Genomic DNA, 57,096 nt, shown 5'->3' on the forward strand with positions numbered 1-57,096 from the left:
CTCCGTCCCAGCCACCCGCGGTGGCGCGCCGGCGGTGTCCACATGGAGCGCCCGCAGCGCAGCGAGGACGAACGACGTGGACACCGACAAGCGGTGCCGCATGATCTCCGGCGGAGGAGGGGTTGACAAACGGTGTCTCACCGGAGCTCCCGCAGCGCCGGCAGGACGTCCTCGGAGAACTGGGTGAGGAAACGCTCCTGGTCGTGGCCGGGACCGTGGAACACCAGGTGGGTGAGGCCGGCGTCGACGTAGGGCCGGATACCGGCCAGCGCCTCCTCCGGGGTGGACGCCACGATCCAGCGCTTCGCGACCTGCTCGATGGGCAGCTCGTCGGCGAGGCGCTCCATCTCCACCGAGGAGCCGACGCTGTGCTTCTGCTCGGGGGTGAGCGACAGCGGCGCCCAGAACCGGCAGTTCTCCAGCGCCAGGTCGGGGTCCCGGTCGTAGGACATCTTGATCTCGATCATGCGGTCGACGGACCCGCCGACCTTCTCCGCGGCCTGCTCGCCCTCGGCGACGGCGGGGAGCAGCTTCTCGGTGTAGAGCTCCATCCCCTTGCCCGAGGTGCAGATGAAGCCGTCGCCCGCGCGCCCGGCGTACTTCGCCATCTGCGGGCCGCCCGCGGCGATGTACACCGGCACCGGGGTGTCCGGGCGGTCGTAGATCGTGGCGTCGACGGTGCGGTAGTACTCGCCGTCGAACGACACCGGCCCGTCGGAGCACCAGAGCTCGCGCATGAGCCGTACGGCCTCGCGCAGCCGCGCGTAGCGCTCCTTGAACTCCGGCCACTCCCGTCCGGACACCGCGATCTCGTTGAGCGCCTCCCCGGTGCCGACGCCGAGCATCACGCGGTCCGGGTAGAGCATCCCCAGGGTGGCGAAGGTCTGCGCGAGCACGGCGGGGTTGTACCGGAACGTGGGGGTGAGCACCGAGGTGCCCAGCTGGATGCGCGAGGTGCGCTCCCCCACCGCCGCCAGCCAGCTCAGCGCGAACGGCGCGTGCCCGCCCTCGTGCCGCCAGGGCAGGAAGTGGTCCGACACCGCCGCGCTGTCCAGGCCCACCTCCTCGGCCCGCACCGCGTACTCCACCAGCTCGCGCGGGGCGAACTGCTCCGCCGACGCCTTGTAGCCGATCCGCAACGCCACGTCCGTGCCTTCCCTGTCGGTGATCAGTGCCTGCCCCAGCCTGCTACACCGCGGCCCCCGCCGCCTATTCCCTCCCGTTCCGCCTGGACGGCGGTACCGGCCGCCCGCACGGCGCCGGTATCACGACGGGGCACCCGCGCACCTCAACACCGTCGTCGAGGCAGGTGGACATGAAAGCGCAGAAGCGCAGCACCCAGATCTACGCGCCCCCGGAGCCCGACGTGGGCCGCGACGCCCTCTTCGTGCGCCACCGGCACCGGAGCCCGCGGGTCTCCCCCTCGGCCTACATCGCCCCGACGGCGGTGCTCTGCGGCGACGTCACGGTCGGACCGCACAGCCGGGTCCTGTTCGGCGCGGTGATCACCGCGGAGGGTGGCCCGGTCGAGATCGGTGCCCACTGCGTGATCATGGAGAACGCCGTCGTGCGCGGGGTTCCGCAGCATCCCACCCGGCTCGGCGACCACGTGCTCGTCGGCCCGCACGCGGCGCTGACCGGCTGCGTGATCGAGGGCGACAGCCGCATCGCCACCGGGGCGGTCGTGTTCAACGGGGCGCGGGTCGGCGTCGGCGCCGAGATCGACTTCCACGCCGTCGTGCACGTCAACACGGTGGTGCCCGCCGGGATGGCGGTGCCGATGGGATGGTTCGCGGGCGGGGATCCCGCCGAGCTCATCGCCCCGGGCGACCGGGAGCGGATCCGGGAGCGGCTGGGGCCGCTGGACTACCCGGGCACGGTGTTCGGGATCGGGGAGACCGACGCCCCGATGCCCGACATCGCCCGCCGCTACGCCCGCAGCCTGGCCCTGCACCGTCAGGACCAGATCCTGCCCCCGCACCAGCATGAGCGCCTGCCCGACCAGCCCCCTGAAGAGCGACCCGCCCGGCCGCCGGGCCCGCTCTGATCACGACGCCGGGGCAGCCGCGGAGCGCGCCGGCCTGCCGGCGGCCCGGGTGCGACCTCCTCGGCGTCAGCTGCTGAGGGTGAGCTCGAAGGAGTAGCGGCTCGCCCGGTAGACGTGCGAGCCGAACTCGACCGCCCGGCCGGCCTCGTCCCACGCCGTGCGGACCATCGTCAGCATGGGGGCGCCGCGGGGGTCGCCGAGCTGGCGGGCCTCGGCGGCGGTGGCCGCCTTCGCGCCGACGGTCTGGCTCGCCATCCGCGGCACGTGGCCCGCGGCGCGCAGCAGCTCGTAGAGCCCGCGCGTGGCCAGCTCGTCCTCGGTGAGCGGCAGCAGGTTGAGCGGTACCGCGTTGTGCATGATCGCCAGCGGTTCGCCCCCGGAGTAGCGCAGCCGCTCGATCCAGGTGATGTCGAGCCCGCCGGGCACCCCCAGTGCCTCGGCGACGTGGTCGGGCGCGCGGCGCACCTCCAGCAGCAGCACCTCGGTGCGGGGCTCCTGGCCGTCCTTGGCGAGGTCGTCGTAGAGGCTGGTCAGCTCGACGGGCCGGCGCACCTTGGGGTGCACGATCTGGGTGCCGATGCCGCGGCGGCGCACCAGCATGCCGCGCTCGACGAGGTAGGCGATGGCCCGGCGCATGGTGGGCCGCGACACACCGAGGCGCTCGGCGAGCTCCACCTCGTTCTCCAGGCGGCTGCCCACCGGCAGCTCGCCGTCCTCGATGAGCTGCTGCAGGCGGGTCGCGACCTGGAAGTACAGCGGGACGGGGCTGGTCCGGTCCAGGGGAACCTCGGGAACCGTCCGATCCGCCATCGCTGAACCACCTTTGTTAGAACAAAGTGTTGACCTGATCTTTGGACGAGAGTACACCTGACCCCGCGCGAGAAGCCACGACCAGCGACGAGGGAGTCGGATGCCAGGCCACGACACGACCACCGCGGCACCGGAGGTGCTGACGATGGGGCGCATCGGCGTCGACGTCTACCCGCTGCAGACCGGGGTCTCGCTGCGCGAGGTGACGACGTTCGGCAGGTACCTCGGCGGCAGCGCCACGAACGTCGCGGTGGCCGCGGCCCGGCACGGCCGGCGCAGCGCGGTGATCACCCGCACCGGCGACGACCCGTTCGGCGCCTTCCTGCACGACGCGCTGCGCGGCTTCGGCGTCGACGACCGGCACGTCACCGCCGTCCCCGGGCTGGCCACGCCGGTGGTGTTCTGCGAGATCTTCCCGCCCGACGACTTCCCGCTCTACTTCTACGGCCGCGACCCGGCCCCGGACCTGTGCATCCGCGCCGACGAGATCGACCTCGACGCCGTGCGCGCCGCGGAGGTGTTCTGGGTGACCGTCACCGGCCTGTCGCGCGAGCCGAGCCGGGAGGCGACGCTCGCCGCGCTGGCGGCCCGGGAGGGGCGCGGCACCACCGTGCTCGACCTCGACTACCGCCCGATGTTCTGGGAGTCCCGCGAAGAGGCCCGGCGCCGGGTGCGCGAGGCGCTCCCGCACGTCGACGTCGCCGTCGGCAACCTCGACGAGTGCGACACCGCGGTCGGCGAGCGCGAGCCGCAGGCCGCGGCGCGGGCGCTGCACGCCGCCGGCGTCCGGCTCGCGGTGGTCAAGCAGGGGCCGGCCGGTGTGCTGGCCTCCGAGACGACGGGGTCGGGGGGCACGACCCAGGTCGAGGTGCCGCCGGTACCGGTCGAGGTCGTCAACGGCCTGGGTGCGGGCGACGCGTTCGGCGGCGCCCTGTGCCACGCACTGCTGTCCGGGTGGGAGCTGGAGCGCGCGATGCGGTTCTGCAACGCCGCCGGGTCGATCGTCGCGGGCCGGCTGGCCTGCGCCGACGCGATGCCGACCTCCGCCGAGGTCGAGGAGATGCTGAAGGAGACCGTCGGTGCGTGACGAGGTCCTGCGCACGCTGGTCGAGACCCGCGTGCACCGCCCCGGGGCGATCGCCGAGGCCGCCGCGGCCCGGGTGCGCCCGGCGTCGCTGCTCGGCGAGCACGGCCGGCTGATGATGATCGCCGCGGACCACCCCGCCCGCGGCGCGCTGCGCGCCGGGAACCGCGCGATGGCCATGGGGGACCGCGCCGACCTGCTCGACCGGCTGGTACTCGCCCTGTCGCGCCCGGGCGTCAACGGCGTGCTGGGTACCCCGGACGTGCTGGAGGACCTGCTGCTGCTCGGGGCGCTCGACGGGAAGGTGGTCGTCGGGTCGATGAACCGCGGCGGCCTGGCCGGCACCGTGTTCGAGATCGACGACCGGTTCACCGCCTACGACGCCGCCGGCATCGCCGCGAGCGGCTTCGAGGGCGGCAAGATGCTCACCCGCATCGACGCCGAGGACCCGGCCACCGTGCTCACGCTGGAGGCCTGCGCCCGGGCCGTCACCGACCTGGCCGGGCACGGGCTGATGGCGATGGTCGAGCCGTTCCTCTCCCACCGCGTGGACGGCCGCGTGCGCAACGAGCTCACCGCCGACGCCATGACCCGCGCGATGACCGTCGCCGCAGGGCTGGGCGCGACCTCGTCGCACACCTGGCTGAAGGTGCCGATCGTCGAGGAGATGGAACGGGCGATGGCCGCCACGACGCTGCCCGCGCTGATCCTGGGCGGGGAGGTGAGTGCCGACCCGGACGCCGCGTTCGCCGATTGGAGCAAGGCGCTGGCCCTGCCCACGGTGCAGGGCCTGGTGATCGGCCGCTCGCTGCTCTACCCCGCCGACGACGACGTCGCCGCGGCCGTCGACACCGCGGTGGGGCTGCTGTGAGCGTGATCCGGGCCGGGGAGGCCGTCGAGGGGTCGTTCTCCCTGGTCGTCACGCCGATGACGGCCGGGTGGGAGTACAGCTCGCTGCGCGTGTTGGAACTCCCGCCCGGGGGGAGCGCCACGTTCGACACCGGCGAGGACGAGACGATCGTGCTCCCGCTGGCCGGTGGCTGCACGGTGGCGTGCGACGGCGAGCGGTTCGAGCTGGCGGGGCGTCGCTCCGTGTTCACCCGCGTCACCGACTTCGCCTACCTCCCCCGCGACGCACAGGTCACCGTCACCTCCGCAGGCGGCGGCCGGTTCGCACTGCCCGCCGCCCGGGCGTCGCGGCGGCTGCCCGCCCGCTACGGCCCCGCCGAGGGCGTGTCGGTGGAGCTGCGGGGCGCGGGGCAGTCGAGCCGGCAGGTCAACAACTTCTGCATGCCCGGCGCCTTCGACGCCGACCGGCTGATCGCGGTCGAGGTGCTGACGCCCGGCGCCAACTGGTCGTCGTTCCCGCCGCACAAGCACGACGAGGAGCGCGACGGCGAGTCCGTGCTGGAGGAGATCTACTACTTCGAGGTCGCCGGGGGCGGCCCGGGCTACCAGCGGGTGTCGACCTCCGGCCCGGGCCGCGAGATCGACGTCTGCGCCGAGGTGCGCAGCGGCGACACCGTGCTGATCCCGCACGGCTGGCACGGCCCGTCGATGGCCACCCCCGGCTACGACCTCTACTACCTCAACGTGATGGCCGGCCCCGGTGCCGAGCGGGCCTGGCGCATCTGCGACCACCCTGACCACGCCTGGGTCCGCGGCACCTGGGACGACCAGGCGGTCGACCCGCGGCTGCCCCTGACCACCGCGGAGGAGAAGTGAGACTCACCGTCGCCCAGGCCGTCGTCCGGTTCCTGGCGAACCAGTGGAGCGAGCGCGACGGCGCCGAGCAACGGCTCGTGCCGGGGATGTTCGGCATCTTCGGCCACGGCAACGTCGCCGGGATCGGGCAGGCGCTGCTCGAGGTCGCCGACTCGCCTGATTCGTACGGGGGGGACCTCCCGTACCACCTGGCCCGCAATGAGCAGGGCATGGTGCACGCCGCCGTCGGCTACGCCCGGATGCGCGATCGCACGCAGTTCCTGGCCTGCACCGCGAGCATCGGCCCCGGCTCGACGAACATGCTCACTGGCGCCGCGCTGGCCACCACCAACCGCGTCCCGGTGCTGCTGCTGCCCTCGGACGTGTTCGCCACCCGCGTCGCGAGCCCGGTGCTGCAGGAGCTGGAACGCGCCGACGGCTACGACGTGTCCGTCAACGACGCCTTCCGGCCGCTGTCGGTGTTCTTCGACCGGGTGTGGCGCCCCGAGCAGCTCCCCGCGGCGCTGCTCGGCGCGATGCGGGCGCTCACCGACCCCGCACAGACGGGGGCGGCCACGGTCGCGCTCCCCCAGGACGTGCAGGCCGAGGCGCACGACTGGCCCGACGAGCTGTTCGCGAAGCGCGTCTGGCACCTGGCCCGCCCGGTACCCGAGCCCGCCGCGCTCGCCCGCGCCGCCGCGGTCATCGCGGGTGCGCGGCGACCGTTGCTCGTCGCGGGCGGGGGCGTGCACTACTCGCAGGCCTCCGACGCGCTGGAGCGCTTCGCCGGGGCCACCGGCATCCCGGTCGCCGACACCCAGGCCGGCAAGGGCGCGCTGCTGCACGACCACCCGCAGGCCGTGGGCGGCGTCGGGTCCACCGGATCCCCCGTCGCCAACGCACTCGCCCGCGACGCCGACGTCGTGATCGGCGTCGGCACCCGCTGGTCGGACTTCACCACCGCCTCGCGCACCGCGTTCGGGGACCCGGGCGTCCGGTTCGTCAACCTCAACGTCGCCCCCCTCGACGCGGCCAAGCACGCGGGCGAGATGCTGCTCGCCGACGCCCGCGAGGGCCTCGACGCGCTCACCGGGGCACTGGCCGGGCAGCGCTGGGAGTGCCGGTGGGACGCCGGTCCCTGGAACGCCGAGGTCGACCGCGCGTTCCACCTGGGCCACGGGCCGCTCCCGGCGCAGACCGAGGTGCTCGGTGCGCTGAACGAGGAGATCGACGCCCGCGACGTCGTCGTGCAGGCGGCCGGGTCGATGCCCGGTGACCTGCAGATGCTCTGGCGTGCCCGGGACCGCAAGGGCTACCACGTCGAGTACGCCTACTCCTGCATGGGCTACGAGATCGCCGGCGCGCTCGGCGTGAAGATGGCGTGTCTGTCCGAGCCGGGTCCCCCCCGCGAGGTCTGGGCGCTCGTCGGCGACGGCTCCTACCTGATGATGGCGAGCGAGATCGTCACCGCGGTGTCGGAGGGGATCAAGCTCAACCTGGTGATCGTCCAGAACCACGGGTTCGCCTCGATCGGCGCGCTGTCGGAGTCGCTCGGCTCGCAGCGCTTCGGCACCTCCTACCGCTTCCGCGGCGGCTCCGGCCGCCTCGACGGCGACGTGCTGCCCGTCGACCTGGCCGCCAACGCCGAGAGCCTCGGCGCCGACGTGATCCGCGTGCGCACCGTCGAGGAGTTCCGCGACGCGCTCAAGCACTGCCGGGCGGCGACCCGCACCACCGCGATCCACATCGAGACCGACCCGCTCGCCCCGGTGCCCGATCCCGACAGCTGGTGGGACGTCCCGGTGTCGGAGGTCTCGGCCCTGGAGAGCACGCGCCACGCCCGCACGACCTACGAGGCGGGCAAGGCCGCGCAGCGCCCCCTGATCGGAGGAGTCACCCCGTGAGAACCATCAGCCACTGGATCGGCGGAAAGCCCACCACCGGCACGTCGACCCGGACGAGTCCCGTGTGGAACCCCGCCACCGGCACGCAGCAGGCCGAGGTGCTGCTCGCGGGCACCGCCGACGTCGACGCCGCCGTGCAGGCCGCGCGGGCCGCGTTCGAGACGTGGAGCCAGTCGTCGCTCTCGCAGCGGGTGAAGGTGCTCTTCGCGTTCCGCGAGCTCGTCAACTCCCGCATCGCCGACTTCGCCGAGATCATCTCCGACGAGCACGGCAAGGTGCTCTCGGATGCGAAGGGCGAGGTGCAGCGCGGCCTGGAGGTCGTCGAGTTCGCCTGCGGCATCCCGTCGCTGCTCAAGGGCGAGTACTCCGACCAGGTCTCCGGCGGCGTCGACCTGTTCTCCTTCCGCCAGCCCCTGGGCGTCTGCGCGGGGATCACACCGTTCAACTTCCCGGCCATGGTCCCGATGTGGATGTACCCCGTCGCGATCGCCACCGGCAACACGTTCGTGCTCAAGCCCTCCGAGCGCGACCCGGGCGCGTCGATGCTGGCCGCCGAGCTGTGGGCTGAGGCCGGCCTGCCCGACGGTGTGTTCAACGTCGTGCACGGCGACAAGGAGTCCGTCGACGCCTTGCTCGACCACCCGGAGGTGGCCGCCGTGTCCTTCGTCGGCTCCACCCCGATCGCGAAATACATCCACGAGCGCGGCATCGCCAACGGCAAGCGCGTGCAGGCGCTGGGCGGCGCGAAGAACCACGCGATCGTCCTGCCCGACGCCGGCATCGACTACGCCTCGGACCACCTCGTCGCCGCCGCGTTCGGCTCGGCCGGCGAGCGCTGCATGGCGATCTCCGCGGCCGTGGCCGTCGGGTCGGCCGCCGACGCGCTCGTCGAGGCGGTCAGCGCGAAGGCGCTGGCCACCAAGGTCGGCTCCGGGCGCGACGCCGATTCCGAGATGGGCCCGGTGATCACCGCGGCCGCGCGCGACCGGATCGTCGGGCTCATCGGCACCGGGGAGGCCCAGGGCGCCACGCTCGCCGTCGACGGCCGGGGGCTCACCGTCCCCGGCCACGAGGACGGCTTCTTCGTCGGCCCGACCGTGATCGACCGCGTGACGACGGAGATGGACGTCTACACCGAGGAGATCTTCGGCCCGGTGCTGTCGGTGGTGCGCGCCGGGTCGGTCGAAGAGGCCATCGCGATCATCAACGCGAACCCCTACGGCAACGGGACCGCCATCTTCACCTCCAGCGGTGAGGCCGCACGGCGGTTCCAGCGGGGCGTGAACGTCGGGATGATCGGCATCAACGTGCCCATCCCGGTGCCGATGGCCTACTACTCCTTCGGCGGCTGGAAGGACTCGCTGTTCGGGCAGTCCCACATCCACGGCCCCGAGGGCATCGCGTTCTACACCCGGGCGAAGGTCGTGACGTCGCGCTGGCCACGGATCGAGGCCGCCTCGGACTCCTCGTTCCACTTCCCCACCGCGACCTGACCCCCTCGTGCCCCGAAATCCCGTCAACAGAAGGAACACACCGATGAAACTCCGCAAGGGCGTCGTCGTGGCCGCCTCGGCCGCGCTGCTCCTCGCCGCCGGATGCAGCGGCACCGGCCAGGCCCCGTCCGCCGAGAGCGCGGGTGGTGGCGGTGGCACCTACGGCTACACCTTCACCGTCGTCACCCACGGCGCCGCCGGTGACACGTTCTGGGACGTGGTGAAGAAGGGCGCCGAGCAGGCCGGCACCGACGAGGGCGTCACGGTGACCTACCGCGACAGCAACGGTGACCCGGCCCGCCAGTCCCAGCTCATCGACGCCGCGGTGAACGAGGGCGTCGACGGCCTGGTCGTGTCCATGGCCAACCCGGACGCGCTGCGCGGCTCCATCGAGGCCGCGGTCGCCGCCGGCATCCCGGTGATCACCATCAACTCCGGGCAGGACGCCTCCACCGAGTACGGCGCGCTCGCCCACGTCGGGCAGGACGAGACCATCGCCGGGCGCGGGGCAGGCGAGCAGATGGCCGCGGCCGGGGTGAACAAGGCGCTGTGCGTGATCCAGGAGGCCGGCAACATCGGCCTGGAGCAGCGGTGCGCGGGCTTCGCCGAGGGCCTCGGCGGCACGGTGGAGAACCTGCAGGTCGAGAACAGCAACCCGACCGGCGCCCAGGCCACCATCCGGGCCAAGCTGCAGTCCGACCCCTCCATCAACGGTGTCCTCACCCTCGGCCCGGTCATCGGTGCCGTCGCGATCACGGCGGTCCAGGAGTCCGGCTCCTCGGCGCAGCTCGCGACGTTCGACCTCAACGGCGACGTCACCCAGGCCATCGCCGACGGCGACATGCTCTTCGCCGTCGACCAGCAGCAGTACACGCAGGGCTACCTGCCCATCGTGATGCTGACGCTGTACAAGTCCAACCTCAACACCATCGGTGGCGGTCAGCCGGTTCTCACCGGTCCGGGCTTCGTCACGCAGGAGAACGCCGCGCAGGTCCAGGACCTCGCCACCCAGGGCACTCGCTAGAAGCCACCGGAGGGGAGCCGGGCGACCGGCTCCCCTCCACTCCGCGAATCTCCACCCGGGAATCGAGAACCCACCATGACCACGACCCTGTCCCCACCCACACCCGACGCCGACGAACGGGTGGCCCGGATCGGGCTGCTCCGCCGGCTCGTCCTGCGTCCCGAGATCGGCTCGCTGATCGGCGCGGTGATCCTGTTCGTGCTGTTCGCGGTGTCGTCGACGCAGTTCTACTCGCTCGCCGGCATCTCGAACTGGCTCGACCCCGCGTCGCTGTTCGGCATCATGGCCGTCGCGGTGGCGATGCTGATGATCGGCGGTCACTTCGACCTGTCCGCGGGGGTGCTGACCGGCACCGCCGGCCTCGCGACCGCCGTCATGACCACCCAGTGGGGCCTCAACATCTGGGCCGCGCTGCTGGTGTCGCTGCTGCTGTGCCTGGGCATCGGATTCGTCAACGGCTACCTCGTGACACGCACCGGCCTGCCCAGCTTCATCATCACCCTCGCCACGTTCCTCATGCTGCAGGGCCTCAACCTCGCCGTCACCAAGCTGATCACCGGCACGGTGTCGGTGGGCGGGATGGCGCAGGTCCCGTTCTACGACAGCGTGCAGCCGCTGTTCGCCAGCCGGATCAACGTGTTCGGCGTCGATTTCAAGATCCAGATCCTCTGGTGGGTCCTGGTCGTCGCGATCGGCGCCTGGGTACTGGCCAAGACCCGGTTCGGCAACTGGACCTTCGCCGTCGGCGGCGACCCCGTCGCCAGCCGCAACATCGGCGTCCCGGCGGCCCGCACCACCATCACGCTGTTCATGGCGGTGGGGGCCTGCGCGTGGCTGGTCGGCACGCTCAAGCTGATGGAGCAGACCTCCGTGCAGACCAACCAGGGCTTCGGCGAGGAGCTGATCTACATCGTCGCCGCGGTGATCGGTGGCTGCCTGCTGACCGGCGGGTACGGCTCGGTGATCGGTGCCGCGATCGGCGCGCTGATCTTCGGCATGACCAGCCAGGGCATCGTCTACGCGGGCCTGGACAGCGACTGGTTCAAGTTCTTCCTCGGCGCGATGCTGCTGCTCGCGGTGCTCGCCAACCAGTACGTCCGCCGCTACGCCGAACGGAGCGGGAAATGACCACGCCACTGATGGAGATCCGCGACGTCTCCAAGGTGTTCGGCAGCGTCATCGCGCTGCAGGACATCTCCACCAAGGTCGGCGCCGCCGCCGTGACCTGCGTGCTGGGCGACAACGGCGCCGGCAAGTCCACCCTGATCAAGATCTTCGCCGGGGTGCACCGGCACGACGGCGGCGACTTCCTCCTGGAGGGCGAGGCCGTCTCGTTCAGCTCGCCCCGCGAGGCGCTCGACGCCGGCATCGCCACCGTCTACCAGGACCTGGCGGTCGTGAAGCTGATGCCGGTGTGGCGCAACTTCTTCCTCGGGTCCGAGATGCGGAAGGGCAGGGGCCCGGTCGCCCGGCTGGACACCGACGCGATGCGCAGGATCGCGAAGGCCGAGCTGCTCGCCATGGGCATCGACCTGCGCGACATCGACCAGCCGATCGGCACGCTGTCCGGCGGGGAGCGGCAGTGCGTCGCGATCGCGCGGGCGGTGTACTTCGGCGCCAAGGTGCTCATCCTCGACGAGCCGACCGCTGCGCTGGGCGTCAAGCAGGCCGGGGTGGTGCTCAAGTACGTCATCCAGGCCCGCGAGCGCGGACTGGGCGTCATCTTCATCACCCACAACCCGCACCACGCCTACCCGGTCGGCGACCGGTTCATGCTGCTCAAGCGGGGTCGCAGCCTCGGGGACTTCGCCAAGAGCGAGATCACCCGCGAGGAGCTGACCGGCCTGATGGCCGGCGGCGCCGAGCTGGAGGCGCTGAGCCACGAGCTGCAGCAGGGCGGCGGCGCGGCGGCGGAGGCGGCCCAGCAGATCGAGGCCGAGGCGCACGACCTGGCCATCCCCTCCGGTGTCGGCACCGCCGGGACCGGCACACCGCCCGCGAACCGGTAACCGGACCCGAGGGGAACGCAGTGAGCATCAACGTCGGCGTCATCGGCGTGGGCGCGATCGGGCAGGGCCACATCCGCCGGTTGTCCCACGTCCTGTCGGGGGCGCGCGTCGGCGCGGTCACCGACGTCGACCTCGACCGGGCCGGGGAGGTCGCACGCGACCTCCCCGGCACGGTGCTCCACCCGACGGGCGCCGCGCTGGTGGCCGACCCGGGCGTCGACGCCGTCGTCGTCACGTCCTGGGGGCCGACGCACGAGGAGTACGTGCTGGCCTGCATCGCCGCCGGCAAGCAGGTGTTCTGCGAGAAGCCGCTGGCCCCCACCCGGGAGGCCTGCGAGCGGATCGTCGAGGCCGAGACGGCGGCCGGGCGGCGGCTCGTCATGGTCGGGTTCATGCGCCGCTTCGACGCGCAGTACCGGGCGATGAAGGACGTCGTCACCGGCGGGGAGATCGGCCTGCCGCTGCTCATGCACGCGGCGCACCGCAACCCGTCGGTGCCGGACTTCTTCACCAGCGACATGATCATCAACGACTCCGCGGTGCACGACATCGACGTGGCCCGGTGGCTGTTCGACGAGGAGATCGCGGCGGTCACGGTGCTCACGCCGCGGACCTCGCGCAAGGCGAAGGCCGGGTTCCACGACCCGCTGCTCGTGCTGCTGGAGACGGGCAGCGGCGTGCTCGTCGACGTCGAGGCATCGGTCAACGCGGGCTTCGGCTACGACATCCGTGGTGAGGTGGTGGGCGAGGACGGCACCGTCGAGCTGTCGGAGTCGGCCGGAGTGGTCGTCAAGCGGGCCGGGGCGTACTCGGGCCGGGTGCCCGCCGACTGGCGGGAGCGGTTCGTCCGCGCCTTCGACGCCGAGCTCCAGGCCTGGGTCGACGCGGTCGCCGCGGGCGGCACCACCGGCCCGTCGGCGTGGGACGGGTACGCGGCCACGGTCGTCTGCGAGACCGGGCTGGCCGCGCTGCGCTCCGGCGCGCGCGAACCCGTCGTGCTCCGGGAGCGGCCCGATCTCTACGAGGTCGCCCCGTGACGCGGGTCGGGGTGGGGCTGGCCGGGCTGGGGCGGATGGGCCGGATCCACGCCGCCGCGCTGGCCGGCCGGTGTTCCGTCGCCTCCCTGGCGTGCGTGTACGACCCGGACCCGGACGCGGCACGGGCCGCGGGCATCGAGTTCGACGTGCCGTGGACGACCTCGTACGACGAACTGCTCGACCGCGTCGGTGCGGTGGCGATCGCGTCCCCGACCCGCACGCACGCGCCGTTGACGGTGCAGGCGGCGGCCGCGGGCAGGCACGTGTTCTGCGAGAAGCCGATCTCGCTGGACCGCGCCACGACGCTCGACACGCTGAGGGCCGTCGAGGCGGCCGGGATCGTGTTCCAGGTGGGCTTCCACCGCCGCAGCGACCCGGACTGGGCGGCCGCCGCGGCCCGGATCCACGCGGGCGAGCTGGGCGAGGTCACGCTGTTCCGCACCTCGCTGCGCGACATGACCCCGCCGGACCCCGCGTTCCTGTCCGGCTCGGGCGGCTTCTTCCTCGACGTCGTCGTGCACGACCTCGACGTGGCCCGCTGGCTGGTCGGCGAGGTGGTCGAGGTGCACGCGCACGGCGCCGCGGCCGACCCGGCGTTCGCCGCGCTCGGTGACATCGACACCGCCGTCACGGTGCTCCGGTTCGCGAACGGCGCCCTGGGCGTGATCGACAACAGCCGCAGCGCCCGCTACGGCTACGAGTGCTCCACCGAGGTCATGGGCACCCTGGCCACCGCCCGCATCGACGCCCCGCACGTGCGCGGCGTCGAATGGCGGACGCCCGGGCTCGCCTCCCGGGACCTCGCGCGCGACTTCGAGCAGCGCTACCCCTGGGCCTACGCCGCGGAGCTGGACGCGTTCGCCCGCGCCGTCCGCGACGGCACCCCGCCCCCCGTCACCGGTCGCGACGCGCTCGCCGCGTTCGACCTCGCCCTGGCCGCCGACGAGTCCTGGCGGACCGGCGAGCCGGTACGTCCGAAGGAGAACGGATGAAGATCGCCGGAGCGCCCATCTCGTGGGGCGTGTGCGAAGTACCCGGCTGGGGCTTCCAGCTCCCGCCGTCGCGGGTACTGGCCGAGATGCAGGACGTGGGCCTGGCCGCCACCGAGTTCGGACCGGAGGGCTTCCTCCCCGAGGACCCCCGCGACGTGCTCGCGCAGCACGACCTGCAGGCCATCGGCGGGTTCACCCCGCTGCTGCTGCACGTCGCCGGGCACGACCCGGTGCCGGAGGTGGAGAAGCTGCTCGCGACCTACGCCGCCACCGGCTCCGACACCCTCGTGCTCTCCGCGATCAGCGGCCTCGACGGATACGACACCCGCCCCGCGCTCGACGACGCCGGCTGGCGGACCCTGCTCGGCAACCTCGACCGCCTCGCCGGCACCGCCGCCGCGCACGGCGTCCGCGCGGTGCTGCACCCGCACGTCGGCACCATGGTGGAGAACACCGACGACGTGCAGCGCGTGCTCGACGGCTCCACGATCGCGCTGTGCCTCGACACCGGACACCTGCTCATCGGCGGCACCGACCCGGTCGCGCTGACCCGCCAGGCACCCGAGCGGATCGCGCACACCCACATCAAGGACGTCGATCTGGGGCTGGCGCGACTGGTGCAGGACGGGCGCCGTACCTACACCGAGGCCGTCCGCGAGGGCATGTACCGCCCGGTCGGGCACGGTGACGTCGACTTCTCGGCGATCGTCGGCGACCTGCGCGACCACGGGTACACGGGCTGGTACGTCCTGGAGCAGGACACCATCCTGCACGAGGCGCCCTCGGGTGAGGGCCCGCTGACCGACGTCCGCACCAGCGTCGACGCACTGCGCTCGATCCTCGCGCGCGCGTGACGGCGCCGTCGGGCCCCGGCCGGGACGGGCAGCCGGTGAGATCGACACCATCGGGGTCTGCCGGCCGCGGAACCCCCACCACGTCGATCTCAGCCGCATCGTGAGCCGGCCGTTGCGCAACGGCGTCCTGGGCGCGGCGCGGATCACCCGGCAGGCGCTGGTCGAGCCGGCGAGGGAGACCGGCGACCGGCTCGTCGCCGTCGCCGCGCGGGACCCGGAGCGCGCCGGGGCGTTCGCCGCGGAGCACCGCGTCGAGCGGGTCGTCGGGTCCTACGCCGACGTGCTCGCCGACCCCGAGGTGGAGATCGTCTACAACCCGCTGGCCAACGCGCTGCACGGACCGTGGAACCTGGCCGCCGTCGAGGCCGGGAAGCACGTGCTGAGCGAGAAGCCGTTCGCGAGCAACGCGGCGCTGGCCCGGGCGGTCCGCGACGCCGCGGCGGCCGCGGCATCACCGCCCGCGTCGCCGGTGACCGGGGCGAGCCCACGGCGATGAACGTGGTGCTCCCCCAGCGCGACGACCGGGTCGTCGTGCGCGGCCCCGACGGGGAGCGCACCGAGCACCTGGGCACCCGGTCGACGTACCTGTACCAGCTGGCGGCCGTGCGGGCGCACCTGCGCGACGGCGCGCCGTTCCCCACCGGGGCCGACGACGCCGTGCGCACCGCCGAGCTGATCGACGCGGTCTACTCCGCGGCGGGCTTCCCCGCCCGCCCCAGCATCTCGAGGTAGTGCACGTTGGTCATCACGCCGAGCCGGTTCGTGCCGGTGCTGCGCACCCACTTCGGGCGGCACTGCGACGCCGGTCCACCCGGGCCGGACGGCCGCTCGCAGGTGCGCGTGGGCGCCCCGACGACGCTCGACGTCGCCCGGACCCTGGCCGGGTGGGGTGCGGCGGTGGAGGTGCTCGACCCGCCGGCGGTGCGGGCGGAGCTGGCCCGGATCGGCACGGAGCTGGCCGGGCGCTATGCCTGAGCGCGGCCCGCGCGTCGGGGCCGAGCCGCACACCGGTGCTGGACGCGGCGCACCGGTTGCGACCGGTGTGCGGAGGACCGGACCCGGTGCGTGGGGGCGGCGTCACGGCACCCCTACAGGCGGTCCCGTCGTGCCGCGCACCACCAGGCGCGGCCGCAGCACCCGCTCCACGACGCCGCTGCGCCCTCCGTCGAGGCGCTCCAGTGCGGCGTCGACGGCCATCCGGGCCTGCCCCGGTGCGTCCTGGCTGACGGTGGTGAGCCGCACGTGGGCCAGCCGGGAGAGCTCGGCGTCGTCGTAGCCGACCACGGAGACGTCGCCGGGCACGCGCACACCCGCGCGGAGGAACACGTCGAGCAGGCCCAGGGCGCTGCGGTCGTTGGCGGCGACCACTGCGGTGGGCAGGCCGGTGTCGATCAGGGTTTGGGCCGACCGGGCCCCGGCCTCCTCGCTGGCGCCCCCCGGCACGACCCGCGGCTCCAACCCGTGCCGGGCCATCGCCGCGGTGTAGCCCTCGCGGCGCTCCTGCGCCATCTCGGCCTGCCCGCCGTCGACGTGCACGATCGCGCGGTGCCCCAGCCCCGCGAGGTGGTCGACGGACTGGCCGAGGCCGTCGGCGTCGGCGACGCGCACCACGTCGACACCGTCCGGGGGCAGCCGGCGCCCGATCACCACGGTCGGGACGCGCGCACCCAGCGCGGCCAGCGCCTCCGGGGACGACCCGGGCGCCAGCAGCAGCACGGCCTCGCAGCGCAGGTCGAGCAGGGTCTCCACGACCCGCTGCTCGTCGTGGGTACGCGTGATGCCGCTCAACGCCACGGTGTAACCACGGGCGTCGGCGGCGAGCTGCACCTCCTCGGCCAGCTCGGTGCGGAAGGCGTCGCGCAGCAGCACCGGCACCCCGAGCACGTGGGTGCGCCGCCGCGCCAGCAGGCTGGCGCTGCGGTCGGCGCGGTACCCGAGCCGGGCCGCGGCCTCCAGCACGCGCTCGCGGGTCTCGGCGCTCGGGCCGGGAACACCTCGCAGGACGAGCGACACCGACGCCGTCGACACCCCCACCGCGGCCGCGACGTCCTCCAGCCGCGGCCTCTTGACAGTTCCGGTCACGTCCCGGATCGTACACAGTGTTAAAGCGCTTTAAGGCTCATCACAGCAGGGAGATGATCGTGGACGCGCCCGTCCTGGACGAACTGATCGCCGTCCTCGGCGACCGCACCGACCCGCGCGACTACCCGCACGCGGCGCACGTCGAGCAGGAGGTGCTGGTCTACGACGCCGCCGGCCTCCGCGCCGCGCCCCCGTCGGAACTGGCGCGGGCGTTCGCCGAGGGTCCCGGGGTGATCGTCGTGCGGGGGGCGCTGGAGCGGGCCGTCGTCGACCGCGCCACGGCCGAGTTCGACGCGATGATCGCCGAGCAGCACGCGGCCGGGCGCCGGGTCGGCGACCACTTCGCGGCCCCGGGCACGAACGACCGGGTCTGGAACGCGCTGGAGAAGCTGGCCGTGCGGGCACCGGAGGTGTTCGTCGACTACTACGCCTGCGACGTCCTCGCGCTCGTCTCGCTGGCCTGGCTCGGCCCGGGCTACCAGGTCACCTCCCAGGTCAACGTCGTGCACCCGGGCGGTACGGCGCAGGTCGGGCACCGCGACTACCACCTGGGCTTCCTGCCGCCCACCGAGATCGCCCGCTACCCCGCGCCCGTGCACCGCCTCTCCCCCGTGCTCACGCTGCAGGGCGCCGTGGCGCACGCCGACATGCCCGTGGAGTCCGGCCCCACGCGGTACCTGCCGCACTCGCAGAAGTACGGCGACGGCTACCTGGCCACGGCGCTGCCGGAGTTCACCGAGTACTTCGCGCGACGCCACGTGCAACTGCCGCTGGACGTCGGGGACGCCGCGTTCTTCAACCCCGCGGTGATCCACGGGGCGGGCGACAACCGCAGCGCCGACGTCCGGCGCACGGCCAACCTGCTGCAGGTCGGCTCCGCGTTCGGGCGGGCGATGGAGTCGGTCGACCGGGCCCGGATCTGCCGCGCGGTGTACCCGCACCTGCGCGACGGCCACGAGCACGCGATCGCCGCCGCGGCGGAGGGCTACGCGTTCCCGACGAACCTCGACCGCGACCCGCCGGTCGACGGGCTCGCCCCACCCACGCAGGCCGACCTGCTGCGCCGCGCGGTCGCGCAGCGCTGGACCGCCGCGGCCTTCGACGCCGCCCTCACCGATCACTCACGACGCCGGGAGAGCCACTGATGGGACTGCTGGACGGGACGGTGCTGCTGGTCAGCGGCGGCACGCAGGGCGTGGGGGCCGCGGTCGCGCGCGCCGCCGTGCGGGAGGGCGCGCAGGTCACGGTCAGCGGCCGCCGCGCCGACGTCGGGGAGAAGGTGGCCGCCGACATCGGCGCGCAGTTCGTCGCGGCCGACGTCGCCGACCCGGAGCAGGCGCTCGCGTCGGTGGCCGCGGTGGTCGACGCGCACGGCCGGATCGACGCGCTGGTCAACGCCGCGGGCCTGACCGACCGCGGCACGCTGCTCGACACCACACCCGAGCTGTTCGACCGGCACGTCGCGGTCAACCTGCGCGGGCCGTTCTTCACGATGCAGGCCGCCGTCGCCGACATGGTCGGCCGGGGCGCACCCGGCTCGGTCGTCAACGTCATCTCCAGCTCCGAGCTGGGCGGGCAGCCCTACCTCGCGCCCTACGTCGCCGCCAAGGCGGGCCTGGCCGGGCTGACCCGCAACGCCGCCCACGCCCACCGCTACGACCGGGTGCGCATCAACGGCCTCGACATCGGCTGGACCGACACCGAGGGGGAGGACGCCACCCAGCGCGCGTTCCACGACGCCGGCGACACCTGGCGCTCCGACGCGGCCGCGCGGCTGCCGATGGGCAAGCTCGGCCAGGCCGACGAGGTCGCCGACGTCGTGGTGTTCCTGCTGTCACCGCGCAGCGGCGTCGTCACCGGTTCGGTCATCGACTGGGACCAGAACGTCCTCGGAGGGTTGGACTGATGAGACTCGGACTGATCGGGCTGGGGCGCATCGGCGCCTTCCACGCCCGCACGCTGGCCGCGCTGGACGCGGTGGACTCGCTCGTCGTCACCGACGCGGTGCCGGCCGTCACCGCGGCGGTGGCCGCCGAGGTCGGCGCGGAGCCCGCGGACTCCCCGGAGAAGCTGCTCGCCGCGGGTGTCGACGGGGTGCTGATCGCCGCCGCCACCGACGCCCATCCGGTGCTGCTGCGCGCCGCCGTCGCCGCCGGGCTGCCGGTGTTCTGCGAGAAGCCGCTGGCCGCCGGGCTGGCCGACGCCCGGGCCACGGCCGACTCGGTGCGGGGCGCCCGGGTGCAGATCGGCTACCCCCGCCGCTTCGACGCCGCGTTCCTCGCCGTGCGCGACGCGGTCGCGGCCGGGCAGCTGGGGCGGGTGCACACCGTCCGCTCCACCACGCTCGACCCGGCGCCGCCGCCGCGCGCCTACCTGGCCGGGTCCGGCGGGTTGTTCCGCGACTGCACCGTGCACGACCTCGACGCCGTCCGGTGGGTCACCGGGCAGGAGATCACCGAGGTCTACGCCACCGGCTCCGACCGTGGCGACCCGATGTTCGGCGAGCTGGGCGACGTCGACGCCGCCGCGCTCGTCCTCACGATGGCCGACGGCTCCCTCGCGCTGGTCTCGAACAGCCGCTACAACGCCCGCGGCTACGACGTGCGCCTGGAGGTGCACGGCGCGGCCGACAGCGTCGTCGCAGGTCTGGACGACGGGCTGCCGATGGCGCCGCTGGGGCCGGGCGCGCTCACCGTCGACGGGCCGGCGCACACGTTCTTCATGGACCGGCTCGCGGCGGCGTTCCGGGCAGAGCTGGCCGCGTTCACGGAGGTGGTGGCCGGGACCCGCGAGTCGCCCTGCACCGTCGACGACGCGCTGGCCGTCGCCGCCGCGGCGGAGGCGGCCACGATCTCGCTGCAGGAACACCGCCCGGTCCGTACCGAGGAGTTCACCTGACCCGAGCACCTCGCTCGCGGCTGCCCGCGCACCCGCCGGCCATCTGCGCATGTCCGGACGTGCGCGGGTGGACGGACGGTGCGCAGCTCACACCCAGGTGTCGGCCTCCCGGTGCGCGGCCGGGTTCTCCGATCCGGCCACGGCCGCAGGGGCCGGCGGCCTACCATCGGCCGCGTGCTCCCCGACACCGCGCCGGCCCCGCTGGAGATCCTCAACCGCGTGTTCGGCTACGCCGCGTTCCGCGGGCCGCAGCAGGAGGTCGTGGAGCACGTCTGCGCGGGCGGCGACGCGCTGGTCCTCATGCCCACCGGCGGGGGCAAGTCGCTGTGCTACCAGGTCCCGGCGCTGGTCCGGCCGGGCACCGGCGTGGTCGTGTCGCCGCTCATCGCGCTGATGCAGGACCAGGTCGACGCCCTGCGTGCGCTCGGCGTCCGCGCCGGGTTCCTCAACTCCACGCAGAACCCCGACGAGCGCCGCGACACCGAGCGCGCCTACCTCGACGGCGAGCTCGACCTGCTCTACCTCGCGCCCGAGCGGCTGCGGGTCCCGTCCACGCTGGTGCTGTTGGGTCGCGGCACCATCGCCCTGTTCGCGATCGACGAGGCGCACTGCGTCGCGCAGTGGGGCCACGACTTCCGCCCCGACTACCTTGCCCTGTCCGACCTGCACGAGCGCTGGCCGGACGTCCCCCGCATCGCCCTGACGGCCACCGCCACCGAGGCCACCCGCACCGAGATCGCGCAGCGGCTGAGCCTCGTCGGGGCCAAGCACGTCGTCGCGAGCTTCGACCGGCCCAACATCCAGTACCGGATCGCGCCGAAGAACGAGCCGCGCAAGCAGCTGCTGGAGCTGCTGCGCACCGAGCACGACGGCGACGCCGGGATCGTCTACTGCCTGTCCCGCAAGTCGGTGGAACAGACCGCGGAGTTCCTCGCCGCCCAGGGCATCACGGCGCTGCCCTACCACGCCGGGCTCGACGCGGCGGTACGCGCGCGCCACCAGTCGCGGTTCCTGCGCGAGGACGGCGTCGTCATGTGCGCCACGATCGCGTTCGGCATGGGCATCGACAAGCCCGACGTGCGGTTCGTCGCCCACCTCGACCTGCCCAAGTCGGTGGAGGGCTACTACCAGGAGACCGGGCGCGCGGGCCGCGACGGGCTGCCGTCCACCGCGTGGCTGGCCTACGGGCTGGCCGACGTGGTGCAGCAGCGCAAGATGATCGACGAGTCGGAGGGCGACCGCGCGCACCGGCACCGCCTCGCCCAGCACCTCGACGCGATGCTCGCGCTGTGCGAGACGGTGCAGTGCCGCCGGGTGCGGCTGCTCGACTACTTCGGCCAGAGCACGCAGCCGTGCGGCAACTGCGACACCTGCCTGACGCCGCCGGAGTCGTGGGACGGCACCGTGGCGGCGCAGAAGATCCTCTCGACGGTGTGGCGGCTCAAGCGGGAGCGCAACCAGTCCTTCGGCGCCGGACACCTGATCGACATCGTGACCGGCAAGCGCACCGCCAAGATCGAGCAGTTCGCCCACGACGAGCTCACCGTGTTCGGGGTCGGCGCCGACCTGACCGAACCGGAGTGGCGTGCGGTCGTCCGCCAACTGCTGGCGCAGGGCCTGCTCGCCGTGCAGGGCGCCTACCAGACCTTCGCCCTGACCGAGGCCAGCGGCGCCGTCCTGCGCGGGGAGCAGCCGGTGCCGATGCGCAAGGACCCGGTGAAGCAGGCCCGCACCCGCGCACGCGGGACCCGCGGCGACGCCCCGGCGATGCCGGCCGAGCTGGCGCCGGTGTTCGAGCGGCTGCGGGCCTGGCGCGGCGCGACCGCCAAGGAACAGGGCGTGCCCGCATACGTGATCTTCCACGACGCCACGCTGCGCGAGATCGCCACCCGGTCACCGGCCACCCTCGCCGAGCTGGGCACGATCAGCGGCGTCGGGGAGAACAAGCTCGCGAAGTACGGTCAGGGTGTCCTCGACACGCTCGGGGCGGACGCCTGATCACGAACCGCCACACCTGCCGGACCGATGCGCCGTTCGTCCTCTTGACCTGTGTCGACGCGACCCCGACGATCACCGCACGGTCGATCGACGGTTGCACGTGATCGGGAGCTACCCCGCGGCGACGGCGGAGGAGGCGATGCGCGAGATCCTGGACCGCGCCGCGGCCCACCTGGCCTACCTGCCCGACGGCGAGACCGGCGAGCGCAAGGACCGGATCGTCCACAATCATCAAGGGCCTGCGCGACCACCCCGACCTGGAGGTCCGGCGGGACGGCGACCGGTCGGACTACGACAGCCAGCTCACCTTCAGGGTCCGCCGCGGGCGCTGCGTGCGGGATGACTCACTCGACTTCGGCCACGCCGCCGCCCGGCCGGTCTTCGACGCGCTGCGCGCCGAGCCCGGACGCACCGACCTGGCGTTCCAGGTCGGCATCCCCGGTGACCTCGACATGGCGATGTTCACCCTCGGACCCACCGGGCCGCTGACCCACCGGCGCCCCTTCGGCGACGCCGCGGTCGCCGAGATCACCCGGATCCACGCCGCGGCAGGCGACGACGTGCTGTTCCAGCTCGAGGTGCCCGCCGAGCACGTGTTCGTCGCGATGGCGCCCGGTCCGCTGCGCCCCGCGGTCGCCCGGCTCACCGGGGGCGGCGTCGCGGCGCTGGCCCGGCGCGCGCCGGAGGGTGCACGCTTCGGCCTGCACCTGTGCCTGGGCGACCTCGGGCACAAGGCCCTCACGCGCACCGGCGACGCCCCGCCGATGGTGTCCCAGGCCAACGCGATCGCCCGGCGGTGGCCCGCGGGCCGACCGCTGGAGTTCGTGCACGCGCCGCTCGCCGCGGGTGACGAGCCGCCCTCCCTCGACCCGGCCTTCTACGCCCCGCTGTCCGGCCTGCGGCTGCACGTGGGCACCCGGTTCGTCGCCGGGATCCTGCACGAGGGACGCAGCACCGACTAGCTGCGCGGGGTGCTCGACACCATCGACGCCGCCGTCGGGCACCCGGTGGACGTCGCCGCCTCCTGGGTACGGGCGGCGCAGCCGGGAGGACGCACGCACCACCCTCGACCCGGAGGGATACGGGTCAGCCGGCCGTGAGCCGGTGCAGCATCGCCGGGAGTTCCCGCGCGTGCACGACGGCGAGTCGCTGCGTGGCGCGGGTGAGCGCCACGTACAGGTCGTTGGCGCCACGCGGGGACTCGGCCAGCATCTCGGCCGGCTCGACCAGCACCACCGCGTCGAACTCCAGGCCCTTCGCCGAGGAGATCGGGAGGACCACCACCGGGGACTCCAGGTCGACGCTCGGGTCGGCCGGGCCGTCGGGGGTGTCCGGGCCCGGTGCCGGCTCCGCGGCCCCGAGCAGGCGCACCCGCAGGCCGCGGACGCGGGCGGCCGGGGCGAGCACCACGGTGCGGCCGTCGGCGACCGCGCCCGCCTCCTCGGCGAGCACCTTGGCCACCGTGTCGTCGAGAGCGCCTGCGTCCGCGCGCACCGACCGCGGCGGCACCCCCGTGCTGCGCACCGAGCGGGGGGCGGCCAGCCCGGGTTCGATCACGGCGAGCACGTCGTCGGCCACGTCGGCGATCTCGGAGGGCGTGCGGTAGTTCACCGTGAGCTGCGCGAGGCGCCAGCGGTCGGCCACGTAGGGCGAGAGCACCTGCCCCCACGACGAGGCGCCCGCGAGGTCCCCGGTCTGGGCGATGTCACCGACCAGGGTCATCGACCGCGTCGGGCAGCGGCGCATGATCAGCCGCCAGGCCATCGGGGAGAGCTCCTGGGCCTCGTCGACGATCACGTGGCCGTAGGTCCACTCGCGGTCGGCCGCGGCGCGGTCGGCGGTGGAGTCGTAGCGGCGCACGGCCTGGCGCTCGGCGAGCCGGTCGGCGTCGACGACGTCACCGGCGCGCAGCAGCTCGTCGTCGAGGTCCTCCTCCAGGTCCAGGACGTCGAGCACACCCTGCGCGTAGAGCACCTCCTCGCGCAGTGCGGCGGCCTCGCGGGCGGCGGCCTCCGCGCCGTCGTCGCCGAGCAGCTCGGCGGCCTCGTCGAGCAGCGGGACGTCGGCGGGGCTCCAGCGCTGCCCGGGCGGCACGTCGTCGCCGGGGGCCGGGCGCAGCAACCGCTCCCGGTCGGCGGCCGGGAGTCTGCGCGCCACCGAGTTCAGGCGGCGCGCGTCGGCGAACAGGTCGCCGAGCAGCTGCTCGGCCGAGAGGGTCGGCCACAGGGCGTCCAGCTCGCGGGTCAGCTCGCGGCTCTCGGTGAGCTCCTCGCGGATGTCGGCGAGGTCGCCCGCGTCGAGCAGGCTGCGGGAGTTGCTCTGCGGGCCGCCCAGCGTGCGCGCCACCTGCTCGGCCAGCAGCCGGACCGCCTCGGAGTGGAAGATCCGCTTGGCCTCGTTGTGCGGCTTGCGCGAGCGCCGCGCCCGGGTACGGGCGGCGTTGGCGACGTCGCGGTCCAGGCGCACCCCCTGCCCGTCGACCACCAGCTCGACGGCCCGGCGCGGGACCTGCTGGCGGTCGCGCACCGCCGACGCCACCACCGCGGCCATCTCGGCCCGGCCCTTGACCTCGGCGGTCTCGGCCGGCTCGGCACGCCGCGCGTCGAGGTTCGGGAACAGCTGCCCGACTGTGCCGAGCACCACGCTCGTCTCACCCAGCGACGGCAGGACCTGGCCGATGTAGCGCAGGAAGGTGGGGTTGGGTCCGACGACGAGCACGCCGCGCCGCGCCAGCCGGTCGCGGTGGGTGTAGAGCAGGTAGGCGGCGCGGTGCAGCGCCACGGCCGTCTTGCCGGTACCGGGCCCGCCCTGGACGACCAGGACCCCGGAGGGCTTCGAGCGGATGATCGCGTCCTGCTCGGACTGGATGGTGGCGACGATGTCGCCCATCCGCCCGGTCCGCCGCGCCCCGACGGCGGCGAGCAGCGCCGCCTCGCTGGTCAGCCCGGACGAGCCATCCGCCGCGTCGACGGCGTCGAGGTCGAGGATCTCGTCGTCGAGCGCCAGCACCTCGCGCCGCCGCGTCCGCAGGTGCCGGCGGCGCCGGATGCCCTCCGGGGACGCCGCGGTGGCCGTGTAGAACGGGCGCGCCGCGGGGGCACGCCAGTCCATCAGCAGCGGCTCGTAGTCGTTGTCCTCGTCGAGCAGGCCCAGGCGGCCGATGTAGCGGCGCTCGCCGGGCTCGTCGCCGGTGGGGTCCACGTCCAGGCGGCCGAACGCGAGGCCGTGCTCGGCGGCGCGCAGCGCGGCGAGACGGTCGGTGTACATCGCCGACGCGGCGTCACGCTCGGTGAGGGCCTGCGGCGTGCCGACGGTCTCCGCGTGCAGCACCTCGTGCAACCGGCGGGCCGTCTCCGCGCGGCGCTCGTCGAGCCGCCCGTAGAGCATCGCGACGTAGGCGCGCTCGTGGGCGATCCCGTCCTGATCCGCCTCCGCGGGAGGCCCGAGAGACGTGCTGTTCGACACCGGCAGATCACCTTCACACCGCAGTTCGGACGCAGGACGCGGCCTTCGAACCTACCAGCGGCGACGGTTTTGCCGCGTGGCGGCGCGGGTAACCCCACCCATGACGCGCGTGCACCCGGACAGACGTGGCTGAGGACTCGGAGTACGGCCACCTCGAACCGCTGTTCGCCGAGCTGGCCCGGTTGCCGCCCGAGCATGCCGATCACGCGGCGCTGCGCTCCAAGCTGGTCACCGGCTACCTGCCCGTGGTCCGGCACATCGCCCGCCGGTTCGCCAACCGCGGCGAGCCCGTCGACGATCTCGAGCAGGCCGGGACGCTCGGCCTGCTCGGTGCCGTGGACCGCTACGACCCGGAGCACGGCAGCGACTTCCTGTCCTTCGCCGTACCCACCATCACCGGGGAGATCCGGCGGCACTTCCGGGACCGCACCTGGGGCATGCGGGTGCCGCGCAGGCTCAAGGACCTGCAGGGGACGATCTCCGGGGCGGTCGGACCGCTGTCGCAGGAGCTCGGTCGGGCGCCCCGGCCCAGCGAGATCGCCCGGCGCCTGGACATGCCGGTCGAGGAGGTGCTGGAGGGGCTCGACGCCCAGCACGCCTACCGCAACGCCTCGCTCGACGAGCTGGTGGCGGGTGCGGACGTGCCCCTGACCGACACCCTCGGTTCGGCCGACGCCGAGCTGGAGAAGGTGGAGTACCGCGAGGTGCTGGCGCCGCTGCTGGCGGAGCTGCCCGAGCGGGAGCGGGCGATCCTGGTGCTGCGGTTCTTCGGGAACATGACCCAGACCCAGATCGCCGACCGCGTCGGCGTGTCGCAGATGCACGTGTCACGGCTGCTGGCGCGCACCCTCGCCCACCTGCGCGCCAGGATGGCGCCGCCCTGACCGGGCCAGGGATCGAGGGCGGCCCCACCGCCCACGGAGGGTCGGTCGTCCCTGGACGGTGGGGTGATGGCCGTCAGGCCGTCGCGCCGGGCGCCTCCCCGGCGAACTCCTCGACGATCCGCGCGCAGAACGCGTCGAGATCGCCGGGGTCGCGGCTCGACACCAGGCCGCGGTCGGCCACCACCTCGTCGTCGACGACCGTGGCGCCCGCGTTGCGCAGGTCGGTCCACAGGCTCGGGAACGAGGTGAGGGTGCGGCCCTGCACGACGCCCGCGTCGATGAGCGTCCACGGACCGTGGCAGATGACGCCGACCGGCTTCCCGGCCCGGACGATCTCCTGCACGAAGGTGCGGGCGTCGGGGTCCATGCGCAGCCGGTCGGCGTTGACGGTGCCGCCGGGCATGATGAGCGCGTCGTAGTCCCCCGCCGTGGCCTTCGCCACCTCGAGGTCCACGGGGAACCTGGCGCCGGGTTGGCGTACCCGGCCGCGGCCGGGCCATGCCCGGCGACGCGCTACGCGACGACCGGGGTGTCCGCGTGCGCCCGGCAGGTCGGCACCTCCGGCCGCGCCTCCAGCCGTTCGTCGTCGATCCGGTTGCCGCAGACCGCGCAGCGGCCGTAGGTGCCCTCGTCGAGGCGGCCCAGCGCCTCCTGCACGAGCCGACGCTGCTCGGACACGGTGTCGACGAGGAGTTCGGAGTCCATCGTCCCGGCCACCTCGCTGCCGTGGTCGCCCGGGTGCTGGCCCAGCGCACCCTCCTCGGTGTCCCCGGAGGAGTCGGCGAGCGTCCGCTCGGCGAACCGGGCGCGCTCGTCGAGTTCGGCGAGCTCGGTGGTCAGCAGGTCACGTGCGCGTGCGTCGTCCATGTGTGCGCATACCCCGATCGCCCCGGCCCGAACCCCGTCACCCGCCGGGGTGGCGCGCCCGGGGCGCGCGGCCGAAGGGCTGCTCCACCGGCTCCACCCGCTCGATCTCCGGGATCGGGCGCGTCACCGGGTCGTCGGCCAGCGCGAGGGGTTCTCCGTGGTGCTGCAGCCGCATCGGCGGCCCGCTGACCAGCTGGTACTCGGCCTCCTCGGGCCGGATCTGCACGCGCAGCTGGCGGCCCTGCCAGCGCAGCCCGAACGAGATCCGGGACAGTGCCGGGGGCAGCCGCGGGGAGAACCGCAGCCCGCCGCCCTCGCACAGCATCCCCCCGAACCCGGCCACGACCGCGATCCAGGTGCCGGCCATCGACGCGATGTGCACGCCGTGGTCGGAGTTGCCCGCGAGGTCGCCCAGGTCGACGAGCGCCGACTCGGCCAGGTAGTCGTAGGCGAGGTCCAGGTGCCCGGTACGGGCCGCCATCACCGCCTGCGTGCACGCCGACAACGACGAGTCCCGCACCGTCAGCGCCTCGTAGTAGGCGAAGTTGCGGGCGGTCTGCTCCGGGGTGAACGCGTCCGGGCGCAGCTGCATGGCCAGCACCAGGTCGGCCTGCTTGGACACCTGTTTGCGGTACAGGTCAAAGTAGGGCACGTTGAGCAGCAGCGGGTACATGTCCGGCTTGGTGGCCTCGAAGTCCCACACCTGGTGGTCGGTGAATCCCTCCGACTGCGGGTGCACCCCCAGCGCCTCGTCGTACGGGATGCGCATGGAACCGGCGGCGTCGCGCCAGCTCGCCATCTCCTCCGCGTCGACGCCGAACTTCGCGGCCGCGCGGGTGTGCCGTGCCGCGGTCTCGGCGGCCACGCGCAGGTTCAGCTGCGCCATGAGGTTGGTGTAGACGTTGTTGTCGACCACGGCGGTGTACTCGTCGGGCCCGGTGACGCCGTCGATGCGGAACTGCCCGGCGGAGTCGTGGTGGCCCAGCGACCGCCACAGCCGGGCGGTTTCCACGAGGATCTCCAGCCCGACCTCCTTCTCGAAGTCGACGTCGCCGGTGGCCGCGACGTGGCGGCGCACGGCGTCGGCGATGTCGGCGTTGATGTGGAACGCGGCGGTGCCCGCGGGCCAGTAGCCCGAGCACTCGTGCCCGCGGATCGTGCGCCACGGGAACGCCGCACCCTTGAGCCCCAGCTGCTCGGCGCGCTCCTTGGCCAGCGGGATGATCGACTGCCGCCAGCGCAGCGCGTCGGCCGCGGCCTCCGGGGCGACGTGGGAGAGCAGCTGCAGGCAGAACGTCTCGGTGTCCCAGAACGTGTGACCGTCGTAGCCGGGGCCGGTCAGTCCCTTCGCCCCGATGGCCCGGCGCTCGGCGCGGGCGCCGGCCTGCAGCACGTGGAAGATCGCGACCCGGACCGCCTGCTGCAGCTCCGCGTCGCCGTCGATCTCGATGTCGGCGGTGGCCCAGAAGTCGTCGAGGTAGTGGCGCTGCTCGTCGACGAGTCCCTGCCAGCCGGTGTAGCGCGCGGCGGCCAGCGCCGCCCGGACCTGGTCGTGCACCGCCGACAGCGACCGCCGCGACGACCACCCGTAGGCGATGTACTTCACGATCGACAGCGTCTGGCCCGGCCGCAGCCGCGCGATCACGGTGGTGCGGCCGATGTCCTCGGTGGCCTCGGAGCTGATCTTGAGGCCGTCCGGCCCGGTGACCTCGTGGTCCATCGCCGCGGCCACCCGCAGGCCGGAGGCGCGGGTCTGGTGCACCAGGGTGGCACCGGTGTCGTCGGAGCGGTGCTGCTCGGACACCAGGGGGTCGGTCATCGCGGCCTCGACCCGGGGGTCGTCGTCGTCGCGGGCGGGCAGGGCCTCGTTGGCCACCAGCTCGGACTGCACGACGAGCAGCGCGGGCGAGTCGAGCACCTCCACCTCGTAGCGGATCGCGGCCACGGCCCGCTGGGTCAGCGACACCAGCCGCTCGGTGTGCAGCTTCACCACCCGGCCCGCCGGGGACTCCCACTCGACGTCGCGGGTCAGCGTGCCGGCCTGCAGGTCCAGCACCCGCTCGTGATGGCGCAGCCGGCCGTAGCGCAGGTCGAACGGCTCGTCCTCCACCAGCAGCCGGATCAGCTTGCCGTTGGTGACGTTGACGATCGTCTGCCCGGACTCGGGGTAGCCGTAGCCGCCCTCGGCGTAGGGCAGCGGGCGCCGCTCGTAGAACGAGTTGAGGTAGGTGCCCGGGGTCTGGTGCGGCTCCCCCTCGTCGAGATTGCCGCGCAGGCCGATGTGGCCGTTGGACAGGGCGAACACCGACTCCACCTGGCCCAGCAGCTCCAGGTCGAGGTTGGGCTCGCGCACGACCCACGGCTCGACGGTGAACGCACGACCGGGATCGGGGCTCACAGCAGCTCCTCCAGGTCCTTCACGACGACGTCCGCGCCGTGGGCGCGCAGCTCGTCGGCCTGGTCGAGGCGGTCGACACCGACCACGACGAAGCCGCCCGCCTTGCCCGACGCGACACCGGCCAGTGCGTCCTCGAACACCACCGCGTGCTCCGTGGCGACGCCGAGGTCCGCGGCCGCGGCCAGGAACGTGTCCGGGGCCGGCTTGCCGGGCAGGCCGCGCTCCTTGGCGCTGGCCCCGTCGACCCTGGTGTCGATGTACTGGGCGAGGTCGGCGACGTCGAGCACCTGGGCCGCGTTGGCGCTCGACGACACAACCGCCGTGGCCAGCCCGGCCTCGCGCACGGCCTGCAGGTAGCGCACCGAACCCGGGTACACCTCCACGCCGACGGTCACGATCTTCTCCTGCACCAGGTCGTTCTTCCTCGTCGACAGTGCGGTGATCGTCTCGGCGTCCGGAGGGTCGTCGGGGCCGCCTTCGGGCAGCTCGATCCCGCGCGAGGCGAGGAAGCTGCGGGTGCCGTCCAGCCGCGGCTTGCCGTCCACGTACGGCCCGTAGTCGGCGGAGGTGTCGAACGGTACGAACTCGGTGCCGTCGCGTTCCGCGCGGGCGCGCAGGTAGTCGTCGAACATCTGCTTCCACGCCGAGGCGTGCACGCTCGCGGTGTCGGTGAGCACGCCGTCGAGATCGAACAGGCACGCGCGCGTTCCGTCGGGGAGACCCAGCATGCCGCGCACGGTACCCAGCCGCCGGTCGCACAGCGTGCCCGGAGCCCGGGAGTTCACCAGCCCGTGACCCCGGCGACCCGGCCCGGCGCGTGATCAAGGGCGGATGGCGCCCGGTGGATCACCGGGCACGACCGTCCGCCCTTGATCAGCGGCGGGCCCGGACGGCGGGTGGCCGGGCCGCGGTCAGGACGCGGCGGGCAGCAGCAGCCGGACCGTCTCCCCCGCGGCCGCGGTGACCGTGACCTCGCATCCCTCGCCGACCGGCCGGGCGGTGACCGCGACCAGGCCGCCCTCACGCAGCGGCTCGATGCCCCGCTGCACGGCCTCGCGGACGATGTCCAGCACCCGCATGGCGGCGACCGGCACCGGCTCCACCCCGGTGTCGACGTTCACGGCCACCTGCAGCCGCGCCCCGAACCGCGCCTGCTCCAGCTGCAGGTAGGCCCGGACGGCCGCGAGCTCGCGGCCGACGGTGCTCTCGGCAGGCCCGTCGGCCACGCGGGACAGGTCGGCGAAGCCGTACACCAGGTCGCGGGCGCGGGCCGGGTCGGTGCGGATGAGAGCGGCGATCGTGTTGAGCGAGTTGTAGACGAAGTGCTGCTCCAGCCGGCGGGCCTCGACGGGCTCGGCCGCGGGCGGGTCCTCCGGCGCCGGCTCGGCGGGGGCGAGCTCCGGGGCGGCCGGCTCGGGCGGGGCCGGGCGCGGGGCCGGCGCGGGCGGTTCGGCGTACTGGCTGTCGTCGATCTCGGAGAAGTCGGCCAGTCCCCGCCAGCGGGGCAGCCGCAGCCGCGTGCCGCCGACCCATCCGGTGAACTCCACCCGCCCGACCAGGTCCGGGGTGACCCAGACCGCGTGCTTCGCGGCGTCGGCGGGCAGCTCGGTGGTGAACGGGGAGGCCTCGACGGCCCCGCCGCGCAGGTCGCCGTCGAGCAGCCTGCGCTGCTCCGCCCCGAGCCCGACCCGCCCGACGTAGCGCAGGCCGTCCGGATCGGGCACGCCCAGCAGGAGCGTGGCGATCGTGTCGGGCCGGTGCGGGTCGGTGGGCGTCCACCCGCCGACCACGACGAGCCGCGTGCGCTGCACGGGCACCCGCACCCAGAACTTCGATCGCCCACCGGGTCGGTACCGGGCCCCCAGGTGGCGGGCGTGGAAGGCCTCGACGCCCTCGCTCGCCGCGATCCGCATGATCGCGTCGAGCTCGGTGGCCGGGAACAGCGCCGTGGTCCACACCGGGGCACCGTTCAGGCCCAGTCCCTCCAGCAGGCCACGACGGTCGCGGTAGGGCAGGTCGACGCAGGAGTGCCCGTCGAAGAACAGCAGGTCCGCGACCTGCAGGTCGACGGGCACCGCGGCGATGTCGGAGTCGGTGGGCTTGTAGCGGGAGTGTCGGCGCTTGAGCAGGCGCGGCCGGCGGGCGTGCTCCTCGCCGCGGGCGACGATCGTGCCGTCGAGCACCATGCCGCCGGGCGGGCAGCGGGCCAGCAGCGGCGCCGTCAGCTCGGGGTAGGCGTGGGTCATCGAGTTGCCCGCGCCGCTGAGCAGCCGCACCCGTCCCGGCGAGACGTAGGCGATGCAGCGGTGCCCGGTCCAGGCGACCTCGACGCGCCAGTCCGGCCCGGTCGGCGGCTCCCCGGAACCGGTCGAGGGCAGCATCGGGGGCACGAGGCGCGGCATCGCGTCGTCGGTGGCCCCCGTCACCGGCCCACCGTATCGGCCCAGGCCCGGCAGGATCCTCGGCCGCCCGCGCAACCAACGGCACGTCCGTCCACGGGAGTGCCGTTGGTTGCCTCCGGGGACCGGGTCCGGCGGCACCGGGTGAGACGATCGACCCCATCATGACGCTCACCGACCGCATGCCCCCGACCGCCGACTCCCCCGACGACCTGGTGGAGGCGTTCGTCGACTGGGCGTTCGAGGAGCAGGGACTGTCGCTGTACCCGGCGCAGGAGGAAGCGCTGCTGGAGCTGGTGACCGGCAGCAACGTCATCCTGTCGACGCCGACGGGCTCCGGGAAGTCGCTGGTCGCGATCGGCGCGCACATGGCGGCGCTGGCCCGCGGGCAGCGCACGTTCTACACCGCGCCGATCAAGGCGCTGGTCAGCGAGAAGTTCTTCGCCCTGATCGACGTGTTCGGCCCGGACAAGGTCGGGATGCTCACCGGCGACGCCGCCGTGAACGAGAAGGCGCCGATCATCTGCTGCACCGCGGAGATCCTGGCCAACATCGCGCTGCGGTCGGGGCGCGACGCCGACGTGGGTTCGGTCGTGATGGACGAGTTCCACTTCTACGCCGACCCCGACCGCGGCTGGGCCTGGCAGGTGCCGCTGATCGAGCTGCCGCAGGCCCAGTTCCTGCTGATGAGCGCCACCCTCGGGGACGTCTCCTTCTTCGCCGAGGACCTCGAGCGCCGTACTCACCGCGGTACGGCGGTGATCACGTCGGTGGAGCGGCCGGTGCCGCTGGTCTACACCTACGTCCACACGCCGGTGCACGAGTCGATCACCGAGCTGATCGGGACGAACCAGGCGCCGGTGTACGTCGTGCACTTCACCCAGCAGTCGGCCGTCGAGCGGGCGCAGGCGCTGATGAGCGTGAACGTCACGTCCAAGGAGGACAAGGCGGCGATCGCCGCGCTGATCGGGAGCTTCCGGTTCACCTCCGGGTTCGGCAGGACCCTGAGCCGGCTGGTGCGCCACGGCATCGGCGTGCACCACGCCGGCATGCTCCCCCGCTACCGGAGGCTGGTGGAGACGCTCGCGCAGGCCGGGCTGCTGCGTGTCATCTGCGGGACCGACACCCTCGGCGTCGGCATCAACGTGCCGATCCGCACGGTGCTGTTCACGGCGCTGGCCAAGTACGACGGCACCCGTACCCGCCCGCTCAAGGCGCGCGAGTTCCACCAGATCGCCGGTCGGGCCGGGCGGGCGGGCTACGACACCGTCGGCACGGTGGTGGCGCAGGCACCCGACCACGAGGTGGAGAACGCACGACGGGTGGCGAAGGCGGGCGACGACCCGAAGAAGCTCAAGCGGGTGGTGCGGACGAAGGCGCCCGACGGCTTCGTGGGCTGGTCCGACGTCAGCTTCGCGAAGCTGCAGACCGCCCAGCCCGAGCCGCTGACCAGCCACTTCCAGGTCTCGCACGCCATGCTGCTCAACGTGATCTCCCGGCCGGGGGACGCCTTCGCGGCGATGCGGCACCTGCTGGAGGACAACCACGAGCCCCGGCCGCGGCAGCGCCGCCACATCCTGCGCGCCATCGCCATCTACCGCGCGCTGCGGACCTCCGGGGTGGTCGAGGAGCTGCCCGAGCCGGACGCGGAGGGTCGGCGCGTGCGGGTCGTCGGGGACCTGCAGCTCGACTTCGCCCTCAACCAGCCGCTCTCCCCGTTCGCGCTCGCCGCGATCGACCTGCTCGACCGCGGGTCGCCGTCCTACCCGATGGACGTGCTGTCGGTCGTCGAGGCGACCCTCGACGACCCCCGCCAGGTCCTCTACGCCCAGCAGAACAAGGCCAAGGGCGAGGCCGTGGCGCTGATGAAGGCCGACGGGATCGAGTACGAGGAGCGCATGGCGCTGCTCGAGGAGGTCACCTGGCCCAAGCCGCTCGACGAGCTGCTCGGCGGGGCGCTGGAGACCTACCGCCGCGGCGCGCCGTGGGTGGAGGACGCCACCCTCTCGCCCAAGTCGGTCGCGCGGGACATGTTCGAGAAGTCGATGACGTTCGTCGAGTACGTCTCGCACTACCAGCTCGCCCGTTCCGAGGGGCTCGTGCTGCGCTACCTCGCCGACACCTACCGCGCGCTGCGCCAGACCGTGCCCGACGACGCCAAGACCGAGGAGCTCACCGACGTCGTCGAGTGGCTGGGCGAGCTGGTGCGCCAGGTCGACTCGTCGCTGCTCGACGAGTGGGAGGCGCTGGCGGCGGGCGCCGGGACGGGCTCCGAGGAGGTCGCTCCCCCGTCGCTCGACACCGGGCCGGCCGGGGTCACCCGCAACGTCCGGGCGTTCCGGGTGCTCGTGCGCAACGCCATGTTCCGCCGGGTGGAACTGGCGGCCCACCGCCGCTGGGATCTGCTCCACGAGCTCGACTCGGCTGCGGGCTGGACCGCCGAGGCCTGGCGCGCGGCGCTGGCGCCCTACTTCGACGAGCACGGCGACACGTTCACGGCCATCGGCACCGGCGCCGACGCCCGTGGACCCCAGCTCATCACGATCGCCGAGGAGCCGGAGCGCTGGCTGGTACGCCAGGTCCTCGACGATCCCGAGGGCGACCGCGACTGGGCCATCGCCGCGGAGGTCGACCTCGCCGCGTCCGACGAGGAGGGCTCCCCCGTCATCTGGATCACGGCCGTGGAGCCGATGGGCGGGGCGTAGCGCCTGCCGACCCGACGGGTCCGCCGTCGGGTCGCCGTGGGTCCGGGCTCGCGGCCGGTAACCGTGGGTTCGGGTCCGCGGGCCGGTGACCGCGGTCGGGTGCCGGATGGCTGGAGGCGGATGGCTGGGCCTCGGCGGCCGGAGCCGGGCGGCCGGAGCCGGGCGGCGGGCTGCCGCACCGGGCCGGGTCCTCGGTGGGGCGGGCAGCGGGCGGCGGGCAGCGGCGTCATGATCGGCGGCTGGGAAGCGGTAGCGCGTCGGGACGCGCCTGCCGGTTCCGAGCTGACGATCTCGCCCGGCCTGCCCGGCCTGCCCGGCCCGTCCGCCCGGCCCGTCCGCCCGTCCGCCCGTCCGCCCGGCCCGCTCGCCCGTCCGCCCGGGCCGGCCCTCCGGTCTGCCCACCCTCGGTGCGGGGCCCCTGATCGGCGGCTCGGAACGCGGAGCGCGCTCCGACACGTCCCACCGTTCCCGGACGCCGATCACGGATGACGCGGGGCCGTCCTCCCGGCATCGGCGGCCCGCCTCCGCTCCCCGGTCGTCGAAAGGTTGACCACCGGATGGCGTCAATCTATGATTGACACATGAAGTACGAGGAGGCCCAGCGGTGGCTCGAACGGGCCGACCCGTCGATCGCCAGGCAGCGCGAATCGATCACCCAGCAGCTCGACGGGCTCAAGGAACGGGCCACGGACGGCCTGCTCACCCACGACGGCGCCGCCGCCTGGTACGCGCTGGTCGGCGAGATGCGCCGCCTCGCCGACTACTACGAGCGCGACCTGATCCGCAAGCTCCGCGCCGACGGCCTGACCTGGGCCCAGGTGGCCGACGCCGTGCAGGCCCAGCTCAACAGCCGGCAGGCCGCGCAGGGCAAGTGGAAGCGCCTGATCGACCCCGGCCGCCGCACCACCACCGGCAACATGCGCCGCGGCGGACGCCGCAAACGGACCGAGACCTGACTCCCGCCCACGGGCGCCGTCCGTGGCGCCGGCCCGTCCCCCGCCGACGGCGATGGCTGCCTGCGCGGCTCCAGTGCGTGAGACCGGCGGCCGGGTTGCCGGGCCCACGCTGTTGTTCCGCCGGGAGTCCGCGGCCCGGTAGGACGCGGACTCCCGGCGGAATCTGCGGCAGTGCCGCGCGGCGCGCGGCGGGCTCACACCCGCACGAGCGCGTCCACACCCAGCACCGCCGCCAGCAGCAGCAGGACGACCCCGATCGGTCGGGCCAGCCGGTCCCCGAGGGTGGTATTCTTCTCCACCGCCATTACCGCGGCCAGCGCGGCCATCACGAGCAGGTCGTGCAGCCCGGCCACGACCATCACCGCCATCAGCGCCCAGCAGCAGCCGACGCAGAAGCGCCCGTGGTCGGCGCCCAGCCAGGCCGCCTCCCGCAGCGGGCGCCTGCCGTGCCAGTGGGTCAGCACGAACGTGCGCGGGCTGCGGCACTGCTCCAGGCAGCGGTACTTCAGCGGGACGAACTGGTAGGCCCCGGCCAGGGCCAGCACCCCGACCAGCGGCAGCCCGGGCGCGACGGTGACCGGGGCCACGGCGGCCAGCGCCCGCGCCCCGCGGTCGGCGAGGAACGCCAGCACGCCCGCCCCGAGCCACGCCGCCAGATAGCCCGCGACGACCGCGCCGAGCAGCACCGGACGGTCCCGGCGGCTGCGCACGGCCGTGGAGAACAGGCCCAGCAGCGGGCGGGTCGTGGGCAGCATCATCGCGACGAGCATCACCAGCCAGGCGCCGACATAGAGACCGAACGGGGCCGCCACCGGGCCCGCCCCGTGGTGGTGCCCCGCACCCGCGCCGCGGTGGTCGAACCAGAGCCACACCCATGCCAGCGCGGCCGTGGCGAGCAGGGCCAGGGTGACCCCCGGCCAGCGGGTGCGGGCCGGGGGCCGGGTGGTCGACGACGACATCAGGCGCTCGCGTAGGCGAAGTCGAACTGCTCGGCGCTGTTCACCGAGAAGTCGAACCCCAGGTGGTGGGCCTGCATGTCGTGCCGGGTCGGCATCCCCGGGTAGGCGGTGCGACCGAGCACACCCGAGAGCGCGTGGTCGGTCAGGGTGGTGGGCCGCCCGTCGGGACCGCGGTGCGCGGCGACCTCGGCCGCGGCGACCTCACCGATCCGGAACCGGCCGGTGCCCTGTGCCACGTCGAAGTCGAACGTCACCCGCTCGACGGTGACCACCTCCCCGATCAGGGCCGCCAGCTCGGCCAGCGGACCGCCGGCCTGCCCGGTGAACGCCGCGAGCAGCGCGTCGTGCTGCGGGGTGGTCGAGGCGTCGTCGACGAACACCGCCGCCCGCACCGTGCCCGGCACCCCCGGCCGGCCGTCGAGGTGCCCGATCACCCCCATGTTCAGGCCCGCGACACCGACCCCGTCGATCTCGCCCTCGTCGAAGTGGAACACCCAGTTGAACTCGCAGAACCCGCCATCGGGCTCCAGCCCGGCCGAGCACGGGCAGTAGGTGTGGCAGGTGCACACCTCGGCCATCCGGCCGTGCAGTCGGTAACCCATCGTCATCGTCTCCCTCCGTGTCGGGCAACTGCCCTTCGGAGGGTGGCGGACGGGGCGTTCCCGGATCGTTCCCGACCCGCGGGCGCCGTCGGCTCAGCGCTCGGCGAGCCGGCGGCAGCGGGCCTCGTCGAGGGGCTGCCCGGCCCGGGCGAAGCCGGCGGCCGCATCGGCGAACCGGGCCGCGGCGCCGGCGGGATCGGCGGCCGCGGCTCGCAGGTGCCCGTGCACCTCGGTGAGCGCGGCGTCCCAGGCCGGCAGCCGCATCACCACCCCGGCGAGGTACTCGGCCGCGCGGGCGTGCCGGTCCGCGCGCTCGAGGTCCCCGCTGCGGGCGGCCGCGATCGCGGCCGGGACGGCGAAGGTGATCCGGCAGCCCGGACAGGTCTCCAGCGGGCCGCGCACCGCCGCCTCCGCACGGTCGAGCACCGCGGGCAGGGCGGCCGGGTCGGTGGTCGCGGTCAACCGGGTGCCGTAGATCCGGTCGAACAGGTGGAAGCCGATGTCGGTCTCCCGGGCCGCGGCCAGGGCGTCGTCGAGCAGCGCCGTGGCGTCCTCGGGCCGCTCGCGCAGCAGCGCCAGCTCGGCGAGCCGTTGCAGGGCCAGCGACTCGCCGACCGTCGCCCCGATCCGCCGGTAGGCCCCGAGCACGTCGCGCAGGTCGCGCTCGGCGTCGTCGAGCCGGCCGGCGAGCAGCTCGGCCTCCCCGCGCAGCGTCCGCGCGAACGCGTCGGCCCGGGCGGCCCCCAGCCGGCGCGCCTCGGCGCCGAGGGCGTCGGCGTAGGCGATGACGTCGGGATAGGGCCGGGCGCCGTAGAGCAGTCGCTGGGTCATGCACAGGTGGCCGTCGAAGACCCGCACAGCCAGCTCGGGCAGGTCCGCGGTGTCCAGCAGGTCGGCCTGCACGCTCTCGCGCAGCTCCCCGCGGGCGTGTGCGGCCGCGGCCTGCGCCCAGGAGGCGACCACGATCGCGGCGCGGTCCCCCGACTCCAGCGCGACCCGGCGGCTGCGGGCCGACAGCGCGCTGCCCCGCGCCGGGTCGGTGTAGCCCAGCGCGGCGGCACCGCTGTGGGTCAGCGCCTGGGCCAGCCGCCCCGCCACCGTGGCCGGGGTGAGCCCCTCGACGGTGCGCATCGCGCGCGGGCCGTCGCCCTGCTTGAGCTCGGCGAGTGCCTGCATCGCCCGCAGGTCCTGGGCGTCGGGATCGCCCAGGCGGTGGGCCGCGCGGTCGTAGGCCGCGGGCGCGCGCGGGTCCCCCAGCGCGTCGAGGACCTCGGCGCGGCGGCGCAGCGCGACCCGATCGTCCGGCGCGTCGGCGAGCAGCCGGTCGAGGTGCCCCAACGCGTCGGGGAACGCGCCCAGGGCCGCGGCCCGATGGGCGGCGTCCAGGAGCCAGGGGCGGGCCCGGTCGGGCCGGTGACCCGCCCGCCAGTGCGCCGCGACCAGGGCGGGCGACGCGGCGACGACGCCGAGCCGGTCGGCGATCGCCCGGTGTTCGACCGCGCGCCGGTGCGGGGGGATCTGCTCGATCAGGGCGTCACGCACCAGGTCGTGGCGGAACCGGTAGCGCCCGTCGGCGACGACCAGCGCACCGGTGGCGACGGCGTCGTCGAGCAGCCCGGTGCTGTCCGGTTCGGGTAGCGCCAGCAACGACGCCACCTCCGCCGGGTCCAGCTCATCGGCGGCCAGCGCCAGCGTTCGCAGCCCCGACAGGTGCGCGGGCGCCAGATCGAGGAACCGCGCGGTGAGCGCCGACCACACGTTCATCGGCACCGCCAGCGGCTCACGGGCGCCGCAGGCGCGGGCCAGCTCCTCGGCGAAGAACGGGTTGCCGCGGCTGAGCTCGGCGATGCGGTCGAGCACCCCGTCGTCGGGCCGGGTCGTCGCGGCCGCGACCGCGACGGCACGGATGTCCTCACCGGCGAGCGGGCCGAGGTCGATCCGGGCGCTCCGGTGCGCGCGGGCCAGGTCGACGACCAACCGGTGCACCCAGGACGGCACCTGCTCCGGTCGCAGTGCGAGGACGATGGTGACCGGGCACCGCGCGCCGTCGCGCGCCAGGTCGGTGCACACCTCGGCGGTCGCCTCGTCCATCCGGTGCGCGTCGTCGACGACCAGCACCGTCCCCGGGGACGGGCACGCCTCGAACAGCCGGCGCACCGCGCCGATCACCCGGTGCCGGGTCAGGCCGGCGTCCGGGTCCGGCACGGCGCCGCGGACCAGGGCGAGCAGCACCTCGCGGTGCGCCTCGCCGATCGTGTCCGGCAGCCGCGCACCCGGATGGTCACCGGCGCCGCGCAGCACCTCCGCGACGGCACGAGCGACCGGGCCGTAGGGCCGGTCGTCGGGAACCGCGTGCACCGTCGCCACCGTCGCGCCGCGCTCGCGCGCGGAGTCGGCCAGGTGTGCACACAGGGTCGACTTGCCGATCCCGGCCGGGCCGAACACGAGCAGGGCGCCCGCCGTCCCACGGTCGGGCGCGTCGAGCACCGCGCCGGCCGTCGCCAGCTCGACCTCGCGTCCCCGCAGCACCGGTGGCGGCGCGTCGAGCCCTTCGACGCACCGCAGGTAGACCTCCCGGGTCCGCGGGTCGGGGGTGACGTCGAGCTCCTCCGCGAGCGCGGCACGCAGCCGCCCGTACCAGCGGATCGCCTCGTGGCGGGCCCCGTCGGCGAGCGCCGCGCGCATCAGCTCGCGGTGGGCCTGCTCGTCGGTGGGGTCGAGCTCGACGATCCGCGCCCACTCGCCCGCGCGGCGCAGCAGCCGCAGACGCAGTGCCGCCACCCGCTCCCGGTCCTCCCGGGCCCAGTCCGCGTAGCGGGCGTCGGGCAACGGCTCGCCGGGCAGCGTTGCCGCCAGTTCGCCCGCGCGTCCCGGGTCGGGCCCGTCCAGCGCCGCCCGGGCCCGGTCCTCGAACTCCTCGACGTCGGTCCGCACGGTGGCGTCCGGACACAGCGCCACGGCGCCGCCGGCCAGGGTCACCGCGTCCGGTCGGTCCAACGCCTTGCGGGCGTGGTGCGCGGCTTTACGCAGGTTGGCCGCACCTGCGCCCGGCTCGAGGTGCGGCCACAGGGCCTCGATCACCTGCTCGCGCCGCAACCGGTGCCCCGGCGCCAGTGCGAGCAGCGCCACCAGCTCCTCGCAGCGCCGCGTAGGCCAGCGGGGTCCGGCCACCGGCCGGCCGTCGACGACGGCGCGAAACCCGCCGAGCAGCTCGAACCGCACCTCGCCGAGGGGTGCGTGGTCGGTCATGTCCACCGCCGATCCTCGCCCGTGCCTGGTGTCACCCGACGATAGGTGCCGGACGCAAGGAGCACCGTCGTGCCACCGGCCCGCACCGGAGCACCCGGCCGCACCCGCTGCTCCCACCACCCAGCGCCACAGACCTCAGGGCGGCAGGGGGGCACCGGTGCGGCGAACGTCCGGCCCGCACCGGCGCAGCGCGGGCGCCACCAGCGCGCAACCGAGCAGGGTGAGCACCAGTCCGCAGACCACGACGATCCGCACCGACCCCGGCACGCCCTCGACGATCAGTGCGGGCACCGACGTCAGCGCCGACACCAGCCGCAGGACCACGAGCCAGCGCAGGGCGACCCGCCCACCGCGCCAGGCGGGCACCAGCAGCACCAGGCTCACCACGCCCAGCACGCTGGCCGCCACCGCGACCTCGATCGGCGGGAACCCGCCCTCGGCGAACAGCACCGTGACCGCGTCGAGCACGGAGAGCACGCCCAGCAGGACCAGCCCGGCGGTCGTCGCCGCGGTGCGCCTCATGCCGTCACCACCGACGGGCTGCGCCGCACGAGCACGGCGGCCGCGGCGGCGAACCCGACCCCGGTCAGCGACCACGCCACCGCATCGAGGACGTGGTTCGGCAGCAGCACCACGAACACCAGGTGCAGCGGCTGCGACACACCCAGGGCCACGGCCGCCCACGTCGGGATGACCCCGCGCAGCGCGACGGCCAGCAGCACCGCACCGAGGATGTGCCCGACCACGAACACGAGGCCCGGCAGTGCGAGCACCGGGATCGCCGCGGCGGCGGTCTCGAGGGCCACGACGGTCTCGGCGGGCACCCCGGCGCCGGCCGCGGCCAGGGCCGTCGCGTCGACACCGTGCGAGGCGAACAGGCTCAGGAAGCCCAGCCAGGACAGCACGGCCGCGACCGCCCCGAGCACCGGCCGCGACCGCACGGCGAGCCAGCCCGCCATCCCCACGCCCAGGGGCAGCGTCAGCAGCGCCAGGTAGGCCAGCCAGAGCACCAGGGTCTGGGCGCCCGGTGCCGCCATGATCTTCTCCACCAGGACGAGCGGTTCGTCGACGGTGTCGTAGGGCAGCACACCGCGCAGCAGCCCGATGGCCACCGGCCCGGTGAGGGCGACACCGACGGCGGTGCCGGCGAGCAGCCGGGACAGTGCGGGCGGCCGGTCGAGGGCGGCCACAGGGGTGGGTTCGTGCAGCATCGGATCCTCCGGGGGGGTGGACGGGCTGGTGGACGCGGCTCAGCGTCGACGCGCCCGGTACCCGCGCGACAGGGCAGCGGGCCGGTCCGACCCGGGCGATCGCCCGGCTGATCCGGGTGGTGGACCCGGGACAACCGGCCCCGGACGGCCCATGATGAGCGCCATGAGCACCGACGGGTTCGGACGCACCCGGGCCCGCACCGGAGCGGCGTTCGGCCTGTTCGGGCTCGTCGTGGCCGAGGTGGGCGTCGCCCTCGGCGGATCGCTCGCCGTCGGCATGGGCTTCGCCGACTTCCGCGACTCCTTCGCGCTCACCAACTCGGCGATCGCGCTGTCGTGCGCGGTGAGCGGGGTGCTGATCGCCTGGCAGCGGCCCCGCAACCCGCTGGGGTGGGTGCTGCTGGCCGCCGGAGTGCTGCAGGGTGCCACGGCGGCGATGTCACCGCTGCTGGCCGCCGCGACCGCGAACGACTGGCCGGAGCCCGCGATCCGGACGCTGACCACGGTGTTCCTGTTCTCGTGGCCGTGGTCGATCGGGCTGTGCCTGCCGCTGGCGCTGCTGCTGTTCCCCGACGGACGGTTGCCGGGTCGCCGGTGGCGGTGGGTCGGGTGGGCGACCGTGGTCTCCGGTGTGTTGTTCGTCGCGCAGTTCGGCACCGGGCCGGCGGACCTGCTCGACGACGCCCGGGTCCGGTCGTGGTTCGAGCTGCCCTTCTACTCCGATCTGGCCCCGCTGTGGCGGGCGTCGGAAGTGCTCGGCCTCGCGGTCCTGCTGGCCGCACTGCTGAGCCTGGTCGTGCGGTACCGCAACGGCGGCGAGCAGCTGCGCCGCCAGCTGCTCTGGCTGGTGCTGGCCGTGCTGGTGATGGTGGTGGCCCTGGTCGTCTGGGGACCGGGCGGGGACGGGCCGCTGGTGCTGATCCTGCTGTGCATCGCGGCGGTCCCGGCGGCGATGACCATCGCCGTGCTGCGCCACCACCTGCTCGACATCCGGCTCGCGGTGTCGCGCGCCGTGCTCTACGGGCTGCTCACCGCGGGCGCCGTCGGTGCCTACCTCGGTCTCGTCGCCGTGGCGGACGCGGTGCTGCGCAGCGACATCGGACCGGGCGACATCGGGCCGGGCGACATCGGGCCGGGCAGTCCCCTGCTGGCCACCCTGCTCATCGCCGTGGGTTTCAACCCGGTCCGGGTGCGGCTGCAGCGGGTCGTGGACCGCGCGCTCTACGGCGACCGCGCCGATCCGGTGCGCGCGGTGTCCCGGCTCGGTGCCCGGCTGGCCTCGCACGCCGGGACCGACCCCGCCGACGGGCCCGCGGTGGTCCGGGAGGCCCTCCGGCTGCCGTACGCGGCCCTGCGTTCCGGCGGTGTCGAACAGGCCGCCGACGGCGAACCCACCGAGCGGGTCGAGACCGTCGCCCTGGTCTACCGCGGCGAACAGGTCGGCGAGCTGGTCGTCGGGGTCCGCACGGGGCAGCAGCGGCTCGACCGGGCCGACCGGGCGGTGCTGGAACTGCTGGCCGCTCCCCTGGCCATCGCCGTGCACGCCACCGCGTTGTCCGATGCGGTGCAACGCTCCCGGGAACACATCGTGGCCGCCCGGGAGGAGGAACGGCGCCGGTTGCGCCGCGACCTGCACGACGGGCTCGGACCCGTGCTCACCGGCATGACCTTCCTGGCCGACGCCGCGACGAACCTGCTGCGGACCGACCCGGACCGGGCACTCGAGCTGCTCGGCCGGCTCCGCGCGGGGGCCGGTGAGGGACTCGACGACATCCGCAGGCTCGTCCACGAGCTGCGACCGCCGTCACTGGACGAGCTGGGGCTCGTCGGCGCCCTGAGCAGGCGGGCCGATCTGCTGCGCAGCACCGGCCGCGACGTCGTCGTCGAGGCGCCGGCGGAGCTCCCGCCGCTCACCGCCGCGGTCGAGGTGGCGGCCTTCCGGATCGCGGAGGAGGCACTCACGAACGCCATCCGGCACTCCCGGGCCGACCATGTCCGGGCCGAGCTCGTGGTGAACGGCGCGCTGGAGGTGACGGTCACCGACGACGGCGGGCCGGCGCGGGCACCGTGGCGTCCCGGCGTCGGGATGGCGTCGATGCGGGAACGGGCCACGGAGATCGGCGGGACCTGCGAGATCGGGCCGGTGCCCGCGGGCGGGCGGGTGCGGGCCCGGCTCCCCCTGCTCGGCCCCGCCCGCGGTGACGGAGGGCCGACCGATGGATGACCCGCTGCGCGTGGTGCTCGCCGACGACCACCCGGTGGTGCGCGACGGGCTGTCCGCCCTGCTCGCGTCGGTGGACCGCATCGACGTCGTCGCGACGGCGGCCACCGGCCGGGACGCGGTGGCGGCGGCGGTCACTGCGGCGCCGGACGTGATCGTGCTGGACATCCAGATGCCCGATCTCGACGGGGTCGGCGCCGCCCGGGAGATCCGCCGGGCCGCGCCGCGGGTCGCCGTCCTCATGCTGACGATGTTCGACGACGACGCGTCGGTGTTCGCCGCGATGCGCGCAGGCGCCCGCGGCTACGTGCTCAAGGGGTCGGGCCAGGAGGAGATCGTGCGGGCCATCCGGGCGGTGGCCGCGGGCGAGGCGATCTTCTCCCCCGGCGTGGCGGCCCGCGTCCTCGAGCACCTCTCCGGCTCGGCGGCCGCCGCCGACCCCTTCCCTGCCCTCACCCCGCGGGAGCGCCAGGTCCTGGAGCTGCTCGCCGCCGGCCTGCGCACCACCGAGATCGCCGCCCGGCTCGGCACGGCGGTCAAGACCACCACCAACCACGCCTCGTCGGTGTTCGCCAAGCTGCAGGTCGACGGCCGGGCGGAGGCCGTGCGGCGGGCCCGGCGCGCCGGCATGGGGGGCGGGCAGCCCCCGATCCCGTGACCCGCCGCTATCCCAGCGGTGACCGCGGCAGCAACCGGTCGGCGATGATCTTGCGCTGGATCTCGCTGGTGCCCTCGAAGATCGTGGTCAGCCGCGCGTCCCGCCAGTGCCGCTCCACCTGGTGCTCGGTGGTGTAGCCGTTGCCGCCGTGCAGCTGGATGCCGTCGCCGGTGACCTCCGCGGCCATCTCGGTGGCCATCAGCTTGACCATCGCCGCCTCCCGCTCGCAGGGGTGGCCGAGGTCGATCAGGTGCGCGACGTGCTGGTAGAACGCCCGCGCCTGTTCCACCCGGGCGGCCATGTCGGCGAGGGTGAACCGGACGGCCTGGAAGTCGCCGATCGGGTGCTCGAACTGCTCGCGGTCCTGCAGATAACCGATGCAGTCCTCGACGGCGGCGCGCGCCAGCCCGACCGCCCGGGCCGCGGTGTGCACGCGGGCGATGTTGAGCCAGCGCTGGGTGTCGGCGAACCCGGCCTGCCCGACCTGGTTGCCCACCGGCACCCGGAACCCGTCGAACTCCAGGTCCCAGGTGACGAACCCGTGGTAGCCGATCTTGTCGATCGGGCGGCCGGTGATGCCCTCGGGGAACGAGTCGCGCTCCTTCTCGACCAGCAGCGAGGCGAGCCCGGCAGAGCGCTTCTCGTCGGGCTCGGGGTCGGCGGTGCGCACCAGCACCTGGATGAAGTCGGCCGCCTTCGCGTTGCCGGTCCAGCGCTTGTGCCCGGTCACCACGAACTCGTCGCCGTCGCGCACGGCACGGGTGGCGACGCCGGCGAGGTCGGACCCGGCGTCGGGCTCCGACAGCGCGATCGCCCCGATCCACTCCCCCTTCGCGCTGCGCCGCAGCAGCTCCGCGCGCCGCGCCTCGTCGGCGACGTCGGTGCCCGCCCCCTGCGCGCGGGCGATGATGCTGCCGACGCTCATCCACGCGCGGGCCAACTCCTCGGCCACCATGCAGTACTCGAAGGCGCCCAGTCCCATGCCGCCGTACTCGCGGTCGACGGTGATGCCGAACCAGCCCTCGTCGGCCATCGCGTCGAGCAGCGAGCGCGGGATCTCGCCCTTCACCGGATCCAGCTCGTTCGCCACCGGGAGCACCTGCTCGTGGGCGAACCGGCGGGCCCGCGCCTGCAGCGCCTCGCGCTCGGGCGAGTGGTAGGGCGGGGACACCACCGGGACGGGCGCGGCGAGGGGTGCGTCGGTCATGGTGATGTTGTGTCACATCCCGGCGACCCGCGCACGGTCACAGCCTGCGCAGGCCCGCCAGCACCCGCTCCATCAGCGCCAGGTCGGGGCCACCCGCGTCGGCCGTGCGATGCACCGCGACCGCACCGGCCGCGTGCATGTCGGCCAGCAGGACCCGCACCACGCCGAGCGGGAACCCGGCCAGCGCCGCGACCTCCGCCACCGACCGCGGCTGCTCGCACAGGCCGCGGATGCGGGTGTGCTCGACGGGCTCGCCCGCGCGCGGCGGGCCGGGCCGGGCCGTGAGCAGCGCCTCCACCGCGAACTCCACCCCGGCTCGCGTGCGGCCGCCGGTCAGCACGTAGGGCCGGACCAGGGTGTACGGAGACGGTTCGGCGGTCGGCCCGGTCTCCGGCTCCCGCACGGGCGGGGGCAGCGCGGGCCACAGCTCGCGGGGCGGTTCCACCGGGCGCTCGGGGGCCCCCCGGCGCCCGGGGGCCGGCGCCGCGGCCTCCGGCGGGGCCGACTCCGGCCTGCGACGACGGGCGGCGCCTCCGAACCGCGCGCCGGTCAGGCCGATCGGATCGTCGACGACGTCGGCCCCGGAGGCCGGGGGCGGCGGGACGGAGACCGGGGACGGGACCGGGGACGGGGCCGGATCGGGTACCGGGTCCATCGCGGCGCGGCGCTTGCGGCGGGCGCCGCCGAAACGTGCGCCGGTCAGCCCGATCTCGGGTGCGGAGCCGTCGGGGGAGGGCACCGGCGCACCATCCCCGGGCCGCATTTCGGACAGGTTTCTCGGCCGTTCCGTAGCCATGACGACACCCTCCGTCTCGGACTTCCACCCGATATGGTGGACGTACCCCGATCGAACGACGACGCCGCACCCGGAGAGGACACCGTGGGACGAGCCGCAACGGTCTGGTTCGTGCTCACCGCGGTCGCGGCGGTCGTCGCGCTCGCGTTGCAGATCCCGATCTCCGCGGCCGACACCGACGGCGCCTTCGACACCCCCGCGGCCCGCGTCGCGAACCTGTTCACGCTGTTCACCGTGCTGACGACGCTCGTCGTCGCCGCGTCCTGCCTGCAGTGCGCGCTCCGACCCGGACTGGTCTCGACGTTCTGGCGGACGCTGCGGGTCGACGCCGTGCTGGGCATCGTGATCGTCGCGGTCGTCTACCACACGCTGCTCGCGGGGCTGGACGACCCGCAGGGCACCGAGGTCGTCGTCAACCTGCTGTGGCACACCGCGGTCCCGATCGCCACGGTGCTGGGCTGGCTGGCGTTCGGGCCGCGCGGGCGCGTCGACGTCCGGGTCGTGGCGTGGTCGGCGCTCTACCCGCTGGCCTGGCTCGCCTTCACGCTGGCCCGCGGCGCGGTCATCGGCTGGTACCCCTACCCGTTCGTCGACGTCGCCGAGCTGGGCTACGCGCAGGTCGCGCTCAACTGCCTGGGGATCACGGCCCTGTTCCTCTCGCTGGCCACGGCCCTGATGGCGGTGGACCGGATCCTGCCCGGTGCAGCGCCGCGTGCGCTGACAAGATCGGGTGCATGACCCACCCCATCCGGATCGGTGTCCAGCTCCAGCCCCAGCACGCCGACTACGCCCAGATCCGCGACGCCGTTGCGAGAGCCGAGGACGCGGGCGTCGACGTGGTGTTCAACTGGGACCACTTCTTCCCCCTCTACGGCGAGCCCGACGGCAAGCACTTCGAGTGCTGGACGATGCTCGGCGCCTGGGCCGAGGCCACCAGCCGCGTGGAGTTCGGCGCGCTGGTCACCTGCAACAGCTACCGCAATCCCGAACTGCTCGCCGACATGGCGCGCACCGTCGACCACATCTCCGGCGGCCGGCTGATCCTGGGCGTCGGGGCGGGCTGGTTCGAACGCGACTACGACGAGTACGGCTACGACTTCGGCACCCCCGGCTCCCGGCTGGCCGACCTCGCGCAGGCCCTGCCGAGGATCCGGGAGCGCTGGAGCCGGCTCAACCCGGCGCCCACCCGCGAGATCCCGATCCTGGTCGGCGGCGGGGGCGAGCGGAAGACGCTGCGCTACACCGCCGAGCACGCCCGGATCTGGCACGGCTTCGGCGACGTCGACGTGTTCACCCGCAAGAACGGCATCCTCGACGACCACTGTGCCGACGTGGGCCGGGCGCCCGGTGAGATCGAGCGGTCCGTCGGGGTCAACCGCCGGTCGCCCGGGGACGTCGCCGACGCGCTCGTGACGGCGGGCGCCACGCTGTTCACGGTGGGCGTCGGTGGACCGGACTACGACCTGGGCCTGGTCGAGGAGTGGGTGGCCTGGCGCGACCGGCGGGCATGAGGTGTCTGGGAAGCTGGACGCGTGGCCGTACTGAGCGCGGGGTTGTTGCTGTTCCGGCGGGGGTCCGCGGGCGTCGAGGTGCTGCTGGGGCACATGGGCGGTCCGTACTGGGCGCGCAAGGACGACGGGGCGTGGTCCATCCCCAAGGGCGAACACGAGCCGGACGAGGAGGCGCACGCCGCGGCGGAGCGGGAGTTCACCGAGGAGCTGGGGCACCGGCCGCCCTCCGGTGACTCCCGCGACCTGGGCACGGTGTCGCAGCGAGGCGGGCGGAAGCAGATCACGGTGTTCGCCCGGGAGGGCGACTTCGATCCCGCACACCTGCACCCGGGCACCTTCGACCTGGAGTGGCCACCGCGCTCCGGGACGATGCAGGCGTTCCCCGAGATCGACCGGGTGGCCTGGTTCGACCTCGACACCGCGCGGCGGAAGCTGGTGGCCGCGCAGGTGGAGTTCGTCGACCGGCTCACCGCGTCGCTGGTGCCCACCGACCCGGCGGGTACCCGGCAGCCGCCCTGACCGGCCGTCGCCGCCGTGGCATCGATCGCGCCGCCGGTGTCCGTCGCCCTCGGCATCGGGCGGCCAGTGCCCCGTCGGGTCAGCCCCGACGGAACCGGCGTACGGCATGCCGGAGCGCGTCCCGGGCGGCGCGCAGCGCGAGGCGGACCGCGCTCGCTGCGGCCGGCGTCGGGGCCGTGCCGGTCCGGGCGCTCTCGTCCACCGCGGCGGCGAACTGCTCGAACAGCCGCCTGCTGACGTCCCCGGCCAGCGCGCGCCCGAACTGGGCGATGCGGCCGGACAGGAACAGGTCGGCCTCGGCGCGCAGGACGGTGCCGCCGTCGGGGTCGGGCTCGGCGTGCAGCCGGATGTCGGCGCTGGTGGCGCTTCCTCCGGTGTCGCGGCCCTGGCCCACCAGGCGCAGGCCCCGGCCCTGCGGGTCCCGCTCGACTACGCGCGCGAGCCCCTCGAACGACAGCTTCACCGGCCCCAGCGCGGCGCCGGCACGGCCGCGGTAGCGGTCTCCGGGCAGCGTCTCGGTGAGCTCGGCGCCGGGAAGGCAGGCCACCAGGCGTTCGACGTCGGAGACGACCGCGGCGACGGCGTCGACCGGGGCCGTCAGCGCGCTGGCCAGCGTCACGGTGACCGTCGGTGCGCCGGTCGGGATCGTGACGTCCTCGGCGACCGGTGCTGCGGTGGCTTCGGTTTCGGCGGTGGGCGGCCCGGCCGGGGCGGACCCGCTGCCCCGGCCCACCAGGGTGCGCGCGGCGCAGTTGCGCGGTCCGGGGACCCCGTCGGGATGGGTCGCGTGGACGTCGGACACCGCAGCCAGGATGCCGCGGTAGCCGGTGCAGCGGCACAGCACGCCCGACATCTGCTCGGGCAGCTCGTGGTCGGCGGCCCGGTCGGGCGAGTTGGCGAGCAGGTCGTAGCTGCTCATCAGCATCCCGGGGGTGCAGAACCCGCACTGCAGCCCGTGGTGGTGGGAGAACGCCTCCTGCAGCGGGTGCTGCTCCTCGGCCGAGCCCAGCCCCTCCACGGTGACGACCTCGGCGCCCTCGCACTGCACGGCGAGCAGCAGGCAGGCCCGCGCGGCCTCGCCGTCGACGAGGACCGTGCACATCCCGCACACCCCGTGCTCGCAGCCGAGGTGGGTACCGGTGAGCCCCAGCTGCTCGCGCAGGGCGTCGGCGAGGTGCATCCGCGGCGGCACGGAGACCGACACGGGCGACCCGTTGACGGTGAACGCGACGTCGACGACGTCGTGCGCCCCCACCTTCCCCCGCGCCGGGGCGCACTTCGGAGCCACAGTGCTGTCCGGGACCCCTTCGGAGCAGCGCTGTGGCTCCGAAGTGCGGTGGGTGGTCATGTGCGCTCCTTTCGGGCGGCGCGCAGCGCGCGCGCCAGCTCGCGGGCGGCCAGCACCCGGAACAGGCGGCGGCGGTAGCCGGTGGAACCGTGCCCGTCGCCGCCGGTGTCCACGACCTCGCGCGCCAGGTCGCCCAGCGCGTCGCCGTCGTCGACGATGGACGTGACGTCGCGGGTCACGGGCGTGTCGGAGACGCCGAAGCCGGTGAGGCGGGCGTCGAGCACCGCGCCGTCGTCGCCGACCCGGACCCGGGTGACGACCCCGGCGAGCGCGAAGTCGCCGTGCCGGCGGGCGATCTCGCCGAAGCCGTGGCCCTCCCCCGGCCGTGCGACCGGGAACTCGACGGCGGTGACGACCTCCTGCGCCGACGCCCCGGTCGTCATCGCGCCGACGAAGAACTCCCCGGCGGGCACGCGGCGGCGACCCTCCGGACCGGCGACCTCGATCGTCGCCTCCAGGCAGGCCGCCACGGCCGGCAGCTCCGCGGCCGGGTCGGCGTGGGCCAGGCTGCCGCAGACGGTGCCGCGGCTGCGCAGCTCCCGGTGCCCGACGAACGGCATCGCCATCCCGATCAGGGGTACCGCGGCGGCGTCGGCGGAGCGCTCCAGGCGGCGCTGGCGGACGGTGGCCCCGACGCGGAGCATCCCGTCGGAGACGGCCAGGTCGCCCAGCGCGGCCACCGACCCGATGTCGACCAGCGTCGCGGGCCGGCCCAGCCGCATGGCCAGCACCGGCACCAGCGACTGCCCGCCGGCGAGCACCTTGCCGTCCCCGCCGTCCAGCTCGGCGAGGACGTCGTCCAGCGTGCCGGGCCGGACGTACGCGAACGGTGCGGGCTTCATCGGCCCGTGAACTCCGGCTTCCGCTTCTCCCCGAACGCCGCGACACCCTCGGCGAAGTCGTGGGTGGAGCGGAGCATCGCGTAGGCCTTCCGCTCCAGGTCGATGCCGGTGTACAGCGGGCCGTCGACCCCCTTGTCCAGCACCTCCTTCGCGGTGCGCTGGGCGATCGGCGAGAAGGCGGCCATCTTCTCCGCCAGCGCGTCGACGGCGGTGTAGAGGGCGTCGCGGTCGTCGTGGACCTCGGCGAGGATGCCCCAGTCCAGCGCCTGCTGGGCCTGGATGCGGGTGGCCGTCATGATGTGGAACTTCGCCCGCGAGAGGCCGATCAGCCGGGCCAGGCGCTGGGTGCCGCCGGAGCCGGGGATCATGCCGAGGTTCATCTCCGGCAGCGCGAACTGCGTGCGCGGGGTGCCGAGCCGGATGTCGCAGGCCAGCGCCATCTCACAGCCGACGCCGAAGCAGTAGCCGTCGATCGCGGCGATCACCGGCTTGGCGCTGCGGGCCGGGGCGGTGACGTTGTGGCCGAGGTCGGTGAAGTCCATGGGGTCGACCTCCATGAACCCGGCGATGTCGCCCCCGCTGGTGAAGTGCTCCCCGTCGGACCGCACCACGACCACGCGGATCCCCGGGTCGGCGTCGATCTCGGCGAACCGGTCCGCCACGAGCTGGCGCATCTCCCACGTCACGACGGTGTACTTCCCGTGCGACAGCGTGAGGTACGCGACCGGGCCCTTCTTCTCGAGCGTGACGTCGCCACCGGTCAGTGCCATCTACTTCTCCTCCATGAGCTGGTGCAGCACCTCGCCGTGCAGCGGGAGCCTGGTGATCGGGATGCCGGGCAGCGCGTCGGCCACGGCGTTGGCGAAGGCGACGGGGAAGCTCATCGACGAGCCCTCCCCGCAGCCTTTGGCCCCGAGCGGGGTGAGCGGCGACGGCGTGACGACGTGGTCGCTGCGCAGGTCGTAGCCGGTCTCGGCGCTGGTGGGGCACAGGTAGTCCAGGAACGTGGCCGAGGTCGGCTGCCCGGACGGGGCGTGGGTGAACTCCTCGTACATCGCGCCGCCGAGTGCGTGGGCGAGCGCGCCGTGCACCTGGCCGTCGAGGAGCTGCTGGTCGAGCACGGTCCCGGCGTCGTGCACCGAGGAGACCCGGTCGATCGTGATCTGCAGGGTCTCCGGGTCGATGTGCACCGCGACGATCTCGGCGACGAACCCGTAGCAGAGCGAGGAGTTGATCCGGTCGTCGCGGGTGGCGGCGCCGGTCTCGCGCGGGCTGAACTCGGCCTCGGCGTAGAGCCGGGCGGGCACGTCCGCAGGCAGCGACGTGGGGTCCCAGTGCACGATCCCGGCGGCGTGCCGGAACAGCATCGACGCCCCGGACGGGTGCACGACCGCGCCGTCGCGCAGCGTGAGCTCGTCGGCGGGGACCTCCAGTGCGACGGCCGCGGCGGCCCGGACGGTGGCCGCGATCGTGTCGGCGGCCGCCACCACCGCGCTCGTGCCCAGCGGGGCGAAGCGCGAGGAGTAGCTGCCGGAGGTGACCGTCCACGGCGTGGTCGCGGTGTCCATGTCGACGACGACGCGCACCTGCTCCACCGGCAGGCCCAGGCGGTCCGCCGCCACCTTTCGGGCGACGGTGGCGTGCCCCTGCCCCTGCGGCACCGTCCCGAGCAGGACCGTGACGACGCCCTGCACGTCCACCGAGATCCGCACGTGCTCGGTGGACCCGGACTTGTCGCGGCCCGGTTTGCGCTGCTCGGACGGGGTGGCCAGGCCGACGTAGCCGATGTTGGTGCCCGACGGGTCGACCACCAGCGCGACGCCGATGCCGTAGTGGGCACCCTCCGCACGGGCGGCGGCCTGGCGCGCGCGCAGCTCGTCGAGGTCGGCGTTCTTCACCGCCAGCGCGACGGCGGCGGCGTAGTCCCCCGAGTCGTAGACGCCGCCGGTGGGCGTCTCGTACGGGAAGGCGTCGACGAGGTTGCGCCTGCGGACCTCGATGGGGTCGAGCCCGGTGGCCGCGGCGACGGCGTCCATCAGCCGCTCCAGCCCGAAGTAGAGCTGCTGGCCGCCGAAGCCGCGGTTGAGCCCGGTGGGCATCGAGTTCGTGACGACGGCGCGCGCCCGGATCTCGACCGCGCCGATCCGGTACGGGCCGGTGATGTTGCCGAAGCAGCGGTAGAGCGTGGACGGCTCGGGCGGGCGCAGGTAGGCGCCGACGTTGTCGACCAGGTCCGTGCGCAGCGCGGTGATCTCGCCCGCGGCGCTCACCGCGGCGGCGAACCGCATCACCCGGTCGGCCCCCGACGACGACGCCAGCAGGTGCTCGACGCGGTCCTCGGTCCAGCGCACCGGCGTGCCGGAGTGCTTGCTGGCCAGGGCCATCAGCACCACGTAGGGGTAGATGCCTGCCTTGATGCCGAAGCTGCCGCCGATGTCGGCGGGCACGTGCAGCCGCACCGCCGAGGTGGGCAGGCCCAGCGCGCCCGCCATCACCGGCACCATCGTGAACGGGCCGTGGAAGTTGGCCCAGGCTTCGACACCGGGCCCGCCGGCCCCGGAGGCATCGACACTGCCCTCGCGGTAATCGGCGATGACCGAGTAGCACTCCATCGGCACCGAGGAGTAGCGCGGGAAGTCGTACTCGCCCTCGACGACGTGGTCGGCCTCGGCGAAGGCCTGCTCGACGGGCCCGAAGGAGAACGTGCGGTCGGTGGCGACGTTCGTGCCGGCCGCCTCGTGCAGCAGCGGCGCGTCCTCGGCCAGTGCCGCCCGTGCCCCGACCACCACGCCGCGCGGCTCGTAGTCGACCTCGACGAGCTCGGCGGCGTCCTCGGCCACGTAGCGGTCCGAGGCGACGACCACGGCGATCGGCTCGCCGACGAAGCGCACCACGTCGACGCCCGTGGGGTAGTAGTGCATCGGCGCGCCGGTGGACAGCGGGAAGGGCTTGAGCCCGGCGCGCACCTCGTCGGGCCCGACGACCGCGGCGACCCCGGGGTGCGCGCGGGCGCGGGACAGGTCGACCGACCGGATCCGGGCGTGCGGCTGCGTCGAGCGCACGACGGCCGCGTGCAGGGTGCCCGGCAGCGGGTCCTGGTCGTCGAGGAAGCGCCCCTGCCCCGTGACGAGCGCGAGGTCCTCGACGCGGCTGGGGGTCCATCTCTGCTGTGGCTCAGGCACGCGCCTGCTCCTCGAAGTCACCGGCCACCAGGGTGCGGCGCAGGGTCTTGCCGACGCCGCTGCGCGGGATCGCGGCCACCGCGATCACCCGCTTCGGGCGCTTGAGGGAGGGCAGCACGTCCCGGGCGTAGGCCATGGCCCGGTCGGCGGCCTCCTGCGGGGCGGTGCCCGCCCGGGGCACGACGAAGGCCGTGACGGCCTGACCCCACCGCTCGTCGGGCAGGCCGACCACGCACACGTCGTCGACCTCCGGGCAGCGGATGAGCGCGGCCTCGATCTCGTCGGGGTAGAGGTTCTCCCCACCGGAGTTGATCATGTCGTCGACCCGGCCGGAGACCCACAGGTCGCCGTCGGGGTCGGCCGTGGCGAGGTCGCCGGTGCGGTACCAGCCGTCGACGATCGACCGCTCGTCGGCGTCCGGGCGGTTCCAGTAGCCGGCGAACGCCTCGGGGCTGTCCATCGAGACGAGCACCTGGCCCTGCTCCCCCGGCGCCACGATCGCGTCGACCGGTGCGCCGACCTCGGGCGCCACCAGCCGGACCCGCGAGAACATCCCGGCCCGGCCCGCCGATCCCGGCTTCGCCGCGACGTCGGGACCGATCGTGAACGTGTAGATCTCGGTGCTCCCGAAGTGGTTGACGAACGACCCCGGCTCCAGCGCGCCCACGAGCTCCTCGGCCAGCGCGGGCGTCATCGCCGCGCCGGCGTAGGCCAGCCGGTCCGGACCGTGCGCCAGCCCCGCGCGCAGCAGCGACCAGTAGATCGTCGGCACGAGGTAGAGCGAGCTGATGCGCTCGCGGGCGATGAGGTCCAGCGACTCCGCGGCGTCGAAGGCGGGCTGACCGACCCACGTCCCGCCGACGACGATGCTGGTCAGCAGCGTGCGCAGGCCCATCGTGTGGAACATCGGCATCACGCCGAGCACCACCTCGCCGTTGCGCTGCTGGGTCTGGACCGCGTGGGCGACCGCGGCGGCGTGCTCGGCACGGTGGGTGCGCGGCACGCCCTTGGGCCGTCCGGTCGTGCCGGAGGTGTAGAGCAGGACGCTCAGCGCGTCCTCGCCGGGGGTCTGCGGCAGCGGGGCGTCGGACTCGGCCTCCGCCCGGGCGTCCAGGTCGGCCGCGGCGTGCGGCGTGCCGGCGAACCGGGCCGCGTTGGCCTCGTCGGCCACCACCAGAGTGGCGGCGGCGTCGTCGACGCAGTACCGCAGCTCGTCGGGGGAGAACCGGGTGGACAGCGGGACGGAGACGGCCCCGAGCTTCTGCGCGGCCAGGTGCAGGCTGGCCAGCGGCTCGCCCCCGGTCAGGCCGAGTGCGACACGGTCGCCCGGCCGCACCCCGGCCCCGGCGAGCGCCCGGGCCAGCCGGGTGGTGCGGGCGTCCCACTCGGCATAGGTGAGCTGCCGGCCGAGACCGCCGACCGCCCGCCGGTGCGGGTAGCGCTCGGCGGCCCAGCGCAACGTCGTCGCCAGATCCATCCCCACCTCCATCATCCAAACCGGACGGTACTAGGCAGATGAACACAGACGCAACCCCGGACGGTCCGGCCCGGACGGTTACGATCGTCACCGTGTCCGAGGTCCGGCTGTCCACCACCTCCTACGTGGTGCTGGGCATGATCGCGCTGCGCGGACCGTCCACTCCGTACGACCTCAAGCGCGCCGTCGGGCACTCCGTCGGCTACTTCTGGCACTTCCCGCACGCGCAGCTCTACTCCGAGCCCGACCGGCTCGCCGAGCTCGGGCTGCTCGCGCTGTCGGTGGAGGACTCCGGGCGGCGGCGCAAGACCTACTCGCTCACCGGTCCGGGCCACGACGCCCTGCGGGACTGGCTCGCCGCCCCCACCCACGAGCACTTCCAGATGCGCGACGTCGCCGAGCTCAAGCTGTTCTTCAACGAGGTCGGCGAGCCGGGCAACGTCACCGCGCTGGCGGCCGAGCAGTGCGCCCAGCACGAGAAGCGGATCGCGGTGTACGAGGACATGGTCGCCCGCTTCGGCGCCGACCCGGCCGCGGCGCCCCGCATGATCACCCTGGAGCTGGGGCTGGAGATGGAGCACGCCGCCCTGCGCTTCTGGCGCGCGCTGACGGCGGGGGACCTCGACGCGCTGCGCCGCGAGCGGCAGGATCGGGCGGACGGCCACCCACGGCCGGAATGAACGGGTCGGGTTCGGGCTTGGGAGCGACATGGCCGGTACCACGCGAGGCTTCTTCGGACGACGGCGCGAGCGCGACCCGCGGCTGCCCCCGGGCCAGTACGACGCGGGCGACCAGTGGCCGGTGCTCAACGCCGAGGCCACCCCCCGGATCGGCACCGACCGCTGGACCTTCACCGTGGAGGGCCTCGTCGAGCGCGAGACGACCTGGAGCTGGGACGAGATCCACGCGCTGCCGCCGTCGCGCTACTCCGGTGACATCCACTGCGTCACCACGTGGTCGAAGTTCGGCATGACCTTCGACGGCGTGTCCGTGGACACCCTGCTCGACGCGGCCGGGGTGCTGCCCACCGCCACCCACGTGATCGGGGTCTCCCACACCGGATACACCACCAACCTGCCGCTCGCCGACGTCACCGGCGGGAAGGCCTGGGTGGTCTGGGACGTCGACGGGCAGCCGCTGACCCGCGAGCACGGCGGCCCGGCCCGGCTGCTGGTGCCGCACCTGTACTTCTGGAAGAGCGCGAAGTGGGTCTCCGGCCTGCGCCTGCTCGACCACGACGAGCAGGGCTTCTGGGAGCGCAACGGTTACCACGACCGCGGCGACCCGTGGACCGAGCAGCGCTACCAGGGCGACTGATGAGCGAGCCCGCCGACCGACGACCGCCGCGTGCCGGCAGGGGTGGACGATGAGCCTCACCCCCGGCGGCACCACGCACCGCGCCACGCTGCGCTGGCAGACCGCCCGCGTGCTCGCGGTCCGCGACGAGACCCCGCGCGCCCGCACGCTGCGCCTCGCCCTGCCCGCGCCGCGCCGGCACGCCGCCGGCCAGCACTACGTCGTGCGCCTCACCGCACCCGACGGCTACACCGCGTCGCGCTCGTACTCGGTGGCCACCGCCCCCGACGACACCGGGGAGATCGAGCTGACCGTCGAGGCGCTGGAGGACGGCGAGGTCTCGGGATACCTGCACGAGGTGGTCGAGCCGGGCGACGAGCTGGAGGTCCGCGGCCCGATCGGCGGCTT

At 74.2% G+C, this 57,096-nt stretch carries 51 protein-coding genes and 1 pseudogene (1 of these 52 only partly in view); 31 read left to right on the forward strand and 21 right to left on the reverse strand.

Translation table 11 applies throughout. The features are described from left to right. Positions 1 to 137: 137 nt before the first annotated feature. Positions 138 to 1,145, reverse strand: coding sequence for a glucose-6-phosphate dehydrogenase (coenzyme-F420) (gene fgd, locus Q1K26_RS07375; protein WP_300008774.1), 1,008 nt, complete (start codon positions 1,143 to 1,145; stop codon positions 138 to 140). A gap of 170 nt (positions 1,146 to 1,315) precedes the next feature. Here fgd and Q1K26_RS07380 point away from each other — a divergent pair, with 170 nt between their 5' ends. Next, on the forward strand, positions 1,316 to 2,047 hold the full coding sequence (locus Q1K26_RS07380; protein ID WP_300008776.1) for a gamma carbonic anhydrase family protein: 732 nt from the start codon (positions 1,316 to 1,318) through the stop codon (positions 2,045 to 2,047). A gap of 66 nt (positions 2,048 to 2,113) precedes the next feature. Here Q1K26_RS07380 and Q1K26_RS07385 read toward each other — a convergent pair whose 3' ends face one another. Next, complete coding sequence (locus tag Q1K26_RS07385) at positions 2,114 to 2,857, reverse strand: GntR family transcriptional regulator (RefSeq protein WP_300008778.1); 744 nt, start codon at positions 2,855 to 2,857, stop codon at positions 2,114 to 2,116. A gap of 100 nt (positions 2,858 to 2,957) precedes the next feature. Here Q1K26_RS07385 and iolC point away from each other — a divergent pair, with 100 nt between their 5' ends. The 14 genes from iolC to Q1K26_RS07455 all read left to right on the forward strand — a co-directional run bounded on the left by iolC (position 2,958) and on the right by Q1K26_RS07455 (position 15,933). Beyond that, positions 2,958 to 3,944 (forward strand): 5-dehydro-2-deoxygluconokinase, encoded by a 987-nt coding sequence (iolC, locus tag Q1K26_RS07390; protein WP_300008780.1) that lies wholly within the window; start codon positions 2,958 to 2,960, stop codon positions 3,942 to 3,944. After that, entirely contained in the window at positions 3,937 to 4,812 is an 876-nt protein-coding gene (locus Q1K26_RS07395) for an aldolase (protein ID WP_300008782.1), read from the forward strand. Before iolC ends, Q1K26_RS07395 begins: the two co-directional genes overlap by 8 nt. Continuing rightward, positions 4,809 to 5,666: a 5-deoxy-glucuronate isomerase gene (gene iolB, locus Q1K26_RS07400; protein WP_300008784.1), complete on the forward strand. Its 858-nt coding sequence runs from the start codon at positions 4,809 to 4,811 to the stop codon at positions 5,664 to 5,666. The genes Q1K26_RS07395 and iolB overlap by 4 nt, the downstream gene beginning before the upstream one ends. After that, on the forward strand, positions 5,663 to 7,549 hold the full coding sequence (iolD, locus tag Q1K26_RS07405; RefSeq protein WP_300008786.1) for a 3D-(3,5/4)-trihydroxycyclohexane-1,2-dione acylhydrolase (decyclizing): 1,887 nt from the start codon (positions 5,663 to 5,665) through the stop codon (positions 7,547 to 7,549). Before iolB ends, iolD begins: the two co-directional genes overlap by 4 nt. Next, a complete protein-coding gene (locus tag Q1K26_RS07410) occupies positions 7,546 to 9,042 on the forward strand; it encodes a CoA-acylating methylmalonate-semialdehyde dehydrogenase (protein ID WP_300008788.1) in 1,497 nt (498 codons plus the stop codon). The genes iolD and Q1K26_RS07410 overlap by 4 nt, the downstream gene beginning before the upstream one ends. 43 nt (positions 9,043 to 9,085) lie before the next feature. Further along, a complete protein-coding gene (locus Q1K26_RS07415; protein WP_300008789.1) occupies positions 9,086 to 10,066 on the forward strand; it encodes a sugar ABC transporter substrate-binding protein in 981 nt (326 codons plus the stop codon). 75 nt (positions 10,067 to 10,141) lie between these two features. Next, complete coding sequence (locus Q1K26_RS07420) at positions 10,142 to 11,194, forward strand: ABC transporter permease (RefSeq protein ID WP_300008791.1); 1,053 nt, start codon at positions 10,142 to 10,144, stop codon at positions 11,192 to 11,194. Then, positions 11,191 to 12,075 carry an ATP-binding cassette domain-containing protein gene (locus Q1K26_RS07425; protein ID WP_300008793.1) on the forward strand — a complete coding sequence of 295 codons (885 nt, stop codon included), beginning with the start codon at positions 11,191 to 11,193 and terminating at the stop codon, positions 12,073 to 12,075. Before Q1K26_RS07420 ends, Q1K26_RS07425 begins: the two co-directional genes overlap by 4 nt. A 20-nt stretch (positions 12,076 to 12,095) precedes the next feature. After that, entirely contained in the window at positions 12,096 to 13,112 is a 1,017-nt protein-coding gene (locus Q1K26_RS07430) for a Gfo/Idh/MocA family oxidoreductase (RefSeq protein WP_300008795.1), read from the forward strand. After that, complete coding sequence (locus Q1K26_RS07435; protein ID WP_300008797.1) at positions 13,109 to 14,104, forward strand: Gfo/Idh/MocA family oxidoreductase; 996 nt, start codon at positions 13,109 to 13,111, stop codon at positions 14,102 to 14,104. The genes Q1K26_RS07430 and Q1K26_RS07435 overlap by 4 nt, the downstream gene beginning before the upstream one ends. After that, positions 14,101 to 14,958 (forward strand): sugar phosphate isomerase/epimerase, encoded by an 858-nt coding sequence (locus Q1K26_RS07440; protein WP_300008798.1) that lies wholly within the window; start codon positions 14,101 to 14,103, stop codon positions 14,956 to 14,958. Before Q1K26_RS07435 ends, Q1K26_RS07440 begins: the two co-directional genes overlap by 4 nt. Positions 14,959 to 15,058: 100 nt before the next feature. Next, entirely contained in the window at positions 15,059 to 15,454 is a 396-nt protein-coding gene (locus tag Q1K26_RS07445; protein WP_300008800.1) for a Gfo/Idh/MocA family oxidoreductase, read from the forward strand. Further along, complete coding sequence (locus Q1K26_RS07450; protein ID WP_300008802.1) at positions 15,451 to 15,690, forward strand: hypothetical protein; 240 nt, start codon at positions 15,451 to 15,453, stop codon at positions 15,688 to 15,690. The genes Q1K26_RS07445 and Q1K26_RS07450 overlap by 4 nt, the downstream gene beginning before the upstream one ends. A gap of 6 nt (positions 15,691 to 15,696) precedes the next feature. Beyond that, positions 15,697 to 15,933, forward strand: coding sequence for a WYL domain-containing protein (locus Q1K26_RS07455; protein ID WP_300008804.1), 237 nt, complete (start codon positions 15,697 to 15,699; stop codon positions 15,931 to 15,933). Between the two features lie 102 nt (positions 15,934 to 16,035). Here Q1K26_RS07455 and Q1K26_RS07460 read toward each other — a convergent pair whose 3' ends face one another. After that, positions 16,036 to 17,040 carry a LacI family DNA-binding transcriptional regulator gene (locus tag Q1K26_RS07460; protein ID WP_300008806.1) on the reverse strand — a complete coding sequence of 335 codons (1,005 nt, stop codon included), beginning with the start codon at positions 17,038 to 17,040 and terminating at the stop codon, positions 16,036 to 16,038. Positions 17,041 to 17,099: 59 nt separating this feature from the next. On the opposite strand from Q1K26_RS07460, the gene Q1K26_RS07465 reads away from it, so the two are divergent. The 5 genes from Q1K26_RS07465 to Q1K26_RS07485 all read left to right on the forward strand — a co-directional run bounded on the left by Q1K26_RS07465 (position 17,100) and on the right by Q1K26_RS07485 (position 22,898). Continuing rightward, on the forward strand, positions 17,100 to 18,185 hold the full coding sequence (locus Q1K26_RS07465; RefSeq protein ID WP_300008808.1) for a phytanoyl-CoA dioxygenase family protein: 1,086 nt from the start codon (positions 17,100 to 17,102) through the stop codon (positions 18,183 to 18,185). Then, complete coding sequence (locus Q1K26_RS07470) at positions 18,185 to 18,946, forward strand: SDR family oxidoreductase (protein ID WP_300008809.1); 762 nt, start codon at positions 18,185 to 18,187, stop codon at positions 18,944 to 18,946. Before Q1K26_RS07465 ends, Q1K26_RS07470 begins: the two co-directional genes overlap by 1 nt. Further along, entirely contained in the window at positions 18,946 to 19,938 is a 993-nt protein-coding gene (locus Q1K26_RS07475) for a Gfo/Idh/MocA family oxidoreductase (protein ID WP_300008810.1), read from the forward strand. The genes Q1K26_RS07470 and Q1K26_RS07475 overlap by 1 nt, the downstream gene beginning before the upstream one ends. Positions 19,939 to 20,112: 174 nt before the next feature. Further along, positions 20,113 to 21,936 carry a DNA helicase RecQ gene (recQ, locus tag Q1K26_RS07480; RefSeq protein ID WP_300008811.1) on the forward strand — a complete coding sequence of 608 codons (1,824 nt, stop codon included), beginning with the start codon at positions 20,113 to 20,115 and terminating at the stop codon, positions 21,934 to 21,936. Positions 21,937 to 22,268: 332 nt separating this feature from the next. Further along, a complete protein-coding gene (locus Q1K26_RS07485; RefSeq protein WP_300008813.1) occupies positions 22,269 to 22,898 on the forward strand; it encodes a hypothetical protein in 630 nt (209 codons plus the stop codon). Between the two features lie 124 nt (positions 22,899 to 23,022). On the opposite strand, the gene Q1K26_RS07490 is transcribed toward Q1K26_RS07485, so the two are convergent. Then, positions 23,023 to 25,323: an ATP-binding domain-containing protein gene (locus Q1K26_RS07490; RefSeq protein ID WP_300008879.1), complete on the reverse strand. Its 2,301-nt coding sequence runs from the start codon at positions 25,321 to 25,323 to the stop codon at positions 23,023 to 23,025. A gap of 203 nt (positions 25,324 to 25,526) precedes the next feature. On the opposite strand from Q1K26_RS07490, the gene Q1K26_RS07495 reads away from it, so the two are divergent. Beyond that, a complete protein-coding gene (locus Q1K26_RS07495) occupies positions 25,527 to 26,285 on the forward strand; it encodes an RNA polymerase sigma factor SigF (protein WP_300008814.1) in 759 nt (252 codons plus the stop codon). Positions 26,286 to 26,358: 73 nt separating this feature from the next. Here the strand turns inward: Q1K26_RS07495 and Q1K26_RS07500 are convergent. The 5 genes and pseudogenes from Q1K26_RS07500 to Q1K26_RS07520 all read right to left on the reverse strand — a co-directional run. Then, positions 26,359 to 26,754 (reverse strand): annotated as a pseudogene (locus tag Q1K26_RS07500) (DJ-1/PfpI family protein); the annotation flags it as partial. Between the two features lie 44 nt (positions 26,755 to 26,798). Then, positions 26,799 to 27,152 carry a TraR/DksA C4-type zinc finger protein gene (locus tag Q1K26_RS07505; protein WP_300008816.1) on the reverse strand — a complete coding sequence of 118 codons (354 nt, stop codon included), beginning with the start codon at positions 27,150 to 27,152 and terminating at the stop codon, positions 26,799 to 26,801. 37 nt (positions 27,153 to 27,189) lie between these two features. After that, entirely contained in the window at positions 27,190 to 29,550 is a 2,361-nt protein-coding gene (locus Q1K26_RS07510) for a glycoside hydrolase family 65 protein (protein WP_300008818.1), read from the reverse strand. Next, positions 29,547 to 30,278: a beta-phosphoglucomutase family hydrolase gene (locus tag Q1K26_RS07515; protein ID WP_300008820.1), complete on the reverse strand. Its 732-nt coding sequence runs from the start codon at positions 30,276 to 30,278 to the stop codon at positions 29,547 to 29,549. The genes Q1K26_RS07510 and Q1K26_RS07515 overlap by 4 nt, the downstream gene beginning before the upstream one ends. 183 nt (positions 30,279 to 30,461) lie before the next feature. Continuing rightward, the gene (locus Q1K26_RS07520; protein ID WP_300008822.1) at positions 30,462 to 31,976 is read right to left on the reverse strand and encodes a histidine kinase; all 1,515 of its coding nucleotides are present in this window, start codon (positions 31,974 to 31,976) and stop codon (positions 30,462 to 30,464) included. A 137-nt stretch (positions 31,977 to 32,113) separates the two neighbouring features. Between Q1K26_RS07520 and Q1K26_RS07525 the strand changes: the two genes are divergently transcribed. Together Q1K26_RS07525 and Q1K26_RS07530 are read left to right on the forward strand one after the other, a co-directional pair. Further along, entirely contained in the window at positions 32,114 to 34,654 is a 2,541-nt protein-coding gene (locus Q1K26_RS07525; protein ID WP_300008824.1) for a DEAD/DEAH box helicase, read from the forward strand. A gap of 581 nt (positions 34,655 to 35,235) precedes the next feature. Then, the gene (locus Q1K26_RS07530; protein WP_300008826.1) at positions 35,236 to 35,610 is read left to right on the forward strand and encodes a hypothetical protein; all 375 of its coding nucleotides are present in this window, start codon (positions 35,236 to 35,238) and stop codon (positions 35,608 to 35,610) included. A 194-nt stretch (positions 35,611 to 35,804) separates the two neighbouring features. Here the strand turns inward: Q1K26_RS07530 and Q1K26_RS07535 are convergent, their stop codons facing one another. The 5 genes from Q1K26_RS07535 to Q1K26_RS07555 all read right to left on the reverse strand — a co-directional run bounded on the left by Q1K26_RS07535 (position 35,805) and on the right by Q1K26_RS07555 (position 41,631). After that, positions 35,805 to 36,569, reverse strand: coding sequence for a DUF2182 domain-containing protein (locus tag Q1K26_RS07535; RefSeq protein ID WP_300008828.1), 765 nt, complete (start codon positions 36,567 to 36,569; stop codon positions 35,805 to 35,807). Then, positions 36,569 to 37,177, reverse strand: coding sequence for a DUF1326 domain-containing protein (locus tag Q1K26_RS07540; RefSeq protein WP_300008830.1), 609 nt, complete (start codon positions 37,175 to 37,177; stop codon positions 36,569 to 36,571). The genes Q1K26_RS07535 and Q1K26_RS07540 overlap by 1 nt, the downstream gene beginning before the upstream one ends. Before the next feature lie 87 nt (positions 37,178 to 37,264). Next, complete coding sequence (locus tag Q1K26_RS07545; protein ID WP_300008832.1) at positions 37,265 to 40,420, reverse strand: AAA family ATPase; 3,156 nt, start codon at positions 40,418 to 40,420, stop codon at positions 37,265 to 37,267. 135 nt (positions 40,421 to 40,555) lie between these two features. Beyond that, entirely contained in the window at positions 40,556 to 40,942 is a 387-nt protein-coding gene (locus tag Q1K26_RS07550) for a hypothetical protein (RefSeq protein WP_300008834.1), read from the reverse strand. Next, on the reverse strand, positions 40,939 to 41,631 hold the full coding sequence (locus Q1K26_RS07555) for a hypothetical protein (protein WP_300008836.1): 693 nt from the start codon (positions 41,629 to 41,631) through the stop codon (positions 40,939 to 40,941). The genes Q1K26_RS07550 and Q1K26_RS07555 overlap by 4 nt, the downstream gene beginning before the upstream one ends. Positions 41,632 to 41,794: 163 nt before the next feature. Between Q1K26_RS07555 and Q1K26_RS07560 the strand changes: the two genes are divergently transcribed. Both Q1K26_RS07560 and Q1K26_RS07565 read left to right on the forward strand, forming a co-directional pair. Further along, the gene (locus Q1K26_RS07560; RefSeq protein ID WP_300008838.1) at positions 41,795 to 43,855 is read left to right on the forward strand and encodes a sensor histidine kinase; all 2,061 of its coding nucleotides are present in this window, start codon (positions 41,795 to 41,797) and stop codon (positions 43,853 to 43,855) included. Next, on the forward strand, positions 43,848 to 44,510 hold the full coding sequence (locus Q1K26_RS07565) for a response regulator transcription factor (protein ID WP_300008840.1): 663 nt from the start codon (positions 43,848 to 43,850) through the stop codon (positions 44,508 to 44,510). Before Q1K26_RS07560 ends, Q1K26_RS07565 begins: the two co-directional genes overlap by 8 nt. A 7-nt stretch (positions 44,511 to 44,517) precedes the next feature. Here the strand turns inward: Q1K26_RS07565 and Q1K26_RS07570 are convergent, their stop codons facing one another. Together Q1K26_RS07570 and Q1K26_RS07575 are read right to left on the reverse strand one after the other, a co-directional pair. Next, complete coding sequence (locus tag Q1K26_RS07570) at positions 44,518 to 45,717, reverse strand: acyl-CoA dehydrogenase family protein (protein WP_300008842.1); 1,200 nt, start codon at positions 45,715 to 45,717, stop codon at positions 44,518 to 44,520. A 37-nt stretch (positions 45,718 to 45,754) separates the two neighbouring features. After that, positions 45,755 to 46,456 (reverse strand): DUF742 domain-containing protein, encoded by a 702-nt coding sequence (locus tag Q1K26_RS07575; protein ID WP_300008843.1) that lies wholly within the window; start codon positions 46,454 to 46,456, stop codon positions 45,755 to 45,757. A gap of 141 nt (positions 46,457 to 46,597) precedes the next feature. Here Q1K26_RS07575 and Q1K26_RS07580 point away from each other — a divergent pair, with 141 nt between their 5' ends. From Q1K26_RS07580 to Q1K26_RS07590, 3 genes are read left to right on the forward strand one after another with little or no spacing between them, the layout of a single operon-like run. After that, on the forward strand, positions 46,598 to 47,251 hold the full coding sequence (locus Q1K26_RS07580) for a Pr6Pr family membrane protein (protein WP_300008845.1): 654 nt from the start codon (positions 46,598 to 46,600) through the stop codon (positions 47,249 to 47,251). Beyond that, positions 47,248 to 48,024: an LLM class F420-dependent oxidoreductase gene (locus Q1K26_RS07585; protein WP_300008847.1), complete on the forward strand. Its 777-nt coding sequence runs from the start codon at positions 47,248 to 47,250 to the stop codon at positions 48,022 to 48,024. Before Q1K26_RS07580 ends, Q1K26_RS07585 begins: the two co-directional genes overlap by 4 nt. 21 nt (positions 48,025 to 48,045) lie before the next feature. Continuing rightward, positions 48,046 to 48,543 carry an NUDIX domain-containing protein gene (locus tag Q1K26_RS07590; protein WP_300008848.1) on the forward strand — a complete coding sequence of 166 codons (498 nt, stop codon included), beginning with the start codon at positions 48,046 to 48,048 and terminating at the stop codon, positions 48,541 to 48,543. 79 nt (positions 48,544 to 48,622) lie between these two features. Here the strand turns inward: Q1K26_RS07590 and Q1K26_RS07595 are convergent, their stop codons facing one another. From Q1K26_RS07595 to Q1K26_RS07615, 5 genes are all read right to left on the reverse strand, one after another. Then, a complete protein-coding gene (locus Q1K26_RS07595) occupies positions 48,623 to 49,798 on the reverse strand; it encodes a 2Fe-2S iron-sulfur cluster-binding protein (RefSeq protein ID WP_300008850.1) in 1,176 nt (391 codons plus the stop codon). 89 nt (positions 49,799 to 49,887) lie between these two features. Beyond that, entirely contained in the window at positions 49,888 to 50,733 is an 846-nt protein-coding gene (locus Q1K26_RS07600) for an FAD binding domain-containing protein (protein WP_300008852.1), read from the reverse strand. Further along, complete coding sequence (locus Q1K26_RS07605) at positions 50,730 to 51,503, reverse strand: enoyl-CoA hydratase/isomerase family protein (RefSeq protein WP_300008854.1); 774 nt, start codon at positions 51,501 to 51,503, stop codon at positions 50,730 to 50,732. Before Q1K26_RS07605 ends, Q1K26_RS07600 begins: the two co-directional genes overlap by 4 nt. Further along, positions 51,504 to 53,915, reverse strand: a complete 2,412-nt coding sequence (locus tag Q1K26_RS07610; RefSeq protein ID WP_300008856.1) for a xanthine dehydrogenase family protein molybdopterin-binding subunit — start codon at positions 53,913 to 53,915, stop codon at positions 51,504 to 51,506. Continuing rightward, entirely contained in the window at positions 53,908 to 55,392 is a 1,485-nt protein-coding gene (locus Q1K26_RS07615; protein ID WP_300008857.1) for an AMP-binding protein, read from the reverse strand. The genes Q1K26_RS07610 and Q1K26_RS07615 overlap by 8 nt, the downstream gene beginning before the upstream one ends. 92 nt (positions 55,393 to 55,484) lie before the next feature. Between Q1K26_RS07615 and Q1K26_RS07620 the strand changes: the two genes are divergently transcribed. The 3 genes in view from Q1K26_RS07620 to Q1K26_RS07630 are tightly spaced (at most 49 nt apart) and all read left to right on the forward strand, a layout consistent with a single transcriptional unit that may run on beyond the window. Continuing rightward, positions 55,485 to 56,072, forward strand: coding sequence for a PadR family transcriptional regulator (locus tag Q1K26_RS07620; RefSeq protein WP_300008858.1), 588 nt, complete (start codon positions 55,485 to 55,487; stop codon positions 56,070 to 56,072). 28 nt (positions 56,073 to 56,100) lie between these two features. Beyond that, on the forward strand, positions 56,101 to 56,709 hold the full coding sequence (locus tag Q1K26_RS07625; protein WP_300008859.1) for a sulfite oxidase-like oxidoreductase: 609 nt from the start codon (positions 56,101 to 56,103) through the stop codon (positions 56,707 to 56,709). A gap of 49 nt (positions 56,710 to 56,758) precedes the next feature. After that, on the forward strand, positions 56,759 to 57,096 hold the start of the coding sequence (locus Q1K26_RS07630) for an FAD-binding oxidoreductase (RefSeq protein WP_300008860.1). The gene runs 385 nt beyond the window's last position; only the first 338 of its 723 coding nucleotides appear in the window; the start codon lies at positions 56,759 to 56,761; its stop codon lies beyond the right edge, outside the window.

This window comes from Pseudonocardia sp. (assembly GCF_029263155.1).
GTDB lineage: Bacteria > Actinomycetota > Actinomycetes > Mycobacteriales > Pseudonocardiaceae > Pseudonocardia.

Bases quoted from the DNA above. Each gene is read 5' to 3' on its own strand.
- Q1K26_RS07380 (WP_300008776.1), top strand. From the start codon at position 1,316: ATGAAAGCGCAGAAGCGCAGCACCCAGATCTACGCGCCCCCGGAGCCC.
- Q1K26_RS07385 (WP_300008778.1), bottom strand. From the start codon at position 2,857: ATGGCGGATCGGACGGTTCCCGAGGTTCCCCTGGACCGGACCAGCCCC.
- iolC (WP_300008780.1), top strand. From the start codon at position 2,958: ATGCCAGGCCACGACACGACCACCGCGGCACCGGAGGTGCTGACGATG.
- Q1K26_RS07415 (WP_300008789.1), top strand. From the start codon at position 9,086: ATGAAACTCCGCAAGGGCGTCGTCGTGGCCGCCTCGGCCGCGCTGCTC.
- Q1K26_RS07420 (WP_300008791.1), top strand. From the start codon at position 10,142: ATGACCACGACCCTGTCCCCACCCACACCCGACGCCGACGAACGGGTG.
- Q1K26_RS07425 (WP_300008793.1), top strand. From the start codon at position 11,191: ATGACCACGCCACTGATGGAGATCCGCGACGTCTCCAAGGTGTTCGGC.
- Q1K26_RS07440 (WP_300008798.1), top strand. From the start codon at position 14,101: ATGAAGATCGCCGGAGCGCCCATCTCGTGGGGCGTGTGCGAAGTACCC.
- Q1K26_RS07450 (WP_300008802.1), top strand. From the start codon at position 15,451: ATGAACGTGGTGCTCCCCCAGCGCGACGACCGGGTCGTCGTGCGCGGC.
- Q1K26_RS07470 (WP_300008809.1), top strand. From the start codon at position 18,185: ATGGGACTGCTGGACGGGACGGTGCTGCTGGTCAGCGGCGGCACGCAG.
- Q1K26_RS07475 (WP_300008810.1), top strand. From the start codon at position 18,946: ATGAGACTCGGACTGATCGGGCTGGGGCGCATCGGCGCCTTCCACGCC.
- Q1K26_RS07490 (WP_300008879.1), bottom strand. From the start codon at position 25,323: ATGCTCTACGGGCGGCTCGACGAGCGCCGCGCGGAGACGGCCCGCCGG.
- Q1K26_RS07505 (WP_300008816.1), bottom strand. From the start codon at position 27,152: ATGGACGACGCACGCGCACGTGACCTGCTGACCACCGAGCTCGCCGAA.
- Q1K26_RS07515 (WP_300008820.1), bottom strand. From the start codon at position 30,278: ATGCTGGGTCTCCCCGACGGAACGCGCGCGTGCCTGTTCGATCTCGAC.
- Q1K26_RS07525 (WP_300008824.1), top strand. From the start codon at position 32,114: ATGACGCTCACCGACCGCATGCCCCCGACCGCCGACTCCCCCGACGAC.
- Q1K26_RS07530 (WP_300008826.1), top strand. From the start codon at position 35,236: ATGAAGTACGAGGAGGCCCAGCGGTGGCTCGAACGGGCCGACCCGTCG.
- Q1K26_RS07535 (WP_300008828.1), bottom strand. From the start codon at position 36,569: ATGTCGTCGTCGACCACCCGGCCCCCGGCCCGCACCCGCTGGCCGGGG.
- Q1K26_RS07540 (WP_300008830.1), bottom strand. From the start codon at position 37,177: ATGACGATGGGTTACCGACTGCACGGCCGGATGGCCGAGGTGTGCACC.
- Q1K26_RS07545 (WP_300008832.1), bottom strand. From the start codon at position 40,420: ATGACCGACCACGCACCCCTCGGCGAGGTGCGGTTCGAGCTGCTCGGC.
- Q1K26_RS07550 (WP_300008834.1), bottom strand. From the start codon at position 40,942: ATGAGGCGCACCGCGGCGACGACCGCCGGGCTGGTCCTGCTGGGCGTG.
- Q1K26_RS07555 (WP_300008836.1), bottom strand. From the start codon at position 41,631: ATGCTGCACGAACCCACCCCTGTGGCCGCCCTCGACCGGCCGCCCGCA.
- Q1K26_RS07560 (WP_300008838.1), top strand. From the start codon at position 41,795: ATGAGCACCGACGGGTTCGGACGCACCCGGGCCCGCACCGGAGCGGCG.
- Q1K26_RS07565 (WP_300008840.1), top strand. From the start codon at position 43,848: ATGGATGACCCGCTGCGCGTGGTGCTCGCCGACGACCACCCGGTGGTG.
- Q1K26_RS07570 (WP_300008842.1), bottom strand. From the start codon at position 45,717: ATGACCGACGCACCCCTCGCCGCGCCCGTCCCGGTGGTGTCCCCGCCC.
- Q1K26_RS07585 (WP_300008847.1), top strand. From the start codon at position 47,248: ATGACCCACCCCATCCGGATCGGTGTCCAGCTCCAGCCCCAGCACGCC.
- Q1K26_RS07600 (WP_300008852.1), bottom strand. From the start codon at position 50,733: ATGAAGCCCGCACCGTTCGCGTACGTCCGGCCCGGCACGCTGGACGAC.
- Q1K26_RS07605 (WP_300008854.1), bottom strand. From the start codon at position 51,503: ATGGCACTGACCGGTGGCGACGTCACGCTCGAGAAGAAGGGCCCGGTC.
- Q1K26_RS07615 (WP_300008857.1), bottom strand. From the start codon at position 55,392: ATGGATCTGGCGACGACGTTGCGCTGGGCCGCCGAGCGCTACCCGCAC.
- Q1K26_RS07625 (WP_300008859.1), top strand. From the start codon at position 56,101: ATGGCCGGTACCACGCGAGGCTTCTTCGGACGACGGCGCGAGCGCGAC.